Source organism: Streptomyces sp. NBC_00385 (assembly GCF_035917155.1).
Classification (GTDB): Bacteria; Actinomycetota; Actinomycetes; order Streptomycetales; family Streptomycetaceae; genus Streptomyces; species Streptomyces poriferorum.
Genome location: NZ_CP107951.1, coordinates 5,172,535 through 5,230,205, shown reverse-complemented (window position 1 = coordinate 5,230,205; position 57,671 = coordinate 5,172,535). Strand labels below are relative to the sequence as shown.

The 57,671-nt window shown below is 69.4% G+C and carries 42 protein-coding genes, 1 tRNA gene and 3 pseudogenes (2 of these 46 only partly in view); 21 read left to right on the top strand and 25 right to left on the bottom strand.

The features are described from left to right. The 3 genes and pseudogenes from OG959_RS23395 to OG959_RS23385 form a co-directional block, all read right to left on the bottom strand. On the bottom strand, positions 1-191 hold the 5' end (the start) of the coding sequence (locus tag OG959_RS23395; protein WP_326661380.1) for an ALF repeat-containing protein. It extends 3,325 nt beyond the left edge of the window; 191 of the gene's 3,516 nt are visible here — the first part of the coding sequence; its start codon is at positions 189-191; its stop codon lies off the left edge, out of view. Positions 192-419: 228 nt separating this feature from the next. Continuing rightward, entirely contained in the window at positions 420-587 is a 168-nt protein-coding gene (locus OG959_RS23390) for a hypothetical protein (protein WP_326661379.1), read from the bottom strand. 26 nt (positions 588-613) lie between these two features. Beyond that, a pseudogene (locus OG959_RS23385) lies at positions 614-760 on the bottom strand (IS701 family transposase); the annotation flags it as partial. Between OG959_RS23385 and OG959_RS23380 the strand changes: the two are divergent. Further along, positions 741-950, top strand: a complete 210-nt coding sequence (locus OG959_RS23380; RefSeq protein ID WP_442805773.1) for a hypothetical protein — start codon at positions 741-743, stop codon at positions 948-950. The pseudogene OG959_RS23385 and the gene OG959_RS23380 overlap by 20 nt on opposite strands. Positions 951-998: 48 nt before the next feature. Here OG959_RS23380 and OG959_RS23375 read toward each other — a convergent pair. The 5 genes and pseudogenes from OG959_RS23375 to OG959_RS23355 form a co-directional block, all read right to left on the bottom strand. After that, positions 999-1,420, bottom strand: a pseudogene (locus OG959_RS23375) (UTRA domain-containing protein); the annotation flags it as partial. An 82-nt stretch (positions 1,421-1,502) separates the two neighbouring features. Next, entirely contained in the window at positions 1,503-5,033 is a 3,531-nt protein-coding gene (gene mfd / locus OG959_RS23370; RefSeq protein ID WP_326661377.1) for a transcription-repair coupling factor, read from the bottom strand. 285 nt (positions 5,034-5,318) lie between these two features. Beyond that, the gene (locus tag OG959_RS23365) at positions 5,319-7,898 is read right to left on the bottom strand and encodes an ABC transporter permease (protein ID WP_326661376.1); all 2,580 of its coding nucleotides are present in this window, start codon (positions 7,896-7,898) and stop codon (positions 5,319-5,321) included. After that, positions 7,895-8,683: an ABC transporter ATP-binding protein gene (locus tag OG959_RS23360; RefSeq protein ID WP_148019058.1), complete on the bottom strand. Its 789-nt coding sequence runs from the start codon at positions 8,681-8,683 to the stop codon at positions 7,895-7,897. Before OG959_RS23360 ends, OG959_RS23365 begins: the two co-directional genes overlap by 4 nt. Positions 8,684-9,028: 345 nt before the next feature. Beyond that, on the bottom strand, positions 9,029-9,652 hold the full coding sequence (locus OG959_RS23355) for a TetR/AcrR family transcriptional regulator (RefSeq protein WP_326661373.1): 624 nt from the start codon (positions 9,650-9,652) through the stop codon (positions 9,029-9,031). Positions 9,653-9,727: 75 nt separating this feature from the next. Between OG959_RS23355 and OG959_RS23350 the strand changes: the two genes are divergently transcribed. Genes OG959_RS23350 through OG959_RS23340 form a run of 3 tightly spaced genes read left to right on the top strand, consistent with a single transcriptional unit; the run spans position 9,728 to position 11,752 of the window. Beyond that, positions 9,728-10,420, top strand: a complete 693-nt coding sequence (locus OG959_RS23350; RefSeq protein ID WP_326661371.1) for an NAD(P)-dependent oxidoreductase — start codon at positions 9,728-9,730, stop codon at positions 10,418-10,420. After that, positions 10,417-10,821, top strand: a complete 405-nt coding sequence (locus tag OG959_RS23345) for a pyridoxamine 5'-phosphate oxidase family protein (protein ID WP_326661369.1) — start codon at positions 10,417-10,419, stop codon at positions 10,819-10,821. Before OG959_RS23350 ends, OG959_RS23345 begins: the two co-directional genes overlap by 4 nt. A gap of 46 nt (positions 10,822-10,867) precedes the next feature. Further along, positions 10,868-11,752 (top strand): haloalkane dehalogenase, encoded by an 885-nt coding sequence (locus tag OG959_RS23340; RefSeq protein WP_326661367.1) that lies wholly within the window; start codon positions 10,868-10,870, stop codon positions 11,750-11,752. 9 nt (positions 11,753-11,761) lie between these two features. Here the strand turns inward: OG959_RS23340 and OG959_RS23335 are convergent, their stop codons facing one another. Both OG959_RS23335 and OG959_RS23330 read right to left on the bottom strand, forming a co-directional pair. Continuing rightward, on the bottom strand, positions 11,762-12,643 hold the full coding sequence (locus tag OG959_RS23335) for an aldo/keto reductase (RefSeq protein WP_326661365.1): 882 nt from the start codon (positions 12,641-12,643) through the stop codon (positions 11,762-11,764). 12 nt (positions 12,644-12,655) lie between these two features. Next, positions 12,656-13,597, bottom strand: a complete 942-nt coding sequence (locus OG959_RS23330) for an NAD-dependent epimerase/dehydratase family protein (protein ID WP_326661363.1) — start codon at positions 13,595-13,597, stop codon at positions 12,656-12,658. 70 nt (positions 13,598-13,667) lie between these two features. Between OG959_RS23330 and OG959_RS23325 the strand changes: the two genes are divergently transcribed. From OG959_RS23325 to OG959_RS23315, 3 genes are all read left to right on the top strand, one after another. Beyond that, positions 13,668-14,588, top strand: coding sequence for a LysR family transcriptional regulator (locus tag OG959_RS23325; RefSeq protein ID WP_326661361.1), 921 nt, complete (start codon positions 13,668-13,670; stop codon positions 14,586-14,588). A 196-nt stretch (positions 14,589-14,784) separates the two neighbouring features. Next, complete coding sequence (locus tag OG959_RS23320) at positions 14,785-15,246, top strand: DUF485 domain-containing protein (RefSeq protein ID WP_326661359.1); 462 nt, start codon at positions 14,785-14,787, stop codon at positions 15,244-15,246. After that, complete coding sequence (locus OG959_RS23315) at positions 15,243-16,862, top strand: sodium/solute symporter (RefSeq protein WP_326661357.1); 1,620 nt, start codon at positions 15,243-15,245, stop codon at positions 16,860-16,862. The genes OG959_RS23320 and OG959_RS23315 overlap by 4 nt, the downstream gene beginning before the upstream one ends. 18 nt (positions 16,863-16,880) lie before the next feature. Here OG959_RS23315 and OG959_RS23310 read toward each other — a convergent pair whose 3' ends face one another. Next, on the bottom strand, positions 16,881-17,495 hold the full coding sequence (locus tag OG959_RS23310; protein ID WP_326661356.1) for a helix-turn-helix domain-containing protein: 615 nt from the start codon (positions 17,493-17,495) through the stop codon (positions 16,881-16,883). A gap of 343 nt (positions 17,496-17,838) precedes the next feature. On the opposite strand from OG959_RS23310, the gene OG959_RS23305 reads away from it, so the two are divergent. After that, complete coding sequence (locus OG959_RS23305; protein WP_326661355.1) at positions 17,839-19,287, top strand: NCS2 family permease; 1,449 nt, start codon at positions 17,839-17,841, stop codon at positions 19,285-19,287. Positions 19,288-19,369: 82 nt separating this feature from the next. On the opposite strand, the gene OG959_RS23300 is transcribed toward OG959_RS23305, so the two are convergent. Beyond that, complete coding sequence (locus OG959_RS23300; RefSeq protein WP_326661354.1) at positions 19,370-20,824, bottom strand: MFS transporter; 1,455 nt, start codon at positions 20,822-20,824, stop codon at positions 19,370-19,372. A 181-nt stretch (positions 20,825-21,005) separates the two neighbouring features. On the opposite strand from OG959_RS23300, the gene OG959_RS23295 reads away from it, so the two are divergent. Continuing rightward, positions 21,006-21,461, top strand: a complete 456-nt coding sequence (locus OG959_RS23295) for a MarR family winged helix-turn-helix transcriptional regulator (RefSeq protein ID WP_326666562.1) — start codon at positions 21,006-21,008, stop codon at positions 21,459-21,461. Positions 21,462-21,507: 46 nt separating this feature from the next. Here the strand turns inward: OG959_RS23295 and OG959_RS23290 are convergent, their stop codons facing one another. From OG959_RS23290 to OG959_RS23280, 3 genes are all read right to left on the bottom strand, one after another. Next, positions 21,508-22,401 (bottom strand): cellulose-binding protein, encoded by an 894-nt coding sequence (locus tag OG959_RS23290; protein WP_326661352.1) that lies wholly within the window; start codon positions 22,399-22,401, stop codon positions 21,508-21,510. Between the two features lie 191 nt (positions 22,402-22,592). After that, positions 22,593-25,025, bottom strand: coding sequence for an SUKH-4 family immunity protein (locus OG959_RS23285; RefSeq protein WP_326661350.1), 2,433 nt, complete (start codon positions 25,023-25,025; stop codon positions 22,593-22,595). Positions 25,026-25,030: 5 nt separating this feature from the next. Then, a complete protein-coding gene (locus OG959_RS23280) occupies positions 25,031-26,008 on the bottom strand; it encodes an SMI1/KNR4 family protein (RefSeq protein WP_326661349.1) in 978 nt (325 codons plus the stop codon). 304 nt (positions 26,009-26,312) lie between these two features. On the opposite strand from OG959_RS23280, the gene OG959_RS23275 reads away from it, so the two are divergent. Then, complete coding sequence (locus OG959_RS23275; RefSeq protein ID WP_148019068.1) at positions 26,313-26,846, top strand: YwqJ-related putative deaminase; 534 nt, start codon at positions 26,313-26,315, stop codon at positions 26,844-26,846. A gap of 10 nt (positions 26,847-26,856) precedes the next feature. Further along, positions 26,857-27,420 carry an SUKH-3 domain-containing protein gene (locus OG959_RS23270; protein WP_326661347.1) on the top strand — a complete coding sequence of 188 codons (564 nt, stop codon included), beginning with the start codon at positions 26,857-26,859 and terminating at the stop codon, positions 27,418-27,420. A gap of 40 nt (positions 27,421-27,460) precedes the next feature. Here OG959_RS23270 and OG959_RS23265 read toward each other — a convergent pair whose 3' ends face one another. After that, positions 27,461-28,762 (bottom strand): sensor histidine kinase, encoded by a 1,302-nt coding sequence (locus OG959_RS23265; RefSeq protein WP_326661345.1) that lies wholly within the window; start codon positions 28,760-28,762, stop codon positions 27,461-27,463. Positions 28,763-28,962: 200 nt separating this feature from the next. On the opposite strand from OG959_RS23265, the gene OG959_RS23260 reads away from it, so the two are divergent. The 6 genes from OG959_RS23260 (at position 28,963) to OG959_RS23235 (ending at position 33,743) form a co-directional block, all read left to right on the top strand. Continuing rightward, positions 28,963-29,034: transfer RNA gene (locus OG959_RS23260), tRNA-Gln, on the top strand. Positions 29,035-29,143: 109 nt separating this feature from the next. Further along, positions 29,144-30,592: a bifunctional UDP-N-acetylglucosamine diphosphorylase/glucosamine-1-phosphate N-acetyltransferase GlmU gene (gene glmU, locus OG959_RS23255; RefSeq protein WP_326661343.1), complete on the top strand. Its 1,449-nt coding sequence runs from the start codon at positions 29,144-29,146 to the stop codon at positions 30,590-30,592. A 120-nt stretch (positions 30,593-30,712) separates the two neighbouring features. Then, positions 30,713-31,687: a ribose-phosphate diphosphokinase gene (locus OG959_RS23250; protein WP_148019072.1), complete on the top strand. Its 975-nt coding sequence runs from the start codon at positions 30,713-30,715 to the stop codon at positions 31,685-31,687. Between the two features lie 197 nt (positions 31,688-31,884). After that, a complete protein-coding gene (locus tag OG959_RS23245) occupies positions 31,885-32,472 on the top strand; it encodes a 50S ribosomal protein L25/general stress protein Ctc (RefSeq protein WP_326661341.1) in 588 nt (195 codons plus the stop codon). Between the two features lie 105 nt (positions 32,473-32,577). Further along, on the top strand, positions 32,578-33,171 hold the full coding sequence (gene pth / locus OG959_RS23240; RefSeq protein WP_326661340.1) for an aminoacyl-tRNA hydrolase: 594 nt from the start codon (positions 32,578-32,580) through the stop codon (positions 33,169-33,171). 101 nt (positions 33,172-33,272) lie between these two features. Beyond that, positions 33,273-33,743, top strand: coding sequence for a hypothetical protein (locus OG959_RS23235; RefSeq protein WP_326661339.1), 471 nt, complete (start codon positions 33,273-33,275; stop codon positions 33,741-33,743). Positions 33,744-33,812: 69 nt separating this feature from the next. On the opposite strand, the gene OG959_RS23230 is transcribed toward OG959_RS23235, so the two are convergent. From OG959_RS23230 to OG959_RS23200, 7 genes are all read right to left on the bottom strand, one after another. Continuing rightward, positions 33,813-35,966: a DEAD/DEAH box helicase gene (locus OG959_RS23230; protein ID WP_326661337.1), complete on the bottom strand. Its 2,154-nt coding sequence runs from the start codon at positions 35,964-35,966 to the stop codon at positions 33,813-33,815. Beyond that, positions 35,963-37,276: a BREX system ATP-binding protein BrxD gene (gene brxD / locus OG959_RS23225; RefSeq protein ID WP_326661335.1), complete on the bottom strand. Its 1,314-nt coding sequence runs from the start codon at positions 37,274-37,276 to the stop codon at positions 35,963-35,965. Before brxD ends, OG959_RS23230 begins: the two co-directional genes overlap by 4 nt. Further along, on the bottom strand, positions 37,273-40,239 hold the full coding sequence (gene pglZ, locus OG959_RS23220; protein ID WP_326661333.1) for a BREX-2 system phosphatase PglZ: 2,967 nt from the start codon (positions 40,237-40,239) through the stop codon (positions 37,273-37,275). Before pglZ ends, brxD begins: the two co-directional genes overlap by 4 nt. Further along, positions 40,236-44,123 carry a phage resistance protein gene (locus OG959_RS23215; RefSeq protein WP_326661331.1) on the bottom strand — a complete coding sequence of 1,296 codons (3,888 nt, stop codon included), beginning with the start codon at positions 44,121-44,123 and terminating at the stop codon, positions 40,236-40,238. The genes pglZ and OG959_RS23215 overlap by 4 nt, the downstream gene beginning before the upstream one ends. A gap of 203 nt (positions 44,124-44,326) precedes the next feature. Then, positions 44,327-48,010, bottom strand: coding sequence for a BREX-2 system adenine-specific DNA-methyltransferase PglX (gene pglX, locus OG959_RS23210; RefSeq protein ID WP_326661328.1), 3,684 nt, complete (start codon positions 48,008-48,010; stop codon positions 44,327-44,329). 128 nt (positions 48,011-48,138) lie between these two features. Beyond that, positions 48,139-48,351, bottom strand: coding sequence for a DUF397 domain-containing protein (locus OG959_RS23205; protein ID WP_326661326.1), 213 nt, complete (start codon positions 48,349-48,351; stop codon positions 48,139-48,141). Continuing rightward, the gene (locus OG959_RS23200) at positions 48,348-49,181 is read right to left on the bottom strand and encodes a helix-turn-helix domain-containing protein (RefSeq protein ID WP_326661324.1); all 834 of its coding nucleotides are present in this window, start codon (positions 49,179-49,181) and stop codon (positions 48,348-48,350) included. Before OG959_RS23200 ends, OG959_RS23205 begins: the two co-directional genes overlap by 4 nt. A gap of 147 nt (positions 49,182-49,328) precedes the next feature. On the opposite strand from OG959_RS23200, the gene OG959_RS23195 reads away from it, so the two are divergent. Together OG959_RS23195 and OG959_RS23190 are read left to right on the top strand one after the other, a co-directional pair. After that, positions 49,329-49,625 (top strand): hypothetical protein, encoded by a 297-nt coding sequence (locus tag OG959_RS23195; protein ID WP_326661323.1) that lies wholly within the window; start codon positions 49,329-49,331, stop codon positions 49,623-49,625. After that, a pseudogene (locus OG959_RS23190) lies at positions 49,622-49,849 on the top strand (hypothetical protein); the annotation flags it as partial. The gene OG959_RS23195 and the pseudogene OG959_RS23190, both read left to right, overlap by 4 nt. A gap of 28 nt (positions 49,850-49,877) precedes the next feature. Here the strand turns inward: OG959_RS23190 and pglW are convergent. Then, positions 49,878-54,530, bottom strand: a complete 4,653-nt coding sequence (gene pglW, locus OG959_RS23185; RefSeq protein ID WP_326661321.1) for a BREX system serine/threonine kinase PglW — start codon at positions 54,528-54,530, stop codon at positions 49,878-49,880. Positions 54,531-54,736: 206 nt separating this feature from the next. Between pglW and OG959_RS23180 the strand changes: the two genes are divergently transcribed. Continuing rightward, on the top strand, positions 54,737-55,831 hold the full coding sequence (locus tag OG959_RS23180) for an AAA family ATPase (RefSeq protein WP_326661319.1): 1,095 nt from the start codon (positions 54,737-54,739) through the stop codon (positions 55,829-55,831). Beyond that, a complete protein-coding gene (locus tag OG959_RS23175) occupies positions 55,828-56,496 on the top strand; it encodes a DUF4276 family protein (RefSeq protein ID WP_326661317.1) in 669 nt (222 codons plus the stop codon). Before OG959_RS23180 ends, OG959_RS23175 begins: the two co-directional genes overlap by 4 nt. 81 nt (positions 56,497-56,577) lie before the next feature. On the opposite strand, the gene ppc is transcribed toward OG959_RS23175, so the two are convergent. Beyond that, positions 56,578-57,671: the final stretch of a phosphoenolpyruvate carboxylase gene (gene ppc, locus OG959_RS23170; protein WP_326661315.1), read on the bottom strand. It continues 1,636 nt past the right edge of the window; 1,094 of the gene's 2,730 nt are visible here — the last part of the coding sequence; its start codon lies off the right edge, out of view; it ends in the stop codon at positions 56,578-56,580.

The window sequence follows — 57,671 nt, the reverse complement described above, 5'->3', positions numbered from 1 at the left end:
CCGGTCCGGTACGCCTGCACGATCTTGCCGCGGTCGGTGTCGGGCAGCCGTGTATCGCCGTCGGCCGCCGCGTCCGCCGCGTACGCGGGCCGGGACCCGAACACCCCCAGGGGCAGCGCGGTTCCTGCCGCGATCCCGCCGAAAATGGCCAGTGACTGGCGTCTGCTGAATATCCGCGGTGATTGCGCCATAAAGACTTCCTTCTCGGTTACGAGGGGAAATCTCGCCGCCCCCCTGCGGTTCAAGACCCCTATGGAAACCATGTTTTGAGGGCTCGTCCACTGCAGAAATCGGGCAGAACTCGAAGAATCATCGAGTATCCCTCGAGTGATCGTCGTGATGTGCGTCACGGCCTGAAACGGTTGTAGTGATCCTGGTAACGAATCGATGGAGACTGCGAATTGGTACGAATCCGCTGATCACCGATCGGCTGCAATGGCGGCCCGATCACGGACCTGGTCCGGCTGGCCAAGGTCCGCCCGCTCCGTCGCACGCGGAGCGAAGCGGAGCCGGTCCGCGCCCCTGATCCGGATGTGTCGCCTGCGCTCCGCCATGGCGATCAGGAGCAGCTGGTAGTGCTGGGTCATGTTGGTGCGGGGTCTGGCATGTCGCGGTGACAGGTGGGGGCAGGGATGGCGCACTTGTCACCGCGGGCCACCTTGGCCGGGTCGGCCTTCGGTGAGGCGGGATCCCGGCTCCCGGGCAGGAACAGACGCCAGTTCACCGCCGCGGATGCGCCGTTGGAAGCCAGGTGCAGCGCGCGCGACGCGGTCAACGACTGGATCCGCACCCCGGGCGCGTACGACGACGTGGTCGACCTGGACCGCGCCATGGCCGACTCCGAGGACCCGGACAGCATCGCCCCGGCCTACGACTCGGGCGACCACCTGCACCCGAGTGACGCGGGCTACCGGGCGATGGCGGGGGCGCTGGACCCGGGCGGGATCTGACCCCACTGCGGTGCGCCCGGCGTCGCCGTCGGCTGCGGCGAGGCCGGGCGCGGAGACCCTGTCCACGCTGAGCCGTGGCGGGTAGCCGAGTTCCGCAAGGAGAGTCGGGTGCCGCCCCGGATCTTCCGGCGGGCCGTCATCGGCGTACCGTCGACGATCTCCAGCGGGTAGCAGGACGCCACGAGCTCGACCGGTTCGTCGTCGGCCATGAGGAGTTGGCGCCACAGGAGCACACGGCCCGACGTCGGCAGCCTGAGCGCCTCGGCGACATCCGCGGGCGGATCGCTCTCGGTCACTTCAATGAGCGTGCTGTGTGCGCGGGCACCGCCGCCGGGGTCTTCGGTCAGCCAGCGATACGGCGCACCCGAGCCCACCGGAGCCATGTACGAGTCCGGGCGGACGGTTCGCTGCCGGTGGTCCCGGACCGTCACGGACGCACCACCCGCCCTGCCGATCACGAGCCGTTCGTCCGAGGCCCGCCACGCCCCCAGCCACGTAAAGAGCATGGCCCCGCCGGATTTCCGGCGGGGCCACCGTCTGTAGATCCGGGTGCTACGACCCCAGAATCGTGGTCAGGAACTCCCCCGTCCACGCCAGCAGTTCACGCCCCACGACCGGCTTGCCGCCGATCTTGCCCGCGGTGGGGCGCGGTACCAGGATCTGGTGCAGGGCCGGCTTGATGATCGTCTTCGGGTAGAGGCGCTTCAGCCGCAGCTCCTGCGACTCGCGCAGCTCCACCGGCGCGAAGCGGATGTTCGACCCCTGGAGCAGGATGTCGCCGACGCCGCAGGCGCGGGCCAGCATCCGCAGTCCGGCGACCAGGAGAAGGTTCTCGACCGGCTCCGGGAGCTTGCCGTAGCGGTCGGTGAGCTCCTCGCGCACCGCCCTGATGTCGTCCTCCGAGGAGGCCGAGGCGATCGAGCGGTAGGCCTGGAGGCGCAGCCGCTCGCCGGGGGCGTAGTCGTGCGGGACGTGCGCGTCGACCGGGAGCTCGATCTTGACCTCCAGCGGCGGCTCCTCCTCCACTCCGCCTTCGAGAGAGGCCCGGTAGCCGGCGACCGCCTCGCCGACCATGCGGATGTACAGGTCGAAGCCGACCCCCGCGATGTGGCCGGACTGCTCGCCACCCAGCAGGTTGCCCGCGCCGCGGATCTCGAGGTCCTTCATGGCCACGTACATGCCCGCGCCCATCTCGGTGTGCTGGGCGATCGTGGCGAGGCGCTCGTGGGCCGTCTCGGTGAGCGGCTTCTCCGGCGGATAGAGGAAGTAGGCGTAGCCGCGGTCGCGGCCACGGCCGACGCGGCCGCGCAGCTGGTGGAGCTGGGAGAGGCCGAAGTTGTCGCCGCGTTCCACGATCAGGGTGTTGGCGTTGGAGATGTCGATGCCGGACTCGACGATCGTCGTGGAGACCAGGACGTCGAACCTCTTCTCCCAGAAGTCCACCACCACTTGTTCCAGGGCCTGTTCGGACATCTGGCCGTGGGCGGTGGCGATCCGCGCCTCGGGCACGATCTCGCGGAGGCGGGCAGCTGCCCGGTCGATGGACTCGACCCGGTTGTGGATGTAGAACGCCTGGCCCTCGCGGAGCAGTTCGCGGCGGATGGCCGCGCCGATCTGCTTCTCCTCGTACGGGCCCACGAAGGTGAGGACCGGGTGGCGCTCCTCGGGCGGGGTGGTGATCGTCGACATCTCGCGGATGCCGGTGACGGCCATTTCCAGGGTACGGGGAATGGGCGTCGCTGACATCGTGAGGACGTCCACGTTGGCGCGGAGCTTCTTCAGCTGCTCCTTGTGCTCGACGCCGAAGCGCTGCTCCTCGTCGACGATGACCAGGCCCAGGTCCTTGAACTTGGTCTCGGAGGAGAAGAGGCGGTGCGTGCCGATGACGAGGTCGACCGAGCCCTCGCGGAGCCCTTCGAGCGTCGCCTTGGAATCGGTCTCGGACTGGAAGCGGCTCAGCGCCCGTACGTTGACGGGGAACTGGGCGTACCGCTCGGTGAAGGTGTTGTAGTGCTGTTGGACCAGGAGGGTCGTGGGGACGAGGACGGCGACCTGCTTGCCGTCCTGGACCGCCTTGAAGGCCGCCCGTACGGCGATCTCCGTCTTGCCGTAGCCGACGTCGCCGCAGATCAGGCGGTCCATGGGGACGGACTTCTCCATGTCCTCCTTGACCTCGGCGATGGTGCTGAGCTGGTCGGGCGTCTCCGCGTACGGGAAGGCGTCCTCCAGTTCGCGTTGCCAGGGGGTGTCCGGGCCGAAGACATGGCCGGGGGCCGCCATCCGGGCCGCGTAGAGCTTGATCAGGTCGCCCGCGATCTCCTTGACGGCCTTCTTGGCGCGCGCCTTCGTCTTCGTCCAGTCGGCGCCGCCCAGCCGGTGCAGGGTCGGGGCCTCGCCGCCGACGTACTTGGTGACCTGCTCCAGCTGGTCGGTCGGGATGTAGAGGCGGTCGCCCGGCTGGCCGCGCTTGGCGGGGGCGTACTCGACGAGGAGGTACTCGCGGGTGGCGCCCTGCACCGTGCGCTGCACCATCTCGATGTAGCGGCCCACACCGTGCTGCTCGTGGACGATGTAGTCGCCCGTCTCCAGCGTCAGCGGGTCGATGGACTTCCTGCGGCGGGCCGGCATCCGGCCGAGGTCCTTGGTGGCGGTGCGCTGGCCGGTCAGGTCCGTCTCGGTGAGGACGGCGATCCTGAGCTCCGCGTCGACGAAGCCGTGGTCGATGGCGCCGCAGGAGACGTGGACGAGGGACGGGGTGATCTCGGCGAGGTCAGCGTCGAGGCGGGCCGGGATGCCTTCGCCGCTCAGCACCTCGACGGTACGGGAGGCGAGGCCCTGGCCCTCGGTGACGTACACCGTGCGCCAGCCTTCGGCCAGCCAGCCCTTGGTGTCGGCGAGCGCGCGGGCGGTGTCGCCGCGGTACGCCTCCGGAGCGTGCATCCGCAGCTTGAGGGTGTCGTCGTCCAGTTCCTCGTCGGCGGCGAACGGGGAGATCGACCACCACATCATCTCCAGCTCGCGGGCGCGGTCGCGGACGTCCGCGATGCCGCGCAGCGAGGCCGCGCCGACGTCGATGGGGGCCTCGCCGCCGCCCGCCGTGGCCGCCCAGGACGCCTCCAGGAACTCCTGGCTGGTGGCGACCAGGTCCGCGGCCCGGGTACGGACCCGCTCGGGGTCGCACACGACGGCCATGGAGCCCTTGGGCAGGACGTCGATCAGCAGTTCCATGTCGTCGACGAGGACGGGGGCCAGGGACTCCATGCCCTCGACCGCGATGCCCTCGGCGATCTTGTTGAGGAGTTCGCCCAGCTCGGGGTGGGCCTCGGCGAGCGCGGCAGCCCGCTCGCGGACGTCGTCGGTCAGCAGGAGCTCCCGGCAGGGCGGCGCCCACAGCCCGTGCTCGGCGATCTCGAGGGACCGCTGGTCGGCGATCTTGAAGTAGCGGATCTCCTCGACGTCGTCACCCCAGAACTCCACCCGGAGCGGGTGCTCCTCGGTCGGCGGGAAGACGTCCAGAATGCCGCCTCGCACGGCGAACTCGCCGCGCTTCTCGACCAGTTCGACCCGGGAGTACGCGGCTGCCGCGAGCGCCTCGACGGTCCTGCCGAGATCCGCGCTCTGCCCGATCCGCAGCGCCACGGGCTCCAGGTCGCCGAGCCCCTTGACCTGCGGCTGGAGCACGGAACGGATGGGTGCGACGACGACGGAGACGGGCCCGGTCTCCGGGTCGTCCTGCCTCGGGTGCGCGAGGCGCCGCAGCACGGCCAGCCGGCGGCCCACGGTGTCGGAGCGGGGCGACAGGCGCTCGTGCGGCAGGGTCTCCCAGGACGGGTACTCCGCGATCGTGTCCGGCGGCAGCAGGGTGCGCAGCGCGGCCGCCAGGTCCTCGGCCTCGCGCCCGGTCGCGGTGACGGCGAGCACGGTCCGCTTCGAGTCCCGGGCGAGGGCCGCCACGGCGAAGGGCCGGACGGCGGGCGGGCCCACCAGGTCGATGTGCATCCGGTGCCCGTCCCCGGCGGCCTTCACCGCTTCGTCGAGCGCCGGATCACGTACGACGACATCCAGCAGACCGTGCAGGCTCATGAAGGGCTTCCGTCCGGGTAACGAGGGTGAGGTCCGACAGCCGGCTGCTGTCGGGGGCAGCGCTGCCGTCGGGGGCAACGCGAAGGGCCCGACACGTCAGACGGGCCGGGGGTTCCACCAGCGTACGACTCCGAGGGGACAGCCGCGCCCGCAACCGGGCAGCGCGCCGCGCCCCACGGGTCCGCGCGTACGGAATCCGGAAAGGCCCCCACGGACGAAATCCGGCCCCGGGCGCTTGGAGGAGCGCCCGGGGCCGGAATCTTCAGTCTATGCGGACCGCCCGGATCAGCCGTCCGTGGCGATGGCGTTCAGGACGTTCATCCGTCCTGCCCGGAACGCCGGGACCAGTGCCGCGAAGAGTCCGACGAAGGCCGAGGCGACGAACACCGTGATGATGGTCGGCCACGGGATCTCCAGGACGCCGAGACCCTCCAGGGCCAGCAGCTTCTGGGCGGAGGTGCCCCAGCCCATGCCCAGGCCGAGGCCGAGCAGGGCGCCGAACAGGGCGATGACGACCGACTCCAGCCGGATCATCCGGCGCAGCTGGCGGCGGGAGAGGCCGATGGCGCGCATCAGGCCGATCTCGCGGGTCCGCTCGACGACGGAGAGGGCCAGGGTGTTCACGACCCCGAGGACCGCGACGATGATCGCGAGGGCGAGCAGGCCGTAGACGATGTTCAGCAGCTGGCTGATCTGGTCCTTCAGATCCTGCTTGAAGTCGGCCTGATTCTGCACCTTGTACTGGGGGTACTCGGCGAGCGAGCTCTTCAGGGCGGCGTAGGCCTCCTTCTCCTTGCCGTCCTGCGCCTTGGCGAACATGATCACGTTCTTGGGCATCTTGTCGGCGGGGACGTACCGCTCGGCGGTCGCGGTGCTCATGTACATCGCGCCCTGGTCCACGGTCGTGTCGTCCGAGGTGATCGCGGCGACCTTCAGCTTCGCCGTGTCGCCCGCCTTGAACGCGACGGTGATCGTGTCACCGACCTTGATGCCGTGCTCGGTGGCGTACTCGTCGCCGACCGACATGGCGTTCTCCCCGTACGCCGCGGACAGGTCACCGGCGACGGTCTCGCGATGCAGGTCCTGCGGATACGTCGGGTCGGCGGCGGTGACGTCCTCGTCCGTCGTCGAACCGTCGGGGTCGGTGAGCTTCGCGCCGATGGCCTTGTAGTTCGTGATGTGCTCGATGCCGGGCGCGGTCTCCAGCGCCTTAGCGGCCTGCGGCACGATCAGCTGGCCGGTCGACGACTGCACGATGAAGTCCGCGCCCACCGACCTGTCCAGCTCGTCGGTGGCCGAGGCGACCATGGAGGAGCCCACCACCGACAGGCAGGCCACCAGGGCCAGGCCGATCATGAGGGCCGCACCGGTCGCTCCGGTCCGGCGCGGGTTGCGCAGCGCGTTGCGCTCGGCGAGCCGGCCGACCGGGCCGAACAGCCGCAGGACGACGACGCTGAGTGCCCGTACGACGACTCCGGCGAGCAGCGGGCCGATGACGATGAAGCCGATGAGGGTGAGGACGACGCCCAGGCCGAGGAAGAGCGAGCCGTCGCTCGCCTTGTCCGCCTGCGTCGTCGCCCACAGGGCCGCCGCACCGGCGCCGGTGAGGACCAGGCCGATGCCGGCCCGGATCCAGCCGGACTTGGCGTCGGCCGGTGTTCCGGCGTCGCGCAGGGCGGCCATCGGGGAGACCTTGCCGGCCCGTCGGGCCGGGATGTAGGCGGCGAGGACGGTCACGATAATGCCGAGCGCGAGGCCGATCACCGGGGTCGTCCAGGCGACGGTGAGGTCGCCGGTGGACAGTTCCATGCCGATGGCGCCCATGAGCTTCATCAGCCCGACGGCCAGGCCGACGCCGGCGGCGACGCCGAGGATCGATCCGACGATGCCCAGGAGCACCGCTTCGAGCAGGACGGACCTGTTGACCTGCTTGCGGCTGGAGCCGATGGCCCGCATCAGGCCGATCTCGCGGGTCCGCTGGGCGACCAGCATCGAGAAGGTGTTGACGATCAGGAAGATCCCGACGAGGAAGGCGATCCCGGCGAAGCCGAGCATCGCGTACTTCATCACGTCGAGGAAGTCGCCCATGGAGTCCTTGTTGGACTCCGCGGCTTCCTTCTGGGTCTGCACCTTGTACGCGGCCGAGCCGTCCAGTGCGGCGGCGACGCTCTGCTTCAACTGTGCGTCGCTGACGCCGGGTTCGGCGGTGATGGAGATCTGCGTGAAGACGTCGGGGCCGCCGAGCAGCTTCTGCTGAGCGGTGGCCGTGTCGAGGTAGACGACGGCCGCGCCCGGGTTGGTGACCTTGAAGGTGGCGATGCCGCTGATGCGCGCCCTGACGTCACCGGTGACCGCGATGGTGCGCAGTTCGTCACCGATCTTCAGGTCGTGCTTGTCCGCGGTGTCGGCGTCGACCATGACCTCGGTCGGGCCGCGCGGTGCGTGGCCGGAGGTGATCTCCATGGACCGCAGGTCGTTGGAGGTCCAGTTGCCGGCCAGCGTCGGGGCGCCGGTGTCGGAGCCCATGTTCTTGTTGTGGCTGTCGACGACGGTGACCGACGAGCTGGAGATGGCGCCCTCGGCCTTCTTCACCCCGTCGGCCTTCTCGACCTGAGCGATCACGGAGGCGGGCAGCGACTGGGGCTTGCCGTTCTCCGGGGTGTCGTCGACCTTCGCCGTCTTCGGGCTGACGGTGACGTCGGCCGACGTGGCGGCGAAGAGCTTGTCGAACGTGGTGTTCATCGTGTCGGTGAAGACGAGCGTGCCGCACACGAACGCCACCGACAGCAGGACGGCGACGGCGGAGAGCGCCATGCGTCCCTTGTGCGCGAAGAAGTTGCGCATCGAGGTCTTCCAGACGGTCATGACGTCCGCCCGCGCGCGTCGAAGTCCTTCATGCGGTCCAGCACCTGGTCGGCGGTCGGGTTGAGCATCTCGTCGACGATGCGCCCGTCCGCGAGGTACAGCACACGGTCGGCGTAGGAGGCGGCGACCGGGTCGTGCGTGACCATGACGATGGTCTGACCGAGCTCGTCGACGGACTTGCGCAGGAAGTTCAGCACCTCGGCGCCGGCCCGTGAGTCCAGGTTCCCGGTCGGCTCGTCGCCGAAGATGATCTCCGGCTGGGCGGCGAGCGCCCGGGCCACCGCGACGCGCTGCTGCTGGCCTCCGGAGAGCTCGGTCGGCCGGTGCTTGAGCCGCTCGGCGAGACCGACGGTCTCCACGACCTGGCGCAGCCAGGCGGCGTCGGGCTTACGGCCCGCGATGTCCATCGGCAGCGTGATGTTCTCCAGCGCGTTGAGCGTCGGCAGGAGGTTGAACGCCTGGAAGATGAAGCCGATGCGGTCGCGCCGCAGTTGGGTGAGCTTCTTGTCCTTGAGCCCGGTGATCTCGGTCTCCGCGAGGTGGATCTGCCCCGAGGTCACGGTGTCCAGACCGGCGAGGCAGTGCATCAGCGTCGACTTGCCGGAGCCGGACGGGCCCATGATGGCCGTGAACTGGCCGCGGGCGATGTCGACGTCGACGTGGTCGAGCGCGACGACCCGGGTCTCACCGACCCCGTACGCCTTGACGACCTGCCGCGCTCGCGCAGCCACGGCCGTACGCCCTCCAGTGCCCCCGTGCCTGGGAATGGTTACAGCCGTTGTCACGGTTTATCTCCTATGTCGGTCGGCGACAGCTCGTCGCTGTCTGCTGTGAAGTCTGGTCGTAGGAGGGGGTCCGGCGCGCTGGTGCCCAGCGCAGTCTTCGGGTGGGGTTTTCCCCACCCCGCCCCCTGTGGTCTGCCGCAATCCCCGTGCAAGACCACGCTACGGAGCGGGTGGGGCGGGGCACGTCCTCCGCCGGGAGGAACGGCCCCTGCCCAGATGTAGGGAGCTCCCCCTAGGGGTCTGATCCTGCGGGTGGACACGTCTCTCAGGGACTGCGCCCACGGGTCCACACCGCTGGGTGGAGCGGCAGGGCCCGGCCGTACGGAAAAGCCCTGCTGAGGGGCTTCAGCCGCGGCGGCCCGTGTCCGGGGCCGTCGCGGTGCGGGGCCTCGGGGCCAGCGCCGCGGCCAGGGCCGGGGTGAGGACGGTGCGCGCCTGGGCCGGGGTAAGGGAGGCGGGGGTGGCGAGCGGGTTGAGGTAGCGGGTGTAGATGAGTCCGCCGAGGACCGTCACGACGGCGGTGGCGCGGGCGGTCGCGTCCCGGCCGCCGAGGAATTCAACAAGACGGGCCAGGAGCTCGCGTTCCAGGTATTCGCGGATCACGCTGGCGGCCTCGTCGCCCTGCGCGGTCAGCCGGCGGAAGTCGGCGTCCTCCCACAGGTCCGTGACCGCGTCGATCAGCCGGCCGGGAAGGGTGGCCTGGTCACCGCCCAGGACCTCTTCCACCGCCAGCGCGTTGGCGCACTGGAACTGCATCACGTCCGCGAACAGGCCCTTCTTCGAGCCGAAGTGGTACGCGATCAAGGCCGGGTCGACCCCGGCGGCCCCGGCCACCGCGCGCAGGGTCGTGGCCCGGTAGCCGCGCTCCAGGAACAGCGCACGCGCCACCGGGACGATCGACTCGCGGGTCGGCGGGTTCCCTCGGGGCCGGCCTCGGGAGCGGCCGGGGGCGGGTGCGGCGTTATTCATCAGCGTTGAGCCTGCGTTTCGTGATCGGCACAGTCAAGGGCGTTCCGGCCACCACACGAAGGAATGACCGACACCATGCGTATCGCAGTCTTCGGCGCCAACGGACCGACCGGCCGCCATCTCACCGAACAGGCCCTCGCCGCAGGCCACGAGGTCGTCGCCGTGACCCGCCGCCCCGGCTCCCTACGGGAACGCCCCGGCCTCACCGTGGCCGTCGCCGACGCCACCGATCCGGCGGCCGTCGACGCGGCGGTCGCCGGCACGGACGCCGTCCTCTCGGCGCTCGGCGCCCGCTTCAGCAAGCAGGCCGTCACCCTGTACTCGGCGAGCGCCGCGGCCCTCACCGACGCCATGGCCCGCCACGGCGTCAAGCGGCTCCTCGCCATCAGCTCCAGCATCGCCGACCCCGACTGGCGTCCCACCGGCGCGCACTTCTTCAACCATGTCCTCGACCCGCTGGTGAACCGTCGCCTGGGCCGCACCCTCCACGCGGACATGCGCCGCATGGAGGACGTGATCCGCGGAACCGGCCTCGACTGGACCCTCGTACGGCCCTCGGGCCTCTTCGAGCACCCGGTCGTCACGGACTACCGCACCGCGCCGGTCAGCGCCGACGGCGTCTTCACCGCCCGGGCCGACCTCGCCGCGAGCATGCTGCGCGAGCTGGAGGAGCGGCGCTACGTCCGTACGGCGATGGGCGTCATCACCACCGCGGTGAAGCCGAACATCGCCAGGATGATCTGGAACGAGGGCGTGAAGAAGAAATGAGCCCGGCGACCGTCGAACTCCCCACCGCAGCGCTGGAGTTCCTCACCCTCCCCCTCACGGCCACGCTCACCACACTGCGCCCGGACCGCACCCCGCACGTCGCTCCGGTCCGCTTCACCTTCGACGCGTCCACCGGCCTGGCCCGGGTGACCACCAGGGCGCGGGCCCGCAAGGCCCGCAACGTGGCGGCGGGCGGCGCGGCGGCCCGGGTCGCGCTCTGCCAGGCGGACGGCTTCCGCTGGCTCACCCTGGAGGGCCGGGCCACGGTCGGCGACGATCCCGTACGCCTGGCCGACGCGGTCGGCCGCTACACGGCCCGCTACCGGACGGCCCCACCCGCCCCGCCGGACCTGGTCGTCGTCGAGATCGCCGTCGACCGCGTACTGAGCCTCGGCCTCTGACCCGTACGCCCCATCACCCCGCCCCCGAAAGCGATGTGACACCGCGATGCCCACTGCTCCCGTTCTCGGCACCACGCTCCACTACCGCGAGTCCGGCGACCCCGACGGCCTGCCGTTCGTCTTCCTGCACGGCAATCCGACCTCCTCCCACCTGTGGCGCAACGTCACTCCCGGTGTCGCCGCGCCCGGCCGCCGGCTGCTGGCCCCCGACCTGATCGGTATGGGCGAGTCCGGGAAACCACGCCTCGACTACTCCTTCGACGACCACGCCCGCCACCTCGACGCCTGGTTCGACGCGCTCGGCCTGACGGAGGCGGTGCTGATCGGCCACGACTGGGGCGGCGCGCTCGCCTTCGACCGGGCCGCACGCCTCCCGGGCGCCGTCCGCGCCGTCGCCTTCACCGAGACGATCGTCAAGCCGCTGGTCGGTAATGAATTCCCGGCGGCTGGGCGAGAGTTGTTCACCCTGCTGCGTACTCCCGGGGTGGGCGAGAGCATGATCCTGGAGCAGTCGTTGCTCATCGAAGGGCTCCCGGCCACGCTCGCCACCCCGCTCGCCCCCGCCGATCTCGACGTCTACCGGCGCCCCTTCCCGACCCCGGACAGCCGTCGCCCGGTGCTGGCCTGGACGCGCATGATGCCGCTGGACGGCGAGCCCGCGGACGTCGTGGCGCGCATCGAGCGCTACGACGCCTGGCTGGTCGCCAGCCCCGAAATCCCCAAGCTGCTGGCCGCGTTCGAGCCGGGGCCGGGTGCGATGACCGACCGCGGCGCCGTCGCCTGGTGCGAGGAGAACATCGCGGGCCTGGAGGTCTCCCGGCACGGGGTGGCCGGCCACCACTCCCCGGAGGACCGGCCCGAGGAGCTGGCCGCGGCGATCGACGCCTGGGCCCGGCGCCACGGGCTGGCGCGCCCGCCGGCCGCCCGATGAGGTGTTGCGCTACCCGGGTACGGCTTCGAGCCGCGCCAGCTCCGCCTCACTGAGCTCGGTCTCCGCGGCCCGGGCCGAGTCCTGGACCGACGTCGGCCGGCTGGCCCCCGGCACCGGGACGACCGCCGGGGAGCGGGCCAACAGCCAGGCCAGAGCGATTCTTTGGGGGCTGACTCCCCGCTCGGCCGCGATGCGGTGGAAGGCGGATCCCGTACCGGCCGGGCCCGGCGGGCCGTCGAGTGCGCTGCGGGAGATGCCTCCCAGCGGGCTCCACGGCAGGAAGGCGAGGCCCAGGCTCTCGCTCAGCCGGAGCTCAGACTCGCCGGTGCGCACCGCGGGCGAGTACCGGTTCTGTACGGAGACCAGGCCGGCGCCGAGGATGGCGTGCGCTTCCCGGATCTGGGCGGTGGTCACGTTGGAGATCCCGGCGGCCCGGATCGTGCCGGCGTCGAGCAGGTCGCGCAGCGCGCCCACGGACTCCGCCCAGGGCACGGCCGGGTCGGGCTTGTGCAGCTGGTAGAGGCCGATCGCCTCGACGCCCAGGCGCCCGGCGGAGGCCCCGGCGGCACGCTTGAGGTGTTCGGGGGTGCCGGTGACCGTCCAGCTGCCGTCGCCGGGCCGCCCGCGCCCGCCCTTGGTGGCGACCAGGACGCCGGAGGTGTCGCCGCCGTAACTCCGCAGCGCGCGGGCGAGAAGGAGTTCGTTGTGGCCCCTCTCGCCGGCGTGCCAGTGGTAGCTGTCCGCGGTGTCGATGAGCGTGACGCCCGCGTCGAGGGCCGCGTGGACGGTGGCGACGGCCCGCCGCTCGTCCGGGCGCCCCTCGATGGAGAGCGCCATGGCGCCCAGCCCGATGGCGCCGACCGTGATCTTGCCGATGGTGCGCTGTCGCATGGCGGGTGCTCCTCAGGCAGCGGGGACGGTGGACGCGGTGATGGATTCGGCGGCGGCGCCGCGCAGCCACTCGGCGGTGCGTGAGAAGACGAAACCCAGTTCCCCGGCCCGGGTGTTGCTCATGGCGTAGTACCGGTCGAAGGAGAACGGACCGGCCGGCTCGCCCGCGGCCACGGTCCGGTACGCGGGCTCCCGGCCCGTCTCCACGGCAAGGGCGGAAGCGAGGTCGCGCACGTCGAGCAGACCGTCGGAGCAGGCGTTCAGCGGGCCGGTGAACGCGGTGGCCGTCGCCGCCCACAGGAGCAGGTCCGCCAGCTCCTCGTAGTGGATGAAGACCGTGGGCAGCTCCCGCGCGTGCACGGCGATCTCCGCCCCCCGGACGAGACGGTCGGTGTAGTAGGCGAGCCGGCCGGTGAACTCCCGGGCGCCGCCGCCCAGCACGTGGGCGCTGCGCACGGAGGCGAACGCGAACCGGCCGTCGCGGGTGAAGACGGCCTCGGCCTGCCGCTTGCCCTCGGCGTAGCGGGCCTCGCGGTAGGCCGCGTCGTGCCAGGGCAGGTCAGTCCGTACCGGCCAGGCGGCCGGGTCGACGCGCTCCTCCGGCACGGGGGTGTGCTGCGCGGCGTCCGGCAGGGCGGCGGTCGCCGGGTCGTAGACCTCGATGGTGGACGTCATGACGTAGCGCCGGGTGCGTCCGGCGAAGGCGCGGACGGCGGTCTCGGCCTGTACCGGTGTGTAGCAGACCTGGTCGACGACCACGTCGAACGCACGCGACCCGAGCGCGGCGACGAGGGCGGCCTCGTCGTCGCGGTCGGCGACGAGGTGCTCGGCACCTGGCGGCGGCGGGGCCGAGCCGCGGTTGATGACCGTGACCTGGTGCCCGGCCGCCAACAGCCGCTGGACCAGGAGCTTTCCGAAGTACCGGCTACCGCCGATGACGCAGATCCTTTGCATGCCTCCATCCTGGAGACGTACCGTCATCAGCAGAAGTGCCCACTTGCTGGATGCGTCGTAAGGGAAACTGTTGATCGATGTGCAGCGGCTCCGCGTCCTGCGGGCGGTGGCGGAGCACGGGAGTTTCAACCGGGCGGCCGCGGCTCTGCGTCTCACTCCCTCGGCCGTCTCGCAGCATGTGGCCGCTCTGGAGCGCGGCCTCGGCTCCCAGGTCGTCACCCGCAGCACCCGCGGGGTCAGCCTCACCTCGGCCGGCCGGATCATGGTCGGTGCGGCCGAGTCGGTGGCCGCCGAGATCGAGCACGCGCGGCAGCAGGTGACCGAGCTGGGCTCGGGCCGGGTCCGGCTCACCGTCGCGACGTTCACCAGCGGGGGCAGGCTGCTGCTCCCCGGCGCCCTCGCCGAGCTCACGGCGGCCCATCCCGGCACCGTCCTGCATGTCCGGGAGTACGAGCCCGAGGACAGTCTGCCCCTGGTCCGCCAGGGTGCCGTGGACCTCGCGCTCGCCTACCACTTCGACGGCCCGCTCCCCGGCCGGACGGGCGGCGGCGGCAGCCCCGCCCCGGAGTGGACCGCGCTCATGGACGACCCGCTGCACGTGGTCCTGCCCGAAGCGCATCGCCTGGCCGGGCGCGAGGCGCTCGACCTGGCGGAGCTGGCGGGCGAACCGTGGGTGCTCGGCTGCCTCAAGACGGAGGCGTACCTGCGCCGTTACGCCGAGCAGGCGGGCTTCGATCCCGAGGTGCGCGGCACGACGACCGACTACTTCTTCGCCCGTTCGCTCGTCGCCGCGCGCATGGGCGTCTCGCTGATCCCGTCCATCGCGCTGACACCACAGGTGCCGGGGCTGCGCACCGTCCCGCTCAGGGCCCCGGCCCCGGCCCGGCACATCGGCGTGGCCACGGGCGGCCACCGCCGCGCCCGTACGGAGGTCGCGGCGCTGGTGCGGGCGCTGCGGAAGCAGGCGGCGGGGCACGCCGGACCGCACTGACGGCGAGGCTGCGCCGGCCGGGCGGGTTCGCCGGCCGCCGGAGGACTGGACAACTGGCAGGTTACCGAGGGTAGTTCGGCGCATCCACTCCCCAGCGGGCATACCCGCGAGTAACGTACGCGCTCCTACAGCGCACCGCGCGCTTCCGCCTTGCAGTCCGTCCCCGGGCCCGAGCCATGCAAGGAGCGGCACCGCCATGTCGTACGAACCTCCGCACTCCCCCGGCCACGGACGCCCGCCCCGGCCCGCCCGGCCGCGCCACCGCCCGTCCTGTCCACCCCCGCAACAGCCCGACTACCTGCTGCCCTGGCAGCGTTCGGCCCCCGCGCCCCCGCCGCGCGGAGCCGTCCCGCGCACCACCCCCGTGCCCCCGCCGGGACGCCACGGCGACCTGCGCCGGCTGCGCACCGCTTACCGGCTGCTGCGGCGCACCGCCACCCTGACCGCGCTCGGCTACTTCACCCTCTTCCTGCTGCTGTCCGGCTACGCCCCCGACCTCATGGGCCGTCCTCTCGGCGGCGGCCTCACCGCCGGACTGGCCCTGGGCCTGTGCCAGTTGCCCGTGACCCTCCTCGCGATCGTCCTGTACGAGCGGATCGCGCGCCGGACCGTCGACCCGCTCGCCGCGCAACTGCGCAGGACAGGAGCCCGCCGATGACCGGATTCGACGAGTCCGCCCAGACGATGTCCCTCGTCGCCTTCATCGCGGTGGCCACCGTCACCCTGCTGCTCTGCGTCATGACCGGACCGGACCACGACGACCTCGACGAGTTCTACACCGGCTACCGCACCCTCTCGCCCGTCCGCGGCGGCCTCGCCATCGCCGGTGACTACCTCTCCGCCGCCACCGTCCTCGGCACCACCGGCGTCATCGCCCTCACCGGCTACGACGGCCTCGTCCTCGCTCTGAGCACGGCGCTCTCCCTCGTCCTGCTGATGTTCCTGCTGGCCGAACCGCTGCGCAACGCGGGCCGGTTCACCATGGGCGACATCCTCACCCGCCGCGCCCCCGGCCGTGCGGTCCGCATCGCCGCCTGCGCGGTCACGCTCACCGCCCTCGTCCCGCTCATGGTCGTCCAGCTCGCAGGCAGCGGCGATCTGCTCGCCTTCATCCTCGGGTTCGACAGCTCGGGCTTCCGCACCGGATGCATCGTCACGCTCGGGATCGTGATGATCGGCTACGCGGCGATCGGCGGGATGAAGGGCACCGCGTTCATCCACATCGTCAAGACCGTGGTCCTCCTCGGCGCCTGCCTCACGGTCTCCGTACTGATCATGAGCCGGTTCCACTGGGACACCGGCGCCCTCCTCGACGCGGCCCGGCACGGCAGCGGCGCCGGCGACGCCTTCCTGCGCTCCGGCGTCCAGTTCGGCGGCAACGGCACCGACATGGTCAGCTCCGAACTCACCGTCGTCCTCGGCGGCGCGTGCCTGCCCCACATCACGATGCGGATGACCAGCGCCCGCAGCGCCCCGGCCATCCGCCGCTCGATGTCCTGGGCCGTCTCCGTCGTCGTCGCCCTGTGCCTGCTGCTCACCGTGATCGGCGTCGGCGCGGCCGCGCTCGTGGGACGCAGTGCCATCACCGCCGCCGGCCCCCAGGGCAACAGCGCGATCCTCCAGGTCAGCGGCGCGGTCGCCTCGGCGGGCGAGGCCGGTGCGCTCGTCGTCACGGCGATGACCACGGCCATCTTCCTGACGCTGCTCGCCTCCGTCGCCGGAATGATCCTGGCCTGCGCGAACTCCCTCGCCCACGACCTGTTCGCCCACGGACTGCACGGGATGCGCACCCCGGGCAGGGCGCCCGTCGCCGGCCCCGTCGAAATGGGCACCGCCCGGGCCGCGGCGGCCGGCGTGGGACTGCTCACCATCGCGCTCGCCGTACCGGCCCGGCACTGGAACCTCCAGGCGCTGGTCATGCTCTCGTTCTGCGTCGGGGCGTCCGCCCTGGCCCCGGCGCTCGTCTACAGCATGTTCTGGCGGCGCTTCACCCGTACCGGACTGCTCTGCACGCTCGTCGGCGGCACCGTGTCCGTACTCGTCCTGATCACCGGCACCGACCTGGTCTCCGGGTCGCCCGGCGCCGTCTTCCCCGCCCACGACTTCAACTGGTTCCCGTTCACGACCACCGGGCTCGTCTCCATCCCGGCCGGCTTCCTCGCGGGCTGGCTGGGCACGGTACTCGGACAGCGCACGGCCGTGGAGGAGCGGCGGATGTACGAGGCGGAGGAACCGTGGATCCTCGCGGGGGCGCCGCCGACGGACCGTAACTGACCGCCGCGGCCGCTCCGGCTACTCCGGCAGCCTGGCCCAGAAGTGGTCGACGATCTCCTCCACGTAGCGTCGCCCGTCCTCACCGGAGGCCGTGCTGCCGCTGGCCCGGCTGAGGGTGGCCGCCATGAGGGCCTGGTACTCCTGGTACATGGAGTCCAGCGGCCCGTGCAGCTGTTTACGCTCCACCGAGATGAGCTTGGCGATGGCGCGGACATGCGCCTGCCACCGGGTGCTGACGGCTTCGGTGAGCAGGCGGGCGAGCTCGTCCTCCAGCCCGGTGATCGCGATGTGGTCGCGCGGCGGGAGGCCGAGCAGGCTGCCGAGTTTCGCGGACTGCCGCTGGTCGCCGGTCCACCGGCCGGTCTCCTCCATGTGGACGTAGGAGTCCAGGGACAGGCCCGTGGCGCGGGCGACGTCCTCGGCCGGTATCCCGCGGGCGACGCGATGCTCCCGCAAGGTGCGCGGGTGCCCCATGACCTCGCTGGGATGACACCACAACGCGCCTGCGAGCGCGGCGAGTTCATGGGGATCGGGCAGGGCGGATCCGCGTTCCCACGCCGCGATGTGGTCGGCGGTGACATGAGCCGTCCCGAAGGACGTCCTCATCGCGTACGCGACGTGGCCGTGGGCCATCCCGAGCTTTTCACGCAGGGCTCGGGCAGCACGCGCATTGAAGGGGGGTGGAGGATGCACGCACAGAACGTATGGGCATCGTCACCGGAAAAGCCATGACCGCTGTCGACTGAATCACGCTTTGGCTCCATAGATCACTGGCGATTCCGTAGGAACCGACAGTCGGATTCGAGTCATCAACAACGTTATGGGGCAAGGCACTTGAGGGTTCGGCAGTGGCACGTATGATCCGCTCGCAAGAAGCCGTATGTGTGTTCGCACAACCGCCTGTCACCCGTGCCGGGCAGTAGCGGCTTCTCCCTTTCCCTTCCCCCTGTCCGTTGCAGGCCCAGGAGACGTCCCCATGCACCCCAACAAGACCGCCCCGGCCGACATACCGCCGACCAGATCCGGTGGCAGCGCCCTCGACCGGTTCTTCCGCATCACCGAACGCGGATCGACCTACGGCCGGGAAGTTCGCGGTGGCTTCGCCACCTTCTTCACCATGGCGTACATCCTCGTGCTCAACCCGATCATCCTCGGTGGCGCGAAGGACAAGTTCGGCGACCAGCTGGACACCGTCCAGCTGGTGACCGCCACCGCTCTCGTGGCCGCGGTGATGACGCTCATCATGGGCGTGGGCGGCAATCTGCCGCTCGCTCTGGCCGCGGGTCTGGGCATCAACGCCGTTGTCGCGTACCAGGTCGCCCCGCTCATGGCCTGGGACGACGCGATGGGCCTCATCGTGCTCGAAGGCCTGCTGATCTGCGTGTTCGTGGCGACGGGCCTACGCGAAGCGATCATGCACGCCATCCCGCAGGCGCTCAAACAGGCCATCAGCGTCGGCATCGGCCTGTTCATCGCCTTCATCGGCTTCGTCGACGCCGGCTTCGTCACCCGCATCCCGGACGCCGCGAACACCACCGTTCCCGTCCAGCTCGGCAGCGGCACCCTCACGGGCTGGCCGATGCTGGTCTTCTGCCTCGGCGTGATCATGACGATCGTGCTCCTCGCCCGCAAGGTCAAGGGCGCCATTCTCATCAGCATCGTCGTGATGACCGCCGTCTCCGTCGTCATCAACTCGCTCGCCGACGTGAAGTCCTGGGGTCTGACCGTCCCCTCGATGCCCGACAAGCCTTTCGCCGCACCGGACTTCGGGCTGCTCGGCCAGTTCGACCTGTTCGGCTCGTTCGGCCGGATCAGCGTCCTGACCGTCATCCTGCTCATCTTCACGCTCATCCTGTCGGACTTCTTCGACACGATGGGCACCGTCGTCGGCGTCACCGCCGAAGCCGGACTCCTCGACGAAAGAGGACAGGTGCCGGGCCTGGGACGGGTCCTGCTCATCGACGGCGCGGCCGCGGTCGCCGGCGGTGCCGCCTCCTCGTCGTCCGCCACCACCTACGTCGAGTCCGCCGCAGGTGTCGGCGAGGGCGCCCGTACCGGTTTCGCCAACCTCGTCACGGGCGGCATGTTCGCCCTGGCCCTCTTCTTCTCGCCCGTCCTGACCATCGTGCCCATGCAGGCCGCGTCACCGGCCCTGGTCGCGGTCGGATTCCTGATGATGACCCAGGTCAAGCACATCGACTGGGACCGTTACGACCTCGCCATCCCGGCGTTCCTCACGATCACCGTCATGCCGTTCACGTACTCCATCACCAACGGCATCGGCGCCGGCTTCGTCAGCTACGTCATCATCAAGGCGTGCCTGGGCAAGGCCCGTGAGGTCCACTGGCTGCTCTGGGGCACCGCGGCACTCTTCCTCGTCTACTTCGCGATCGACCCGCTGGAACAGATCCTCGATCTCAAGTAGCCCGCCGGGAAACGCCGAGGCGGTCCTCCGGGTGCGCATCGCGCCACCCCGGGGGACCGCCTCGGCGGGATCGGTGTCCGGGTCAGTTCTTGGCCGCGGCAACCTCGGGCGACGCGGTCGCCTCGGCCTTCTCACCGGCGGCGGACGCGCGCACGGCAGGAATGAACGACGAGATCACCACGGCGACGAGGGCGACCCCGCAGCCGAACATCAGGCCGGTACGGAACCCGGCCTCCGAGGTGAAGCTGTAGCCGGCCGTCTCCGTGGTCATCTGTCCGAGGACCGCGCCGATGACCGCGGCGCCGATCGAGGTGCCGAGTGCGCGCATGAGGGTGTTGAACGCGTTGGCGGCGGCGGTTTCGGACGCCGGGACCGCGCTCATGATCAGGGCCGGCATCGCACCGTAGGCGAGGCCGACACCACTGCTGCTGACCATGAGGAACAGCATCAGGCCCCAGGCGGAGCCCATCAGGAGCATGCCCAGACCGTAGGCCGCCGCGATGACCAGCACGCCGCTGATCAGCGTGAACTTCGGACCGCGGGCGTCGGTGAGCTTTCCGCCCAGCGGGGAGACGATCATCATCATGATGCCGCCGGGGGCCATCCACAGACCCGCCTGGAGCATCGACTGGCCCAGGCCGTAGCCGGTGGCCTCGGGGAACTGCAGCAATTGCGGCGCGATCAGCATGCCGGCGTACATACCGAAGCCGACGAAGAGCGACGCGAGGTTGGTGATGAGCACCCGCGGGCGGGCCGTGGTGCGCAGGTCGACCAGCGGGTCCTTGGTGCGCAGCTCCCAGAAGCCCCAGGCGACGAGCACCACGACGGCGGCGGCGAACAGGCCGACCGTCGTCGCGGAGCCCCAGCCCCACTCGGCGCCCTTGGAGACGGCGAGGAGCAGGCAGACCAGACCGACGGCCAGACCGAGGGCGCCGGGCATGTCGAAGCGCTGCCCCTTGGCCGCGGCCGGGACGTCCGGGATCAGGAACCAGACCAGGGCGAAGATGGCGAGGGCAAGCACGGCGGAACCCCAGAACAGCACCCGCCAGTTGGCGTACTGGGCGACCGCCGACGCGATCGGCAGGCCGAGGGCGCCGCCGATACCGAGGGAAGCGCTGACCAGGGCGATGGAGGAGCTCAGCTTCTCCCTCGGCACCACGTCACGCAGCAGGGCGATGCCGAGCGGCACCATGCCCATGCCCATGCCCTGCAGACCACGTCCGACGATCATGGGGACGACGGTCGACGAGAGCGCACAGACCACCGAGCCGGCGAACAGCGGCACCGCGCACACGAGCAGCATCCGGCGCTTGCCCAGCAGGTCGCCCAGCCGTCCGGAGACCGGAACGCACACCGCCGAGACCAGCAGGGTGGCCGTGATCACCCAGGCGGCGTTGGAGGAGGTCGTGTCGAGGATCTTCGGCAGCTCCGCGATGAGCGGTGTGACCAGGGTCTGCATGACCGCCGCCACGGTGCCGGCGAAGGCGAGCGTGGCGATCACACCGCCTGATCTGGCTGTCGGCTGGGGGGCATCCATGAGGGAGGAACTCCTTGGGTCGTGGTCCCGGCTACCGGGACAGCGACGTGCATCGTACATGCCTAATGTGTCATACACATTCCATGCCCCGTGCACATCGCATGAGAGCATGGAGCGTCGCCCGGAGCCCGACGTGCGACCGATCCCGGCGCAGAAGCAGCAGAAGCAGGAGGCCGCAGACATGCCGAGGCCCACAGAAGAGGTGGAGTACGAGCAGATGCTGCTCGGGCGTCACAGCCTCGCCGACCACCGGGGCGGACGGCACAAGAACGCCCTTCTGGACCGGAGCGCCTACACCCTGCTGAGCCGCCTCCGGGTCCAGGGCCCCATGTCCAACGGCGAACTGAGCGACGCCTTCGGCCTCGACGCCTCCACCCTCAACCGCCAGACCGCCGCCGTGACCCGCGCCGGACTGGCCGAGCGCATCGCCGACCCCGACGGCGGCATGGCCCGCAAGTTCCGCATCACCGCCCGGGGCACGGAACTGCTCGACGCGGAACGCGAACGCGTCGTCCAGTCCCTGGGCCAGGTCATGAAGGACTGGCCGGACGACGACATCGCCGCCTTCGCCGGCTACCTCAAGCGTTTCAACACCGGGATCGAGCAGCTCTCCCAGCGCCCCTGGCCGCGCCCCTGACCCGGGCACGGCCGCCCCTCCCCGACCCGGGGCGGGGCGGCTCCCGTCAGTCGTCCGCCGGAGCCACCCGTCCGGTCAGCGCCGCCAGCGAGTTGCGTACGTGCGCCATGTGCGCCTGCACGTCCTCGCGCCCCTCCTCGTGCTCGCGCAGGATCCGCTCCGTCTCCCGCACGACCCGCTCCTCACGGACCCGGGCCCCCGCGATCAGCTCGGCCCCCTGCGCCGCCGCGTCCTCCTGACCGTGGCGCGCGGCCTCCTCCGCCTCGGCCAGCGCACGCCGCGCCGCGGCGAGACCGGCCTCCGCCCGCTCCGTCAGCTCCGCGTGCTCCGCCGACTGCGCCGCCGCGGCCTCCGTCAGCTCCTCCCCCAGAGCCTTCCGGCGCTCACTGTGCTCCTGCTCCTGATGGGCCAGCACACTGTCCGTACGGCTCACGGTCGCCGCCATCGCGGCCTCCGCCTCCTCGCGGACCTGCGCCGCCTCCAGCCGGGCAGCGGCCAGTTCCTCACCCGCGGCGCCCTCGGCAGCGGACAGCGCCTGCTCCGCGCGGGCCGTCGCCGCCGCACGCATCGCCTCCGCATCGGCCCTCGCCGACTCGCGCAAAGTCCGCGCCGCCGCGTCCACCTCGTCCCGCAGCGCCTGGGTCTCCTCCGCGGCGGCAGCCCGGACAGCCTCCGCCTCGCCCTCGGCCAGCGCCAGGATCTGCTGAGCCCGCTCCCCCAACGACGCGTAGTCCTGCGGTGCCAGCGCGGCGACGGCCTCGTCCAGCCGCGCCGACTCGGTCACCAGGCGCTCCGCCAGCGCCGTCAGCCGCGCCACCTGATCCCGCGCCCCGTCCCGTTCCGCCGACAGCGCGGCCACGGTCCGGTCCACCTGCTCCGGGCGGTAACCACGGCCGCGTACGCCGACGAAGCCGTGCGCGGACACCGGTGCAGAACTCATCCTTGACGCCTCTTTCCGACTCTCCGACCACTGAGCAATACGTCAAGGATGCGGCAATTGGTCAAGAAGTCGGAATCGTTTCGATGCTTTCAGGACGGAAGCGACAGGCATCACAGCCCACGGAACAGAGTGGCGCCCCTCCCCCGAAGGGAAGAGGCGCCACACCCCGCACTACCGCGACGGCCGGGCCGTCAGATCAGCCCGTCCCACATCTGCTCCAGCAGGACCGACCACCAGCTCTCCGGCGACGCCAGGGCCGCCGGGTCGACCGCCACCAGCTGCGCCTGGAAATCGACCGTCCAGCGGCCCGCCTGCTCGGGGTTCAGCCCGTACCGCAGCCGCCACATCCGGCCGAGCAGCGCCATGGAACGCGTGAACTCCGGCAGCCCGGTGTTCACGAACTGCGGCGCCACCGACTGCCCGCCGGGGCCCGCCTCCACCGGCACGGCCACGATGTTCGCCGTCCCGTACTGCACACAGATCGCCCGGCCGAAGTCCGAGCCCATCACCAGGTACGACCCCGCGTCGGGGGCCGCCTGCACCTGCCGCTGCGCCGCCAGCTCCGCCAGCGTCGGCACCACCGGCTGCCCCGGCTGCGCCCAGAAGAACGGCCCGAAGTCGGCGGGCAGCCCCGCCCACACCAGGGTCCGCGCCACGATCTCCGGCACACCCTGGCGGGACACCGCGCGCTGGTCGAAGCGCAGCACCCCCTGCGGGCCGAACGTCTGCAGCATCTCCTCCGCGATCGCCTCCGGCGGCACCTGCACCGGCGGCGGCGCCTGCGGCAGCGGAGCCCGCACCGGCGCCGGCCGTGCCGGACCGTCCGCGACCTGGTGCAGCTCGCCCTGATGGGTCAGCAGATGCTGCATGCCCTGCTGCCGGCTCGCGTGGTCCGTCCCGTACGGAGCGACGCTCGTGATCCGCACCTGCGGCCACGTCTCACGGATCATCCGGGCGCAGTACCCACCCGGCAGCTCGCAGGACTCCAGCTCGGTGTGCAGCTCGATGACCTGCTGCGGCGGCACGTTCATCGCCCGCAGCTCGTGCAGCATCTGCCACTCGGGGTGCGGAGTGCCCGGCGCCGAACGGCGGATCAGCTGCTGCTCGCTGCCGTCCGGCCCGCGGTACCGCAGCACGGCCTGGTAGCCGGGGCCGACGGTCGGCTGCCCCGCCGGCGCCTGCGGATACCCGTACGCGGGAGGCGGTACGGGGCCGGGGGCCCCGCCCAGCGACCCGCCCTGGCCCATCGGCGCACCGGGCGGACCCGGCGGACCGGGCGGCTGCGGAGCCGACGGCCCGACCGGGCCCGGACCCGCCAGCATCGTCGCCGCATGGTGGACGTTGCCACCGGCGGGCGGCGGCGTGGAACCGGGCGGCGCGGGCGGCTGCGGCGCACCGGGCGCCCCTGGAGCGCCGGGCGGCTGCGGCGCACCGGGCGGACCCGGCGGCCGCGGCGCGGACGGACCGGCCGCGTTCGGGTCCGCGAACATCGTCGCCGCATGGTGGACGTTGCCCCCGCCGGGCGGCGGCGTCGAACCGGGCGGCGCGGGCGGCTGCGGTGCGCCGGGCGGACCGGGCGGCTGCGGTGCGCCGGGCGGGCCCAGCTGCGACACGAGCTGCGTCGGGACGTACCCGCCGGCCGGAGCACCCGGCGTGCCCGGTCCCGAAGGAGGCGGCAGCGGGGCACCGGGCCGGGCGCCCGGCGTACCGGGGGCGCCGGGCGGCGGCGGGGTCGTCGAACCACCGCCACGCGCACCGCGCGGCGGCACGACCGCCTTGCTGGTCGCCTCGTCGGAAATGTCACCGGAACCGGAACCCGGCCCGGGGCGGGGCCCCGGAGCGGCCGGGCGGCTCGGCACGGGGCCGCCCGGCACGGGAGCCGGCGGAGCACCGGGGCCGCCCTGCGGCGGCAGGCCCGGCACGATCGCCGTCGGCGGCAACTGGCTGCCGCCCGACATCAGCGCCGTCGGAGCGTCGGCGGACACCACGCGGGGCGGGCTGCCCTCGTCGTCGGCGCCCGAGAGCGGCGGCGCGAACACGGTGGCCGGCAGGCCCACCTCGCCCTCGTCGGACCCGGCGTTGGTGTCGGTCCCGGCCCACGGGGTGGCCCCGACGGGCGGCTGCGGCGCGGACGTCTGAACGCCCGGGGAAGCCGTCGGCTCGTACGGGACCGGCCCGCCCTGCGAGGAGGGGGAAGGCGTTGCGGGCGCGGACGGAGGTGTCTGCCCCGCCGCTTCGGCCCGCCGGTCCGGGATACCCAGCTTGTCGGCCGCCTCCTGGAGCCACTCCGGCGGGCTCAACAGGAACGACGTCTGGTTCAGATCGATACGCTGCGGCGGCTCGGGGGCCGCGGGCGCGCCGGCCGTCGACCCGTACTCCTCCTCGTACCGCCGGATCACCTCACCCACCGGCAGCCCCGGCCACAACGTCGCCTCGCCGCTGTCCCGGGCGATCACCAGCCGCTGCCGCCCGCCGTCCGACACCGGGCCCTCGGCACGGTCCTCGGCCCACACGACGAAGCCCAGCTCGAACTCGCGTACTCGCACCTCCCGGTGCTGGTACGCCGCAACGTCGCCGTTGACCCACTCGTCCGCGCGCTCCTGCGCCTGCGCAAAGGTCACCATCGCGCTCACCCCTCCACCGGGACAGCACGCGCGAAGCCGCCGTCCACCATCAGGTTCGCCACCGTCTCCAGCTCCGGCGGATTGCCCGCGAGCCGCTGGAGGAACGCGTCGAAGTCGGCGCCGCAGGGCAGCAGCAGCCGGTCCACCCGCTCCTGCACGCTCCAGCCGTCCCGGTCACGGGCGTCGTCGTACGCGCAGAACCAGACCGAACCGACGCCGTCGCCGCGGACCTTCACCGCGACAATGCCGCCCTGGACGAAAGCGACGCCCAGATAGTCCTTGGTCAGATGGTCCCGCAGGCACTTGTTCACATAGACCAGGTCGTTCACGCCGGCTTCCTCGCGCACCGTGAAGAACGGCTGGTCGACCAGCAGGCCGAGCTCCGCGTCGAGCGCCGCGCCGACCGGAGCCGAACCGCCCGCCGCCTTCAGGAACGAGCGGTACGCACCCGGCAGCCGGTAGCCGAGGTCCTCCTCGACGCCCTGGATCTGCTGCTCGCTGACCGCCACGGCGCCCTTCGGCAACCGGAAGTGCGCCGGCCGGGTCTCCTGCAGCGGACGCGTGCCCCGCTTGTTCTGGTCCACGGCGGTCGTCGCCAGTCCACCGTGGTGCCGGAGCAACGCCTTCACCTCGACCGGGACCAGCTCCATCCGCCGGCCGCCCGGCACGTGGTGCCAGGTCCAGCCGTGCGGGGTGGCCACAGCGGGAATCGTGTCCCACAGATCGTGGCCGCTCGCCGCCAGCGCCGCGTTCGCCGACACGTAGTCCGTGAGCCGCAGCTCGTCCACGCCGAACCCCTGCGGGGGCTCGGCGATCTCGGCGGCGGCGCGCGCGTAGGGCGCGAAGTCCGGACAGCCGTTCCCGTCCATACGCACACCTCTGGGGTGGCGGGACGCCCGGACCGGATCCGGGAAGTGCACGAGCTGCCCGGCGTAGGCCGCGTTCGGTGGCGCGGCTTGCTGCCCGAGCCGACCTGTCGTCATGGCGGTTGCCCCCTGCTGCGTCTGGCTGATGAGGACCGACCTGCCCATGGGGGCGGTCCAGGCACAGCCTATGCGGTGAGCCCGGGACAGGCCCCGCCCCTCCGCCCCACGGCCACTTCCGTCACCAACCGTCACAACCGGGTGACGGACGAGCGACGATCGGGCCACTGAAGCGCGACACGCAGACACGTTTCATCGACCCCGCTTTCACAGGACCCGACACATTTGGCAGGCTGTCACCCGCATACACGGGGGCGTGCACATTCGGCAGCAGCCGCTGCGGGCACGGGAGGGACACAGCACCATGCACACCGCACACTCTGCACAGACCGTCACCACCGGGGACCCCCGACTCAGCTGGAGCAGCAACGAGACCGGCCACACACCGCGCCTGATCCACCGCCGCGACGGCATCCTGCCCGCGGTGGCCGCAGCGCTGTCCGTGCGCGGGGAAACGCTCACCTGCACCGCCGGCAAGGGCGACCAGCCGCCCGTTCTGCACCACCTCGTCCAGGACTTCCTGGACACCCTCCCCAGCGGGCAGCGCGAACGCTTCACCGGCCGCTGCCCCGAAGCCATACTGCTCTCCCGGCACCTCACGGCCGCCGAGTCCGGCCGCTCCAAGCGGGCCCAGCGCAAGCCCCTCACCAACGGCGAGGCCCGGCGCGCCCTCAAGCACGCCCGGCTCACCGCACGCCGCATCCGCGAGGACGGCGACCCGCTCCACGGCAGCTACGCGGCGCCCTGCCGCTCCTGCTCCGTGATGCTCGCCCACTTCGGCGTACGTCCCGTCGACCTCACCACGACCGGAGCGGCGACGACCGCCGAGAAGGGCTGACAGCGCCCCCATGCAGGACCGAACCGACCTTCCCGACCTGCCTGCGCAATCAGGACCGGCCCACCACGACCGTCACAGCTCCACCCGCTTCCCCGTCGCCGTCGACGCCGCCCTGCGCGCCGCCGGCTGGGAACCCGGACGCTGGGACATCCGGCAGGCCGAGGAGTGGGCCGACGCCCTGCGCTCCCACGCCTCACCCGCCGGGCACCAGCACGCCGTCTTCCCCGCCGCGGTGGAGGCCTGGGCCGAATTCGGCGGGCTCCTCATCACCGCCACCGCACCCGGGCGGCAGATCGCGCCGCCGTCCGTACGGATCGACCCGCTGAGCGGACTCCACCTCGCCCGGACCCTGGGAGACCTCGGCCGCGCCCTGGAGACCGAGGTCGCCCCCCTGGGCGAGGAGGGGGACGCGCAGGCCGTTCTCGCGATCGACGCGGAGGGGCGGATCTACAGCATCGACCACACCGGCGACTGGTACCTGGGACCCGACATCGACAGCGCCCTGGCCGCACTCGTCGCCGGTATCCAGCCGGAGCGCCTGGTCTCGGCCGAGAGCCCGGCCCCCGGGGCCTGATCCGGACGGACCGGGGCCGGCCCCACCCGGCCGGAAGGCGCTACGCCGCGTCGACGTCCGGCAGGACGGCCGACACCCGGAAACCGCCCGCGTCCGTCGGGCCGGACACGAAGACGCCCCCCAGCCCGAGCACCCGCTCCCGCATGCCGACGAGCCCGTTGCCTCCGCTGGGCAGCCCCGCGTCCGCCGTCGCCGCGTCCGAGGGCCCGTTCTCCACCTGCATGGCGACCTCGGCGTCCCGGTGGGCCAGGCGCACCCAGGTCTTCGCGCCCGCCGCGTGCTTGTGCACGTTCGTCAGGGCCTCCTGGACCACCCGGTACGCCGTCTGCTCGACCTCGGGCGCGTACGGACGCGCGTCGCCCTCCACCGAGAGCTCCACCGTCATCCCGGCCGCCCGTGACTCCCCCACCAGGGTCTCCACCTCGTCCAGCCGCGGTCCGTCCTCCGCCGCGACCGGGACCGCACGCCCCACGGACGCCAGCGGGACCTTCGTCACCCGCGCCACCATCGGCTCCCCGGTCCGCAGCACCCCGAGCATCTCGCGCAGCTCCGTCAGGGCCTGCCGCCCCATGTCACCCACCAGCGCCGCGTTCCGCACCGCCTTCGCCGGGTCCTTGGGCGCCACCGCCTGCAGGGCCGCCGCATGGACCACCATCAGGCTCACCCGGTGCGCCACGACGTCGTGCATCTCCCGGGCGATCCGGTTCCGCTCCTCCGTGCGCGCCCACTCCGCCCGCTCCTCCGCCCGGTCCGCGAGCAGTGACAGCTCCCGCTCCAGCGAGTCCGCCCGCTCCCGCAGGCTCTCCATCAGCCGGCGCCGCGCCCCTATGTAGAGGCCGAACAGGACCGGCGGCGCGGTCAGGCCGACCGCCATGAAGAGGGACAGCATCGGCACGTACCAGTCGCCGGGGCCGAAGTCCGCGTCTGCGTCGACACCCTGCCGCAGCCGTACATAGGTGACGATGAACGTCCCCACCAGCTGCATGCTCATCAGCACCGCGGTGATCCGGCGCGGCACATCGGACGCGGCCAGCGTGTACAGGCCGACCAGGCCCATCAGGAAGCCCATCTCGGCCGGCGTCGTCGCGATCGACACGAGCACCACGGCGATCGGCCACTTCCGGCGTACCAGCAGCACGGACCCCGCGATCAGTCCGAACACCACTCCCAGCGGCACCGGCAGTCCGGTGTCCCCCGCGAACGCCACCCCTTCCAACGCACACTCCAGCGCCGAAACCAGCGCCAGTCCCCCGTCCAGTGCGACACTCCGTCGCCGTTCCCACCACCAGTAGCCGCGGGTGGTCGATCCCGCCGCCTCCCGGTCTGCCCCCGTTGCGGTCATGGCATCCAGCGTACGGGCGGGCGCACCTCATTTTCGGGTGACCTGCGCAGCACGTCGGGGCGTCGAACGGATTCGAATGGGCGGAGGTTCGCGTGAAGGAGAGCGCGGACCTATACCGTCGCGTCGAGGGCCGCTGGTACGGCATAGTGTTGGGTGCCAATCCGGCGGCCTGACGCAATGTCCGGTTAGTTCGCCTTTATTCCCCCATGGTGTAATTGGCAGCACAGTAGCTTTTGGTGCTATTTGTCCGGGTTCGAGTCCTGGTGGGGGAGCATCTGCCCGCGGGCCCCGACCGAACCGGTCGGGGCCCGCGCCCATGTCCGCCCGAACGCCCCCCGGTATCCTGCGGATGTCCATCACCCGAAGCCGAAGGGCCTATCCGTGAGCTCCGTACGCCCGGCAGCCGTCGTCGTCCTCGCAGCGGGTGAGGGCACCCGCATGAAGTCGAAGACCCCCAAGGTCCTGCACGAGATCTCCGGGCGTTCGCTCGTCGGTCATGTCGTCGCCGCCTCCCGCGAGCTGGACCCGCAGCACCTCGTCGTGGTCGTCGGCCACGCGAGCGAGCAGGTCACCGCGCACCTCACCGCCGCGGACGCCCAGGTGCGCACCGCCTACCAGGCCGAGCAGAAGGGCACCGGGAACGCGGTGCGCGTCGGGCTCGACGAGCTGGGCGGCACCGTCGAGGGCACCGTGATCGTCGTCTGCGGCGACACCCCGCTGCTGTCCGGTGAGACGCTCGCCGCGCTCGCCGCCACCCACACCGCCGACGCCAACGCCGTCACCGTGCTCAGCGCCGAGGTCCCCGACTCCACCGGCTACGGCCGGATCGTGCGCGACGCGGCGACCGGCGCGGTCACCGAGATCGTCGAGCACAAGGACGCCACCGACGCCCAGCGGGCGATCCGGGAGATCAACTCCGGGGTGTTCGCGTTCGACGGGCAGCTGCTCACGGACGCGCTCGGCAAGGTCCGCACCGACAACAGCCAGGGCGAGGAGTACCTCACCGACGTGCTGTCCATCCTGCGTGAGGCGGGGCACCGGGTCGGCGCCTCGGTCGCCGGCGACCACCGGGAGATCCTCGGGATCAACAACCGGGTGCAGCTCGCGGAGGCCCGCCGACTGCTGAACCAGCGGCTGCTGGAGCGGGCGATGACCGCGGGCGTCACGGTGGTGGATCCGGCGTCGACGCTGATCGACGCGACCGTGACGTTCGAGCGGGACGCGATCGTGCACCCCGGTACGCAGCTGCTCGGCGCCACGCATCTCGCGGAGGACGCCGAGGTCGGCCCGAACTCGCGGCTGAAGGACACCGTCGTCGAGGCGGGTGCGCGGGTGGACAACACGGTCGCGGACGGGGCCGAGGTCGGCGCCGGCGCGACGGTCGGTCCGTTCGCGTATCTGCGTCCGGGGACGCGGATGGGGGTCAAGTCCAAGGCCGGCGCTTACGTGGAGCTCAAGAACACCACGATCGGCGAGGGGACGAAGGTCCCGCACCTGTCGTACGTGGGCGACGCGACCATCGGCGACCACACGAACATCGGTGCGGCGAGCGTCTTCGTGAACTACGACGGCGTGAACAAGCACCACTCGACGATCGGCTCGCACTGCCGGACCGGTGCGGACAATATGTTTGTGGCGCCTGTCACGGTCGGGGACGGCGTCTACACCGCGGCCGGCTCGGTCATCACGAAGGACGTGCCCTCCGGTTCGCTGGCCGTGGCCCGTGGCCAGCAAAGGAATATCGAGGGCTGGGTGGCCCGTAAGCGTCCGGGCAGCGCGGCCGCCCAGGCGGCCCAGGCCGCGGCGGAGGACACCGGCAGCGAAAGCTGACCGGAAACAGGTGCGTCGCGCACGGCGTACCGTGATAGATGCTCACCCCATTTCGGCTGGCTCGTTGCACATCGGGACATCTGCGTGCAGCGCCAGATACACGTCTGAGGAGACTGTGCTGTGACCGGGATCAAGACGACCGGCGAGAAGAAACTGATGTTCTTCTCCGGCCGCGCCCACCCCGAGCTGGCCGAGGAGGTTGCGCACCAACTCGGTGTGGGCCTCGTGCCGACGAAGGCCTTCGATTTCGCCAACGGTGAGATCTACGTCCGCTTCCAGGAGTCCGCCCGCGGCGCCGACTGCTTCCTGATCCAGAGCCACACGGCTCCGATCAACAAGTGGATCATGGAGCAGCTGATCATGCTGGACGCGCTGAAGCGCGCGTCGGCCCGCTCCATCACGGTCATCGTGCCGTTCTACGGCTACGCCCGTCAGGACAAGAAGCACCGCGGCCGCGAGCCGATCTCGGCGCGTCTGATCGCGGACCTGATGAAGACGGCGGGTGCGGACCGCATCCTCACCGTCGACCTGCACACCGACCAGATCCAGGGCTTCTTCGACGGCCCGGTCGACCACCTCTTCGCGCTGCCGATCCTGGCCGACTACGTCGGTGCCAAGGTCGACCGCTCGAAGCTGACGATCGTCTCGCCGGACGCCGGCCGGGTCCGCGTCGCCGACCGCTGGTGCGACCGTCTGGACGCCCCGCTGGCGATCGTGCACAAGCGCCGCGACAAGGACGTGCCCAACCAGGTCAGCGTCCACGAGGTCGTGGGCAACGTGAAGGGCCGGGTCTGTGTCCTGGTCGACGACATGATCGACACCGGCGGCACGATCTGCGCCGCCGCGGACGCCCTGTTCGCGCACGGTGCCGAGGACGTCATAGTGACGGCGACGCACGGTGTGCTCTCGGGTCCGGCCGCCGACCGGCTGAAGAACTCGAAGGTCAGCGAGTTCGTCTTCACGGACAGCCTGCCGACCCCGGGCGAGCTGGAGCTCGACAAGATCACGGTCCTCTCCATCGCGCCGACGATCGCGCGCGCGGTGCGCGAGGTCTTCGAGGACGGTTCGGTCACGAGCCTCTTCGAGGAGCAGTAGGCGGACAGCGGGCGCGCAGGCGTCACAGAAGATCCACTTTGGGTGCGGCCTCCCCGCCGGGTAGACTCAGCGAGTTGCTCGGCGAGGGAGGCCGTACTCATAGGTACGGCGGTCCGTTATCGACGCGCTCTTCGTAGCAGGCCTGTCGTGGGCCGGGTGACCATCCGTAGCTTTGTCACCTTACGAGGAGTGCAGTCATGGCCGAGATCAAGCTCAACGCCGCGGTCCGTTCGGAGTTCGGCAAGGGCGCTGCCCGCCGTACCCGTCGCGCCAACCTGGTCCCCGCGGTCGTCTACGGCCACGGCGCCGACGCGGTCCACATCACGCTTCCGGCCCACGAGCTGCACCTCGCGCTCCGTACGGCCAACGTCCTCATCGGTCTCGAGATCGACGGCAAGGACGCCCTGGTCATCCCGAAGGCCGTGCAGCGCAACGCCCTCAAGGGCAACATCGAGCACGTCGACCTGCTGACCGTGAAGCGCGGCGAAAAGGTCGAGGTCGAGATCGCGGTGCACGTCGAGGGCGAGCTGGCCCCGGGCGGCAACCTGCTCGAGTACGTGCAGAACACCCTGCTCGTCGAGGCCGAGGCCACCCACATCCCCGAGTCCGTCACGGTCTCCATCGCGGGCCTGGACGCCGGTGACTCGATCCTCGCCAAGGACGTCCCGCTGCCCAAGGGTTCCGTGCTGGCCGGCGACGAGGACGCCGTCGTGCTCCAGGTCGTCTCCGCGCAGGCCGAGGAGCCGGCCGCCGAGGGCACCGAGGCCGCGACCACCGAGGCCTGATTCCTGCCCCACCTGCTTGACTGACGGGGTGGCGGATCTCCGCGAGGAGGCCGCCGCCCCGTTTCCCTGTCTGCCACCCGCCCGTACGCGAGGAGACCCAGCGCGATGTCCGACGCCAATGACCCCTGGCTGATCGTGGGCCTGGGCAATCCCGGTCCCGAGTACGCGGCGAACCGGCACAACGTCGGCTTCATGGTCGCCGACCTGCTCGCGGAGCGCATCGGCGGCAAGTTCAAGCGCGCCCCCAAGGCCCAGGCGCAGGTGCTGGAGGGCCGGATCGGCCCGCCCGGACCGCTGAGCCGCCGGGTGGTCGTGGCCAAGCCGATGTCGTACATGAACCTGTCGGGCGGCCCGGTCACGGCGCTGCGTGACTTCTACAAGGTGCCGCTCGACCATGTCGTGGCCGTGCACGACGAGCTGGACATCGACTACGGGACGCTGCGGCTGAAACTGGGCGGCGGCGACAACGGGCACAACGGCCTGAAGTCGATGACGAAGTCGATGGGTCCCGGCTATCACCGGATCCGGTTCGGGATCGGGCGTCCGCCGGGCCGGATGCAGGTCGCGGACTTCGTACTGAAGGACTTCTCGTCCACGGAGCGCAAGGAGCTCGCGTTCCTGGTGGACCGGGCGGCGGACTCGGTGGAGTGCCTGCTGGCGGAGGGGCTGGAGCGCGCGCAGGGCGCGTACAACTCCTGAGCCGCGCGGGCGGGCGCGAATTCCGACATACCCGCCGGTAAGTGGGCTGTTTTCGGCCACAGCTTGACCGACCGCAGGGCCCTGGCCAAGGATCGGCCCCCATGAAGCGCAGCTCCTCCCACCGTGCCCTGCAGTACGGCCGCAGCGCGGCGCTCGGCTGTGTCGTCCTGCTGCTGCTCGTCGCGGGCGTGCTGTCCTCGTGGGACTCGGCCCATCACATCGTGCTGGCGAAGGGCCGCGAGCACGGGACGATGACGGTCACGGGGTGCGGCAGCGAGGTCTGCACGGGTCCCTACACGCCGACCGACGGCGGGGCCGCCCGCTCCCGGGTGTCGGTCGAGAAGTCCGTCGCGGCCAAGAAGGGGGATCGTTTCCCCGTCGTCGTGAAGCCCGACACCTTCGAGGTCGTACGCACCGGGACACCCGGTTTCCTGCATGCGTGGATGCCGCTGGGCGGGGCGCTGGTACTGGCCGGGCTGGTGATCGGCGGCGGTCTGCGACTGCCCCGGGTGGGCTGGGGCGCGGGGATCGCGGGCGGGGCCCTGCTCGTGGCGACGTTCATCGCCCTGTGAGAGGCGTTGCACCTATAAGAGTCGCGTTCATCCCCGAACGTGCGAAACGGGTTTGATCCTCGCCAGTACTCATCCAACGGTCACGGAGGCGATCTGGGTCGCTTCACCGAGAACCGACGCCGCAGTTCCAAGATCGGCCAAGCGGGCGGATAGAGTCGCGACAGCGAGCACCTCGGGCAAAGCGACTCCAAACTTGAGGCCCCGCACCGCGCCAGGATCCACAAAAGGCAGCGTGAGGCCCTGTGCCGCGTTCGATTTAGCCAGGGTCCATTCCTGCCTGGATAGGCCTTCACGAAGCCGGACGTACCCGTCCGTGGGGCGTTGGATAGGGTCCGCGATGTCCCCTAGCGTGGCGGCCAGAGTGGCATTCGCCTTGTGGCCCGCCCACGTCCACCACCGAACGTCAGTATGGCGTCCGCTTCTGAGAATGACCGTGGCCTCAGAGTGCACCTTGTCGCCGTGGACCACACGTGCCTCACTGAGACCTTGTTCTGCGCGGCGGGTCAAGGCGACCGGTGGTGTAGCTCCGATCAGCACTTCCCGGACAGCACGAGTGAGCTCGTATGAGACACCACGGCTGAACCCGACGCCACTCCAGCGCGCTTTGCCACCTCCGTCCACCGGTTCGACGAAACAGCGGCGCCTGGACCAGTCGATGTAGGTGACCTGCCAACTGCGCCCAGCCAGGAGAAGACGCCGGGGGCCCATGACCCGTTCAGTGAGGAGCGCGGGGTCCGTGGTGCCAATCTCCTTACGTCCGAAGAGAACGGTGAATTCGGGTGCCGCAATGAACACTGCTGTCAGATCCATGAAGTGCCGGTAGCCGAAGCGCTGTTCGGCTTCGGGACCGATGAACAGCATGCCGCCGTCCCGGTCGAGGTACTTCTGGGCGATGAGGTGGCGGATGATCGGTTCGGCTTCGGGACCGAAGGGCCCGATACCGCCCCACCACTCCTGCCACAGGTTTTCTCCCACACGGTGTTCCTGCAGACAGAGCGCCAGAATCTGCTGGGCTGCGATATGGCGGGGTTCGGGGGGCGGTACTACGGGTTCGACCCAGCCCCGTGACCACTGGAGCAACAGTGCGGCAGCGGAGAGGAGGCCGCCTTCATCGAGAGCGAGGAACAGGCAGTTACGACGGGCGCCTGGGCGGCGGCCGGTGCGGCCAAGTCGTTGCAGGAAGGCGGCGACCGTGGTGGGGGCGTCGATCTGGATGACGCGGTCCAGGTCACCTACATCAATACCGAGTTCGAGGGTGCTGGTGGAAACGATGACGCAGTCGCGAGACTCGGCAAAGGCATCTTCTGCGCGTCTGCGCTCCGCGGTGGCAAGAGAAGCGTGAGAGAGGAAGGTGGTGATGCCTTTGGCTCGGAGTCTCTCGCCGAGTTGTTCCACCTGGCGGCGCGATTCGCAGAAGACAAGGCGCTTCTCGCCACGGTGGAGGGCCGCGATCACGGTGGCAGCATTATCGAGGGAGCCGACGTAGTCGAGCTGAATGTCGCCGGCGGGCGGGGCTGCGGTGGCTGTGGGTTCCTGTCGGGCTGTGGTGGGGGCCACGACGTGGGCAGGTCGGAGTCCTGCGCCGGATCCCTGTAGCCAGGTAAGGAGCTCGTGAGGGTTGCCGACGGTGGCGGAGAGTCCGATGCGTTGCAGCGGCCTGCTTGTGACGCGTTGGAGGCGTTCGAGAACCGCAAGCAGGTGCCAGCCGCGGTCGTCCCCGGCAAAGGCGTGGACTTCGTCGACGACGACGGTCTCGAGGTCGGAGAAGAAGGAGCGGTGGTCGACATGGGTGCTGACGAGCATCGACTCGAGGGATTCCGGCGTCGTCAGCAGGATGTCGGGTCGTTCGCGAAGGATTCTGCGGCGGCGGCTGGTGGCGATGTCTCCGTGCCAGAGGGCTGCTGTGCGGCCAAGCCAGGAGGTGTAGTTCTCCAGTCGTGGCAGGAGATTGTTGAGCAGCGCCTTGAGAGGGCAGACATACAGAACGGATGTTCCAGGCCACGGGGTTTGCGCCATTGCCGAGAGCAGCGGGAAGGTTGCCGCCTCTGTCTTGCCCCCTGCTGTGGGGGCAAGGAGAAGGACGTCGTGGCCGTCCATGACCGGATTGATTGCCTCCCGCTGCAACGGACGCAGGTCGGGCCAGTTCAGGGTGTTGGCGATGTGGTGCAGGACCACGGGATGGAGTCGGTCCGCTGCGTCGGAAGGCAGATCGGTGGCACTCATAGTTCGAGCACGATGTCGTCAGCCTGTTCGGCAGCAGCATTGCGTTCCACGTCGGTGAGCTCGGCACTGGTCAGCGTGAGGGTGTAGTGGGTGCGGGGGTCGAAGTCAGGGAATTGGTCGACCCGGTCCAGTACATCTCCCACGAGTTTTTTGAGGAAGAGGCGGGGGGCGATACCCGTCTTCCCGCCCAGGCCGCCCGCGACCGCGCGTGCGAGGTCGCCGAGGTAGGCGTCGTCGACGATCATACGGATGCGGTCGGAGCCGGTGCTGTCGGCGGCGTAGATGTCCCGTACCCGGCCGCCCAGTTCGGTGAGTGCGTCGAAGCTGAATCCGGGGAGTCGCAGCTGAACGGCGCGCGGGTTGTCGAAGCGGGCGTCAGTGGTGAAGTCGGCAGCGAGACGCTGAGCGAGTGGTGCCAGGCGCTGGACGCCTTGGGGGCCTTCGAAGAAGGCAGGGGTGCCGGTGATCAGGAGGTAGAGGCCGGGGAAGCGTCCGGAATGTACCTCATCGATAAGCTGGCGGAGCGCGTTGAGCGCTTTATCGCGTGCATCGGAGCGAACGCGCTGGAGTGTTTCGACTTCGTCGAGGACAAGGAGCAGTCCGGGGTGCCCGGAGTCCCGTAGGACGGTGAGCAGGCCTTGGAGAAAACCGAGCGCCCCGAAGTGGTCGAGGTCGCCACGGACCCCTGCAGCACGGCGGGCGGAGGCTGCCACGTGGGGCTGGCCGCCGAGCCAGGCGATGATGGCATCGGCAGCAGTGTCGTCACCGGCTTCCTGGGCTGCTCGGTAGCCGCGAAGGGCGGCGGCGAACATCGGAGCGTTCCGGGACACTTCTGTGAGCCGGACGGCGAGGAGGCCCGCTGTGGCCTCCGTCAGAGTGTCTTCAGTGGCGCCGGCTGCGAGGGCGTCCTCTTCGAGGGCGTAGAACCAGGCGTCCAGGACTGGGCGGAAGGCGCTGGGCGGGAAGCTGGCAGTAGCGAGACGTTCGGTGAGGCGCCGGTAGACGGTTTCCAGCTTGTGCAGAGGGGTTTCGCTCTCGGAGATCTGCACTTCGGCGACGGCGAAGTCACGCTGCTTGGCGCGCTCGGCGAGCCAGCGGGTGAAAAAGGTCTTGCCAGAACCGTATTCCCCGCGGACGGCCTTGAAGACGGCGGAGCCGGTGGCCGTTGCGTCGAGTTCGGCGTCGACAGCTTCCTCGAAGCGGCCGAGTCCCACGGCGAGGAGCCCCAGGCCTGTTTCCGGCACGGCTCCGCGGCGCAGGGCGTCGATGAGGCGCCGACGGCGGTCGGGACTGAGCGTTTCGGGGTTCACTTCGCTGCCTCTTCGATGCCGAACTGCCGCTTGAGGAGGGCGATGTCGAGACGCAGTGAACGCCCATTGTCGGTGAGGATGAGAACGTCGGCCTGGTCGTAGTTGAGGGCGCGCTGCAGGGTGGCGGCGAAGCCCGCCGCACGTGGTGCGCGCTTTCCGGCACGTTCGGCGAGAACAGTGACAGGGAGCACTCCGTGGGCATCGACGAGAGCACCGACAGCAGCTGCGATGGTGTCGAATTGTTCGGGACGGGGCAGAGCCTCAATCTGGGCAGCCATGATGTCGGAGGCGCGTAGAGCTTCCACGAGACGCCCGGCCCGGGAGATGGCGATGGGCGCGGGTGCTGCGGTCGTCTCGGCGGTGTCCGGCGCGGCGTCAAGGGCGTCGAAGGACAACAGTGCGCCCTGGCCGGTTTTTTGCTCGGTGGTGAGCTGCTTCTCGACCGCCTTCTGTGCTGCTTTCCTCGCTGTCTTGCGCGGACCCCGCATTGCCGCGGACGGCGCGTTCGGGCGCGCGCTGTTGGTGCCATCTCCGGGGGCCTCGGAATCCCACCAGTGAGGGCGCTGCGGCCCGAGTTCCCGCCATCCCTTGGGTGCGGGGGCGCCATGCGGGACGAAGGCGAGGACAGGAATGGCGACTTCGGCGAGCGCGATACCCCCGTGGTATCCGGCCTGCCGATTGCCGTAGCGCTGCGAGGTGTCCCACAGGGCGGTGATGCGGTTGTCGTCGGCGACGACGCGGCGTCCGGTGAGGACCAGCTCGCCGGGCCCGGCAGCGGTGGTGCCGGTGCGGTGGCGGGCGGAGAGTGCGTCGGGGACGGGCTGCTTGGCTGTTCCGTGGTCGAGGATGTGGCCGTGGTCGGAGGTGATGACGAGGGCACGGCCGCCGGTGCGGGCCAGCGAGAGGAGGTCCGTCACCCCGAGCAGTTCTTCGAGTTTCCAGTGGGCCACGGCACGGTCCTCGCCGAGCCGGTCGTCGATGGTGTTGACGACGACGGCGACGTGTACGGCCGGGTCCACGAGCGCTTCGGCGAGTTCGCTGCCGAGTCCGTGTCCGGACGGGCCTCGCAGGTCCGCCTTGTGGAAGAGCCGTACGTCGGCGCCACGCCAGAAGGCGTGGGCGCCAAAACGCCGGCGCTCCTCCTGCTGCTCAATCTCAAGGAGCTCCCCGGCGAACAGGGATCCCCGGGACACCTTGGTGAGGGTGGGCAGGGCGGCGAGCATGGAGCGACGATGCTGAACGCCGTCGCTGTCGGTGACCGGGTCGTATTCCGCCCAGGACTGTCGGCGCAGTTCGTCCGCAAGTCCCGCGGTGACGGCTGCGCTGGCTCCGTCGAGGACGACGAAGAGCAGGGGCGCCGTGCCTGTCTTGGCACGTGACGGCTTGACCACCGGGGCCAGCACGCGACGGGCGAAATCCTCCACGACCAGGAACTTCTCGGGGACGCTGCCTGAGCGGGTTTCTTCGGCAAGGCGGACGGCGAAGCGCTCGTCGACGATGTGCCGACGCGCCCGTACTGCGGCGCTCAGTGTGCCGAAAGCTGCGGGTAGTTCGGGGTGGGCATGGTCCCCGTCGTCTATCCATCCGACGGCCAGGTCGGCCCAGCTGTGGTCATCGATGTGCTGCTGCACGGCCTCGGCGGCGGTGCCGAAGGGGCCGGGGGCCGGGGTGGCGAGCCAACTCAGCAGGCGCCTGGCCATCCGGATACGGGTCCGGGTGTTCCTGTGCCTGTCCTGGGAAGCCAGGACGTGGCCGAAGAGCGCGTCCGCGGCACGGTCAAGCTCCCGAACCCTCCGCGGGTCCGGGACAGCTGTTGGGGAACCGGGGACGCTGCGGGCCAGCGCGCGGGCCACCTCGGCGTACCGCGCCTGGAGTCCGGCTTCCAGCAGATAGCTCTGTGCGGCGGCCTTTTCGGCGCCGAGGGTCTGAGCGAGGGTGTCGGCACGTGCCAGGAGGGCGAGTGGGTCAGGGCCGGCTCGGGTGGGCTCGTCCTCCGCCGCGACGGTACGGGACCAGCCGGCGAGGAGAACACGCAGATACGCCTCGGCCTCGGCACCGAAGGCGGCAAGGGTGTCGTCGTCGAGACGGTGCGGACCGAAGAGCAGCTCGGCACGTCCGCGGGCGCGGTCGGCGCTTGCGGGAGCGTTCGGCGCCCATAGTGCGGCACACACCAGGCCCACGGGTACGGCGTCGGCGCCGCTGCCGCCGTCGAAGAGGGCCAGCAGGGCGGTGAGTGTCTGTGCGGCACGCGTGCCGACCCGCTCCGGGTCGGTCAGCCATGCGGTGATGCCCTGCCGTTCCTGGGCGCGCAGTGAGGCGAGGCGTTCCGCGGCACCCGAGGCGAGCGACCAAGTGAATAGGGCGTGGGCATCAAGGCTGTCCGCGCCGAGCCGATGGTCGGTGGTGGACAGCCTGGCGGCGCTGAGCCGGGACAGTGCGGTGTCGCGGGCGAGGACCGTTCCGGGGCTCTTGGGCCAGTTCTCCTGTCCGGCTGCGTCGATGAGGGCTTCCGCTGCCCAGGCTTCGGCGGTCAGCCGGGGGTCGATGTCACGGGCGCCGAAGATACGGCGTACGACGGCCCAGGGCTCTATGGGATAGACACGGTTGCGGTAGACACGGGCGAGGAGGCCGGGGCCGAGGTCCGCTTCCTCGGCGTCCGTCAGGACGGCCAGGATCTCGGTTCTGTCGCTACCCTCTTCGTCACCGCCAGCTGTGGCACGGCCGGTAGTGATGACATCGAGCAGGGCGAGTGGGGAGACCGCTGCTGCCACCCGTGCGGTCCTGCCCCGGCTGAGCTGGAGCCGTTCGGGGCCACTCCATCGTGGTTCGGCCCGGATCAGAACGGTGCGCGGCTCGCCCTCGGTGAAAGAGCGGGCCTCCAGGACCTGGGCGACGGCGGCCGGGTGGGCGGGCCTGGGCCGGGGCTGCCTCTCGGGGGTCGTACGGATGTCGTGCGTGCTCACGTGGGATCAACCATCTGCCAGGTCACTTGGACACGGGCATCGGGGTCGCGCTCGGCGAGGGTGGACAGTTCGGCACGGAGCATGTCCGCGGCCTCGGCAGCCGTCGTCTCACACCGGCCGAAGACCGAGAGTTCCTCGGACGTGGACCCGGAGGTCGTCGCTGTGCGCGAGCCGCCAGTCGCCGGGTCGACGAAGGGGCCACCGGCGGCAGGGGTGGTCGGCTTCGCCGGGGCGGGGGCCTGTGCCGTGTTGGCCCGGCGGATGATTCGGGCAAGCTCGTCCTCCACCTTGGTCAGGGCAGAGGGGAGCGACGCGGTGAGCTCGTCGGCGTGAGCGGTCCCGCGCAGAGACCCCAGGGCGGCCTCGGCCTCGGCGCCGTACGGCTCGCGCACGGTGCCGGCCATGCCGACGATGGACCACGGGCCCCCCACCAGGGCCGCGGCAACGTCCTTGGCCGTGGTAAGCGATTTACCGACACGGTCCTGCCCGGCGGATTCCCCGACATCCGCGGCGGCAAGAACCGTGACGACGGCCAGCGGGTCGTGGATGTCGGCGCCGTCCAGGTCCCTCACCAGGTCGGCAGCTCGGCGTGCTGTGGCGAGGCGCCCACCGTCGTCGGTGGTATCGAGACCGAGCTTGCCGGCGTGGTCCTGAAGGGTGTCGACAAGAGTCTCGGCCGGTGTCAGCCACCTCTTCGCCTTGGCACGCACTCGTTCGCTGAACTCGGCGATGATCCGGGCACGCCTCAGCGGCGTCATCGGGCTCTCCCCGAAGATCCGCCCGGCCCGCTCGACGGCCCTCTCCCACTCCGTCTCGCCAGGCAGCCGTTGGGCTCTCAGGTCATAGGTGGCCTTGAGGGCTGTGGGGTCGGCTACGGGAACCGGCCCGCGGCGCAGGGCCCACACCCGGTCGGTGCGTTCGGCGTAGGCGCACAGCACCAGGTTGGCGACGATCGGGTCCAGGCCGTAGGCGACGGGTTCGTCGATCCAATCCAGCAGCTGCCGTACGGGGATGTCCTTGCCGTCCCAGGCCGTGCCGGCCTTCTGGCCGAAGTGCTCCTCCCAGTGGCGGCCGACCTGGAAGCGGGCTTCGTGCATGGTGCCGAGCCTGAGGCCCTTCTGTCCGGCTACCCGGCCCATCAGCTCGCGGTCCTTGGGCTTGATCTCGACGACGTCGGTGCCTTCGTCGGCGGCGGTCCGCAGATAACCGAAGACGGTCTTGATCTCGGCAGCCCGCACCGAGAGGCCGTCCTTCTTCGGGTCGAAGTCGGGGTGGGCGGGGTACTGGTGGGCGAGCACCCGGTCGGCGATGAGCCGGACCGCGTCGTACATGGACATGTTGTACTGCGGCAGAATCTGTGCCATGTCGGGCACGGTCAGCACGTGCTCGTCGTATGCACCGACCTTCGCGGGTTCTTTCGGCGACAGTCCGTACGCCTGCTTGAGCGCACCGCGGACGGTGGAGGTCAGGGAGCGCTGCTGGTTCTGCAGAGCGCCCTTGGCGCGTTCCCTGTCGTCCGGGTTGAGGTGGCCGGCGTACGAGTCGAAGCGCTGCCCGTTGAGGACATGGTCGACGATGACGAGCCGCTGGAACTTGGCGTACATGTCGTGGGTGAAGTGCGCGGGGATCCAGCAGACGGTGCGGATCTCGTCGTGGTCGGGCCGGTTCTTGAACCGCATCACACGGTCGCGGTCCTCGGCCTCGCCGTACACGTCGTCGAAGGGCATGTCGACGATGAGCCGCCAGCTGTCGTCCTGGCGCGGGTGCACATGGTCGTCAGGCAGGGTGTTCTCGTCGGCGAGGTTACCGAAGAGAACTTCCAGGGAGCGGGAGGATCCGCGCCACACCAGGCTGAGCCGCTCGTCGAGCTGCCCGTCGGTGATCGTCATCTCGTCGCGGAGCAGCCGCTTGATGAGGTTACGGCGGTTGCCGGGGTTGTTGTTGTTCTCGGCGCGGCGGATGACCGACTCGTAGTCGACGCCGACGAGTTCCAGACTGATGCCCGCGTCGGGCCCTTCCACGTACTTGATCTCGGGAAACTCTTCGCTCCACTCCTTGACCCGCCGGGTGACCTCCCGGGCCTCCATACCGCTCACCCGGGACGTGACGATCCCGTGGTTGAGAGCGGTGAGTCGCTTGACGGTGAGGTTCTGAAACGCGGGGACGGAGGGTACGACCGCGGACAGCAAGAGGGTGCCGATCAGCCGGTCGTCGGTGACGAACGCCTCGACCCTGCGGCGCCGCACGTCCTCGACGGATGCGGGATCCCGCCGGTAGGCCTCGATATCCGTGTCGACGATGTCGTGCTGGGCGAGCAGGTAGGGGCGCAGCTTGTTCTTGTACAGCTGGGTAGCGGACTGGAACTGGTCGGTCAGGGTGCGGGTGAAGGGGTCACTGCCTCCACGGTGCAGCACCTCGTACAGGTCACCCAGGGGGACAAGCTGGCCGAGCCTCAAGGTCTTGCGCTGGTCGTAGAGCATCTGCCCCATGAGCTTGAGGCCGGTGCGGGAGCGGGACAGCGCCTCGGCGACTCGGACGAGGGTGTCCATGAAGGCCGGAGAGAAGGGGTAGGCCTTGCGGAAGGTCTCTTCGTCGGCCGCGGTGATCTTGGTGCTGCTGCCGAGCAGCGCGTCCCACACTTCGGGCTTGACCCGCTTGATGTTGTTGAACGCCTGGTCGATGAGTGCTTCGGAGTCCGGCACGTCCTCGCGGGCCCGCAGCAGCCGCTGGTGGGCAATGGTCGGCAGGTCGCTGTCCGGAAGCGGGATGGTGCGGAAACGGTCGTCGGCGAAGGAGAGCGTGTCCTGGATGGACACCTCGGCGGAGCCCTTGACGGCCTCCTCACCGACCAACTCGCGCAGGTCGCGCTGACGGGCGATGAAGGACACGACCGGAATCGCGCGGCGCGCGTCGCTGCCCTCGACGAGGTTCGTGATCTTCGAGGACTCCTCGGAGACGAACTTCTCGTCCCGGATGTGACTGGCCAGCCACAGGATCAGTTCGTCGAGGAAGAGCACGAGCGCGTCATAGCCGAGCGATTTGGCGTGCGCGGCGATGATGCCGAGCCCCCGGTCGAGGGACACGTAGCCGTGCCGGTCCTCGGCCGCGTCCTTGAAGAGGCCTTCGAACCAGCTGCTCAGAGAGTCGGACACCAGCTTGGCACGCAGTCCGCCCGGTGTGACGGGCTCCCGGTGCCACAGAGGGTCCTCGTCGTTCAGAACCTCTTCGTCGACCTGCTCCGAACCGAGCGCGGTCTCCAGCTTCTCGCTGGTCCAGAAGACCGCGTCACCCCACTTGTCCTCCCCGTCCCCGCCGGGCAGCCCGGCGATGAACGCCTCGTCACCCACCCGTTCCCGGTGACTGCGGATGTTCTCGAAGAGCGCGTCCGTCCGGTAGACCTGCGGGATCGGCGCCTCGGGGTGCAGGATGCGGATCTGCTGGACGTAACCGCCCAGCACCTTCTGCTCCAGCGACTTGCCGTCGAGCATGTGGAACGGCAGCAGCAGGAACTTACGGTCCTGAAGCCAGCTGTGCTCCCTCATCAGCCCGGCGAAGTCCTCGTGCCCGCGGACCCTGAGCGACGCCTGCTCCCGGATACCGAGGAGGGCGGCGAGCACCGCCATGAAGTGGGACTTACCGGAACCGAAGGAACCGTGCAGGTGGGCCGCCTTGGAGCTGCCGCTGTCCAGCGCCGATTGGATCAGCGACAGTGCGTCGCCGTAGGCCTCCACCAGACCTGGGGTGAGGACGTACGCATCCAGCGCTTGCTTGAGTCCCTCGTCGCTGCCCAGCGCCTCAGTCAGCTTCAGAACGTAGCTTTCGTGAGTGATGTTCTCCGGGATGCCGATGACCTCACGCAGCAGTGGCTGGGTGGGCTGTGCCATCGCGTACTCCTCGTGTCCCGGCGGGCCGGCCACGTCGTCGCAGCCATCCCGCTCGCCCCTGTGCCGGTGTGACACGTACGGACCCTACGTCCGTCCACTCCGTAATCACCCGAATGCTCCAGCGTAACGTGCCAGGGGCACGTAGTGGATGTGATCCACGCGTACTGCCCGCCGTGGCCGCGCGGGCAGTACGCACTCACTCCCTATGGCTGCTCGGCGGTCTCCGTATCGACTGGCACCTTCGGGGCTTTTGCCTTCTTCACCGCTGCCTTGCGAGTCCGCTTGACGGCTGTCGGGCGCCACGCGCGCAGCTCCGCGTCGGTGACGCCGAACTCCTCCTCGCTCTGCCAGGCCAGCAGGACCTCCTCGAAGAATCCTGCATCCTCCGGATGCCACTGGCGTACCCAGGGCAGCAGCTCCAGCAGTCCGGCCAGATAGGGGAGGAAGTCGGGCTTGTCCCAGTTCCCGGACTCCCGGCGGTCCTCGATGGCCTGGGTCAGCGCGGTGGCCTGCTCGGCATGGTCCCAGCCGCCCCAGCCCAAGACCTCGATGGCAGGGGTGAGAGTGCGGCTGTAGGAGATGAACCGCTCACGCGGCACGTCGAGGGAGCCGCGCTGGGCGCCGTAGGAGTCCTTGCGGAAATCCTTCGTCGTGTACTTCGGAGGTACGGGTGTGCCGTCCCGGATCTCCTTGGCCTTGAAGTGGTCCGCGGCGGCCGTGGCTGCGTCCTCGGCGCGCTGCATGTCCCAGACGTCCTCCCAGACCGCGCGCTTCTTCTCCATGATCGGCTCCTGGTAGCGCAAGGCCGCCAGGAACGGCACGTGCTGGTCCTCGACCAGCTCGGGCACAACCTCGGACAGCTCCTTGCCGGGGGCGTAGAGCGCGGCGACGTCCGTGAAGTCGGAGTCGGCCGCCAGAGCCTCGACGAGTTCCCGGATCGACCGGGTCCGCGGGTACTCGATGCCCTGATAATCGGGCTGATACCAAAGCTCGCGCCGTTCCATGCGGGCCAGCAGCCACTCGCGCAGGGCGGCGTGCTGCTGCTTGTCCCAGCCTTCGGTCAGCCAGCGACGCTTGTACTCGGGGCGCTCGATGAGCCCGATGACGTTGGAGTTCTGCATGGCGTCGAGGCGTCGGCGGACCGTGTCCTTATATGCCTCGGGCCATTCGGCCGGGATCTCGTCGATCATGGTGGAGTTGTGCCGCCGGAACCACTCGGTCTTCGCCTCGCCGGCGTTGACGCGCTTGCCGAGGTCGATCTCGAAGGCACGCTGGCCGAGGGCGAGGCCCTCCGGAGGGAGCGACTCTTCGGGAGCGGTCAGGTCCTTGTGCAGCCCGTAGAGGGTGTACACCTCCCAGTCGAGCTCCTCCTGGACGGCGATCATTTGGGCACGAATGCGGTGCCATTCCTCGCGGGCCTCGGCTAGGGCGTCCGCTGTCGGCGGATTTTCCGGGTCGGCGGCAAGCGCGGCGGGGCTCACTGCGGTGAGCCGCTGGGCGAGGGCGTCGAGTTCGGCGGCGCAGGCAATAGGGTAGGCGGCCGGAAGGGGAAATTCCTGAACGTTGGTGGAGTTGAACTGGTAGAAATCATCAAATGGAGCCTTTGATTGCCGGGCACCCTTTTTATCCACCGCACTCCCCTTGTTATGGCACATTTGCTTGAGCCAAAAACACGCGACGGAAGAGTTGAGGGCTCCGAGGAGCTTGAGGTGATCCTCCTCTGTTGCACCTTCAGGGAGTTTAATAATGGGAGCAGTCTGCTTAAACACCTTCCCTTCGCGATCCAGCACGAAATGATTATGAGTAGAGACCTCCCCGTAAGTAATGGTCCACGGATGACAGAAGGGTGCCGGAGTAACCTGATGCCACGAATACCACGGCACATTATCGGCGAAGTAAGTCTTCCCTGAAAAAGTTGCTCGCGATCCAAGAGTGGTGCGAAAACCCCAAAGGTCCCTCAAGGCAACAGGCTCGTCCGCCACCTTCAGCAGCTTTCGCGCCTCGCTGTAGGGATAAAAAACGCTTGCAGTTCCCGAGAATCCCCACTCCCGAACCTGATCACCGAGCGTTAGTTCATGAATCATCGCCCCCTCGACGGACATGCGCTGCCAACTATTCTTTTTAGCAATCATGACGTCGTCGGCATTTGTCATTCCATAGACGCCCACCCTCCCACTCCTTTCGGACAATCGACTGGGAGCTACGCTCTCCAGCGCATCCAGTACTTCCCGACCTCCATCAGAGAGAACCCAGGGATGCTTACCGAAGTATTTCTTCCGGGGAAGATTGTCCACCGCAACCCAATCCCCTACACTCTTTCCCAAATCATTAATGCGCACAACGATATCCCGCCAAACGAGCCCAAGCGCGGGATCTGACGGCACATCAGGCTCGCCCTGAATGCCACGAACTGTGCGGATCGTCTCGGCACCCATCCTGGCTGGCCTGTTCCTACCGATGACGATGACCGTAGGAGTTCCGTGGTGCGGGATATAAGCCCCTGATGAGTCGATCACATCAGTTAGGTCTACTGTCGTGGCAAGGTATCCAGTGACCAAATTTTCACCGAATTCCCGTTTCATGAACGAGTTCGACGTAATCTGACCCACAAAACCAGGCTCACACTCCCCTCGTTCATCACGCACGGCAAGTTCGAAGAATCTCTGCATAAAAGGAACTGACAGTGCATACCTACCATGACAAACGTTCCTATACAGGGAACGATACTTATCCCTCAGCTTGGCGTCTTTGACTGCAACATACGGCGGGTTGCCTACGACAACATGATATTTCCCCGGCTTCAACAAGTCGAGATGCTCGTCAATATCCTCCGTCTCGAACGAGAATCGCTCCTCAGTCGACTCGACCCCAATCTCGGCCATTTCAAACATGGCCTTCTGGTGCGACTTGAGCAACGCATCACCTACAGCCAGATGTAGCGGCCATTCATAGCTGCCCGCTTCTTGAAATGTAAGAATACCTGCCGCCTTCAGCGCTGCAACAATAAGCCGGAAGCGGGCGATCGCAACGGCATGCGGGTTCAGGTCAACACCATGAATAGCCTTCAGCACCCCCTCTACGCGATCCTGAGCATTAAGACTTGGCGCCTTCTCTGCACTACACGCCAGAATCCGATGGAAGGCCCCAAGCAAAAAGTGTCCTGATCCGCACGTCGGGTCAATGATTTGAACCGCATCATGACCGAACTTGTCTATCGCCTTGTCAAGCGTAAGATCCAGAATAAATTCCTCAACAAATTCAGGGGTTTGAAATAGAGCATATTTATCTCTGACGCTGGCATCCAAGTCCTGATAGAGGTCACCCAGGAAGCGCGTGCCCCACTCAGAGTCCGTGAAATCGTGTACGAGACGCATGCCCCGCTCGGCCGACTCCTCCTGCAGACGCCAGAAGTCAACGAGACCCTTCGCCCCTTCGTTGGACAAAGGGATTTGGTAGATCGGGTTGCGCCGTCGGTCAAAAAGAGAGCGACCGGCTGACGTGGAGCCGATCTCACCGAAAGACTCCAGCAACCAGCCCCGGTGAGTATGCGCTGCGTTATCAATCATGAACTGACCGTGCCTCTCCTGCGCAAGAGTCCGACTCTCAGTAGTCGGACCTGCCAAGTAGGGCAGGACGATCAGTGAGTTATCCTCGCAAAAGCGGACGAAAACGGTCCCCAGCACCCAGGCAACTGCCGCCTGTGTCACACGCTCCGCGATCCAGGGCGGTGCCGCCATCGAAGTCCGTCCAGCCCTAAAAGCACTGCAGTGCTCGTCGCTCAACCGTTGGACGACCTCGGGGAGCCTCTCCAGCTGAGCCGTAAGGTCCCTCTCGACAAACGTCACCTGCTTCTGCAGATCCTTGAGCAGTCGTTCGCGATCAATCACTGAATCCACCAACAGTCGAGTTGTTGTGTCACGGAAAGCATGCGCTGCGTATCCGCCTCCATTGGACCACGTGCAGGCCCTGCCACTCAGGCGAGTGGCAGGGCCTGCACTCACAGCAACGGGCGTGTTTAGTTCCGGCTGATCGATCCCGCCTTAACTGCTTCCACGAAGGACCCCCATGCTCGGTCTGGAACGAGCAGGACTGGGCCATCCCGCAGCTTGCTGTCCCGGACTGGGTTCACGCCAGGAGCGTCCGCAACCTCAAGGCAAGCGCCGCCGTCGCCATTGCTGTACGACGACTTACGCCACACAGCGGCTGTCAGATCAGGTACAGAGGTCATCGTGTCGCGTAGTCCTTGGCCACCGATTCGATCAATTGGAGGGATGCTTCCGGCGGCAACGAAGCGGCCCTCCTCAGATCGTAGGCCCTCTGGTACCGGGCAACTAGAGCTGGCTCCTCAATTAGTTGGCCAGTGTAGGCGCTCTCTGCATACACGGCTGGGAGAGCCTCGTCGAAGGTCATGTGGATGGTCATGCCGTTCAGGAAGGCGGCAGCTCCGGCCTCGAAGGGGAGTACTTGTACCAACAAACGCCGGCTTGTGCGCGCTGCCCTTGCAAGACTGACGAGCTGCTCCTCCATGACGGTGCGATCCCCAACCCGGCTTCGTAGCACGGCCTCATATAGGACGACCCACAATTGCGGCGCTGTTGCACTGTCGAGGATGCCCTGTCGTTCTCGGCGAGCCCTCACGAACCCCTCAACAACCTCCTGTGCCTCGAACTGCTGAGCAGCTTCGATCAAGGCCCGCGCGTACCTTTCCGTCTGCAACAAGCCCGGTACGAGCGTCGGCGCATACTCACTGATCGTTCGCGCCTGCTGCTCCAGCTCCGCAGCATCCGCGAAGTACTCCGCGTGCTTGGACTTGCGCGCAAGGTGACACAGCCGCTGGAAGTGCTCCCCCGTGTCGAACACCTCGTCCAACGGCCGCGACACATCCGGCTGCGGCAGCCGCTTCGCCGACTCGAACTGGCCGATGTACGTGCCGGAGCAGAAGATCCGCTCCCCCAGCTGGTCCTGCGAGTAGCCGCCGGCCTCGCGGTGGCGGCGCAGTTCGGAGCCGTAGAAAGTTCTCGGTGAGGCGTACGGGTCCAGTTGGTTCTGCGTGGTCATCGGCCACGTCTCCTCGGTGGTTCTCGGTGGTCCGCGCGTGCCCACGCATCGCATCGCCGTGTCGGTCCAGGGCCGACAGCCGCCCGCAATGCGATTGTTGGCACGCGCCCCCTACTGAGCGTAGCCCCCACCCGTCACGCTGTGAGCATGAACCCGAACATCCACCGCACCCCGTCCTCTCCCACGCCCTCACTGGCAGCCATCGCAACCGCCCAGGCCGAGTTCGCTGCGAACCCCCTCGCTGTCGCGCTCGTCACCGCCGACGAGCTCGCCGACGTGCTCCATCGGCTCGGCATCACGCTGCCGTCGCTCGGCCCCGACCTCGCCTCGTGCACAACGACCACAGCGCCCCGTCCACTCATCGAGCTGGGCCGGGTGAACCTAACGACGGCGGCACGGCTGACCGACGTACTGCGGCGCACCGCGCAGGCAGACGCGGAGTGAGCGGGGCCGCCCCTCGCGTCGCAATCGGCACGGTGGCCGTGGACCATCGCACCATAGGAATCGGCGAGGTCATGGGCTTCGTGGGACCGTACGTCCAGCTTCGGCCGCTCGGTGGCGGCAAGGAGTGGGACGCGGCTCCTGGCGCCGTACGCCCGGCCTCTCCGCAGGAGCGGTTGCGGGCGTCGCTCGCCGTGACTAATGCCCGCAGCAGCCGGGCCGCACCGGGGTCCGATCCGGCCCGGCTACGGAGCGCTATGCCGCCGGAGCATCCTCCGGATCGTTGACAACCCAGCTGTGGTTGAGGCGGATCCACTCCTCACGGTCTTCGAGTGCCACCGTCCAGTCCTCCAGCCGGGGCACGGCGGTGGCATCGTTCAGCGGGCTGAGGAGCCACAGGCCTCGTCCGCCCGCGCCGGCGCCGCGCCGTGCATGCTCAGCAAGACGCTGGAGGATGCCTGTGCCTCCGTACCGGGCCATGACGGAGGCGTCATGCAGGAGCAGGGCCCGGGAGTTCGGCAGGCCCGGCCCGGGGCCGGTTCCTGCACCGGGCTGGGACGCGTCCCCCTCCGGTGCCTCGTCCAGCCGACGCAGCAGTTCCCTCTCCACCTCGCCCCACGCAGCCGCCGTGTACTCGCCGAACTTCATCGCGTCCCGCGATCCCGGTACGGCGTTGTCGGCTTCCAGGATGGTGTCCCAGGTAGGGCGGGGACGGGCTTCGACCAGGCGGCGCAGCGAGGTGAGGAAGAGGATGCTGACGTCGACCGGTTCGGCACGCCATTCGCGGCCGGGTTCGGTCAGGGTGAGCAGAGCGAGGCGCTGGTCGTCGTAGCGGACGGTGAGGAGCCGGAAACCGGGACGGGCGGCGGATTCGAGGAGCTGGGCGTTGGCCCGGTAGCGCAGCTTCTGTTCCGGGGTGCTGGCTGTCCAATGGTCGGTGATCGTCGCACGGGTCATCCGGCGCTGCGTGACGGCCGAGGTGCGGTCCGCATTGGTTTCGTCGTGTTCGGGCAGGAACACTCCGCGGCCGGTCCTGCCTCGGATGCGCCATTTCAGGGCGAAGCCCGCCTGGCTGAGCAGCCGGCTCAGGGGTGCAGGCTGGTCCGGGAGCCGGGTCAAGAGGTCAGGGAAACGGTTATGGACCCGCTGGTGGATGGTCTCGATGGTGAGACCGTCCTGCTCGTTCTGGTTTTTTCCGGCGAGAGGAAGGAACAGGCCGGCCTGGGTCAGGCGCAGGGCGCGGACGGGCTGGAGGCTGCGGCTGTAGATCTCCAGGCGGGCGTTGGCCGCGGCGGTCCCGGATGCGGCGGCGGCCAGGGTGACCATGCGGCCCTCGTCGAGAGAGATGCGGGTGCCCGGATAGCGCTCGTGAAACGCGGCGTCTGCGGCGACGATCTGTTCCAGCACGGTCGTGGGGCTGGCGAGCACGTCACGGGCGGCCAGCAGGTCAGCGGCCTTGCCCAGGCGGTCGGCGTAGTTGAGGAGGGCCGGGGCGGAGGGGGTGTCCGGGGTGTCGGTGTCCTCGTCCACCTCCAGGGCGAAGAGCATGAGATTGCTGCCTGTGTCGCCGTGTCGGCGGCTGCGCATCCGGCGTGGGCTGCGCGTCCAGTCCACCTCGTACGCGGCGCGGGCGGCGGCAAAACCGAGAGCTCGGCGAATCTGAGGGTCGCGCTGGGTGACGCCTCGGCGGCCGACGAGCGCTTCACCGAGTTCGGCGACGGAGGCGACCCGTCCGAGGGTGGCCAGGATTTCCACGGCTTCGTCGCGCAGGGCGAGCAGGACGGGGTTCCTTGCCCAGCGCTTGCGCTGGGTGCCGAGGATCTGGGCGATCCGCCCCTCGGTGACCTGCTCGCTGGTGAGGGGGGCCACGGATGTGTTCAGCGGCCAGGTGGGCAGGTCCTTGGGCAGGGGGGTGCCCTGTTCGTCCGGTAGGCGCAGCAGAAGCCGTACCGCTTCGACCTCGGTGGCATTGCGGCCCTTGGGGGCCGGCTTGGGCACGAGGAGGGAGACGAGGGCGTCCAGGGTGACGCGGCGCAGGGCACGGGGGTCGCCCTCGGTCTCCTGTTCTGCGAGGGCTTCGGCGATCTCCTCGGCGGAGTCGGAGCGCTCGCCCGCGGAGAGGGGGGAGGGTTCGGGGGTGTCGAGAGCCAGTCGCCACTGCTTGATGCGGCGGTTGATCTCGTCCCGGGTGCGGTGTCCGAGCCCGGGCTGGTTGACGAGGCGGCGGGTGGAGTAGTTGAGGAGGTCACCGACCGTGTTGAGGTCGATTCCGTTGAGGAAGGACACCGCGCGGGGGGTGAGCCCGGCTACGAGCAGCTGCGTGCCACGGTCCGCTTTCGCGGCGTCCGCGTCGAGGCGCGAGGTGTCGTCGGCCGAGTCCTCCGGTGGCAGAACCCCCACGGGCAGCACGGCCTTTTCCTTGCCGTCCTCCGGGTGGCCGGTGGAGCGGGCAGGTACCGGCTGGTCGGCGAGGGCGAAAACGCGCTGCCAGGCGCGCTGCATCTCCTGGAGGTCGGCGAACCTGCGCCGGGCGTCGCGGTGGAGCGCGCAATGGAAGAAGTCTGTGAGGCCTTCGCGTACAGCGGAGTCGAACGCCTCGGAGGGGATCTTGGGGTGCGGCCACTTCTTCGGGTCCGTCTGGTCGGGCAGCACCGAGCCGTCCCCCCACTGGGGCAGCTCACCGGATGCCATCTCGTGCAGGGTGACGGCCAGGGCGTACAGCTCGGCGTGGACGTCGTACCGGCCGCGGGTGATGTCCTTGGCGACGAACGGGTCGAGATAGCCCTCGGTGCCCGCTCCGGTGGCGCGGACGTCGATACCGGCGAGGGAGAAGTCGAAGAGAACGAGCTGACGGGTGCCGTTGGGGCGGACCCGGATGGCGATGTTGTCGGGCTTGAGGTCGCGGTGCCAGATGCCCTCGCCGTCGAGAAAGTCAACAGCGGCGAACAGGTAGGTGGAGTACGTCTCCAGCTGGTCGGTGAGGAGGCGGCCCCGCTCACGCAGCTGGCGCGCGACAGTGGAGTCACCCGCGTGGTCGAGGACCAGGACGGTACGCGGGCCGATACGGACCGGCTCGTCCTCGGCAAGGTGGATGACCTTGGAGTCGTTGCTCAGCTTGGACAGTACGTCCGCCTCGCGGCGCAGCGCTTCGGCGTACTTGTCCGCGCGGGCGACCTTGAGGACGACCTGTCGCTTCTCGCCGTCCTTGTCCTCACGGGTGAGGTCGCGGGCGAGCAGGGCGCGCGAGGTGGAGCCCTGACCGAGGCTGCGCAGGACTTCGAAGCGGCCCCCGCCGATGACGCTTCCCGGAGTGGCGTCGAGCGGGTCGCCATCCTCAGCGGCAATGTCGCCGAGCGGGTGCTGCCCGGCGTGCGGGGCGAGGTCGAGATCGACAGCGTCGAGTGCTTCCAGGAATTCGGCGGCCGTGCGGGGGCGGTGCAGGGGGTTGTACGTCGTGGCGTTCCGGATGAGCTCGTCGACGTATCCGGACAGGCCGTCGATCAGGACGGAGGGGATCAGGCCCTGGTCCAGCTGGATCCGGGCACCCAGTTCAGCCTGGCTGGAGGCGGGCGGGCGTCCTGTGAAGATCAGATAGCCGAGCACGCCGAGGCCGAACATGTCCAGAGCAACGGGGTCCGGGGTCTTGGCCGACAGCTCCGGGGCGAGGTAGGGGCCGGCGACGTCGGAGACGTATGCGGCCAGATCGTGCGAGGGTGCGATCTCGTGGCCGCTGCTGAGCGTGCCGCCGGAGCCCCCCTGGGCTCCGGTCGTCCACGGGCGGCGCACAGCCGTCTGCCATTCGGCGATCTGCAGGACGGGGTGCAGCCAGCGGTCTTCCTCGGCGATGTCGCGGGTACGCGGGCCAGGCAGGACATGGACGGCACGAGCGTGCAGGGCGCGATGGTAAAGGCGGTGCCGGTGCGCGTAATGCACGGTCTCGGCGAGTCGGCGCAGCAAGCCGGAGCGGGCCTGGGCGTCGAGCCGGTCACCGTACTGGAGGAGGTAGTCGTCCAGGCGCAGGGTTTTCGGGTCGTACTTGTAGAGCAGAGCGGGCCCGGCGCTGTGGCCGTTCTCGTCGAAGTTCTCCAGGGCGACCAGGCCCGGGTGGCCGAGGCCGTCGAGAGCCTTTGCCTCCCGCTCGGCGGTGTGGCTGATGGACAAGCGGCTCTGCCGGTCGGCGCCGCGTTCGCGCAGGTAGATGCGGACGCGTCGAGTCCGGCGCAGGGAATCGTGGTGGGCCAGGTAGTCGGCCCAGTTGGGCCCGGTGTCGAAGGGAGATGGGTCGAGCTTGTACGGACCCAGGTGGTACTCGGCGTCGGAGCGGCCGATGCCGACGCTTTCCAGGACCTTGCCGAGCTGACGGGACAGCTGTAGGTCGATGCCACCGTGGACGTCACGGGGCTGGCGGGTCAGCTCGGGAAGAATATCGGGGAGCCCTGAATGCCCCGCCTTGCCGAAGACGCCGGACAGATCGTTGGGTGCGAGACGCATCCGCAGGCCGGGGTTGGTGAAGTAAACGATCTCCTGGACGTAAGGCACGGGCAGCCGGATGTCGGCCCGGTCCATGGCGTCCTTGATCAGCCCTTTGAGTTCCTTCGCCTTCTGGTTCGCGAGATGGCGTGGATTGCGGTGCATGCGTGTGCGGCCGTCGGACAGCGTCTGTACCCAGCTGGATCCCGCGGAGGTGAGCGTGCCCTGCCAGCTCTTCAGCTCGATGAGGAAGAGCCCGGAGGGCGCGGCGACCAGCAGGTCGACCTCGCGTACATGGCCGCTGTGCGCGGTGAAGGTGAAGTTCGACCAAGCACGGTAGGGCTCGTTGTCGGGCAGCAGTTCCTTGAGATGCAGCAGTCCGCTGCGCTCGTGCTGGAACTGCGACTCGGTGACAGTGGTCCACCGGCCGTCTCTCATGACCTCGATCGTCCCTTCCGCGCATCGGCTCCGTGGCTGGATCTCAGCCGACGTTCCAGCGTATCGGCAGGGACGGACACGTCTGCGTGCGGCCGGGCTCTGTGCGGGACACAGCGAGCCAACAGTTCGCCTGTTGGCAGCGTGCCCAGGCTGGGCGGGCGGGCCTGGCCTAGGGTTGGGCCATGTCGTCCTACAAGCTCTCCGAGGTGTCCGTCGAGGGGTACGCCTCCATTCGCGCCGGCACACTGGAGCTGGGCGAGGGCGTGACCGTGCTCGTGGGTGCCAACGGGGCGGGCAAGAGTAATGTCGTCGGGGCGCTGGAATTGCTCGGGCGGATGGCGGACGGGGACCTGGCGCTCGAGGTGGGTCTGCGCGGTGGAGCGCAGGCTCTGCAGTTCGCGGGGACTGAGTCGGGAAAAGGGATCCGACTTCGGGTCAACGCGTCTCCCTACCGCTACGAAGCCCACCTGATACCAGCGGCGAACGACACTCTTATCTTCTCGGAGGAGAAGGGGCACTTCAATGAGTGGGGCCGCCCCCTGGTCGAGGACTTCGGGCGGGGGCACCGGGAATCGCTCCTTCGCCAGAAGGAGGAGGAACAGCTGTCGCGGCTCGCGGGGCCCGTGCGCGCCATCCTCGCCGGCTGCCGGGTGTTCCACTTCCAGGACACCGGCCGTGAGGCACCGGTCAAACGCTTCGGCTATGCCGCGGACAATGAAGCGCTGAGACCCGATGCGGAAAATCTCGCGGCTTTCCTGCTGCGGCTACGGGACGGAGAGCCGAGGTCGTACAGGCGCATCGTTCGCGCGGTGCAGTCCGTCGCGCCGTTCTTCCGGGACTTCCTGTTGGCCGAGGAACCCGGCGGCCGGATCCGACTGCGCTGGACCCAGGAGGGTGTGGACGCGGTCTTCCCCGCCGAGGCTCTGTCCGATGGCACATTGCGGTACATCTGCCTGTGTGTGCTGCTCCTCCAACCTGATCCGCCGGCGCTGCTCACTCTGGACGAGCCTGAGCTCGGCCTGCACCCCTACGCAGTGGTTCAGCTCGCGGACATGCTTCGCTCGACCGCGGTGCGGAGCCAGATCGTCATCGCCACCCAGTCCGTCACCCTTCTCAACCAGTTCTCGCTGGACGAGATCGTGGTGGTGGAAAGGGAGAACGGTGCAACCGTGCTCAGACGTCCGGACCGCGAAGCGCTCCAGGGCTGGCTGGAGGACTACTCGCTCGGTGAGCTGTGGGAGAAGAACGTCCTGGGCGGACGACCTGCGGCGGAGCTTCCTTTCCGGGGCCGCCCGGAATGATCACGGTGGGGGTGCTGTGTGAGGGGCAGACCGAAGAGAATATGGTCAGGGAATTCCTCTACCCCGAGCTGTTGCAGTTGGGCATCGTCCTGGTGCCGACCATCCTCTTGACTCGGACTGCGGCAGGCGGGCCTACGGGGCGCGGGGGTGTCAGTAAGTGGTCGAAGATCGAGAAGGATCTGCAGAATCGCCTCAGGAGCAGTCCGCACTGGGCTGCGGTCACGACGTTGATCGACTACTACGGACTCCCGCAAGACAGTCCGGGGATGGCTGACCGACCTTCGGCGGCCGCACGGCAGAAGGCCGAGCATGTGGAGAAACGCATGGCCGAGCACATCGGCAATCCGCGTTTCATCCCGTACCTCGTTCTTCACGAAACCGAGGCATGGGTTTTCGCGGCGGCGGAACAGCTTGCCTATTGGACAGACGACCCTGCGCTCGCACAGAAAGTGCGGAGCATGGCCGCTGCTGCCGGAGGTCCGGAGGAGGTCAACGAGAAACCGGAGACAGCTCCGTCGAAGCGCCTGTTGAAACTGCACCCGGAGTACATCAAAACCTTTCACGGACCTGCGGCCGTAACCGATCTCGGCCTCGCAGGTCTGCGGGCTGCCTGCCCTCACTTCAGCGCATGGATCGGCAAACTGACTGCGCTGGCTGACGAGTAGCCGGCCAGCAGTCCTGCTCTGATACCACGCATAGCTGGGCCTCTGCCCCAGGAAGGACAGAGACCCAGCTATGCGTATGGATCAGCCGGTGTTACGCAGCCCGGCCGCGACACCGTTGACGGTGAGCAGCAGGGCCCGGGCGAGCAGCGGGTCGGCTTCCTCGCCGCGCTCGGCCGCCTGGCGCTGGCGGGCCAGCAGGGACACCTGGAGGTAGGAGATCGGGTCCAGGTAGGCGTCGCGGATGGCGAAGGTCTGCTGGAGCACCGGGCTGGTGCCGAGCAGTTCCGTGTTGCCGGTGATCTTGAGGACTTCCCGCACGGTCAGCGCGTGCTCGGCCTCGATGGCGTCGAAGACGTGCTTCAGCTCGTCGGGGACGAGCGTGTCGACGTAGTGCCGGGCGATGCGCAGGTCGGTCTTGGCCAGGGTCATCTCGACGTTCGAGAGGAAGTTCTGGAAGAAGTGCCACTGCTCGTGCATCTCTTCCAGGACGGTGTCCAGACCGGCCTCGCGCAGTGCCTTGAGGCCGGAGCCGACGCCGTACCAGCCGGGCACGATCTGCCGCGACTGGGTCCAGCCGAAGACCCACGGGATGGCGCGCAGGCCGTCGAGCGAGACGCCCGAGCCGGGGCGGCGGGAGGGCCGCGAGCCCAGGTGCAGGTCGGCGAGCTGGTCCACCGGGGTGGAGGCGAGGAAGTACGTCGGCAGGTCGGGGTCCTCGACCAGCTTGCGGTACGCGGCGTGGGCGGCGTCCGAGACGGTGTCCATGGCCGCGTCCCAGCGGGCCAGTGCCTCGTCGGACTGGCGGGGTGCGGTGTGCAGCGCGGAGGCCTGGAGGGTGGCCGCGACGGTCAGCTCCAGGTTCTCGCGGGCGAGCGCCGGGATGAGGTACTTGTCGGAGATGACCTCGCCCTGCTCGGTCACCTTGATCTCGCCCTCCAGCGTGCCCCAGGGCTGCGCGAGGATCGCGTCGTGCGAGGGGCCGCCACCGCGGCCGACGGTGCCGCCGCGGCCGTGGAAGAGGCGCAGCCGCACGCCGTAGCGGTGGGCGACGTCGCGGAGGCGGCGCTGGGCGCGGTGGATCTCCCACTGCGAGGTGGTGATGCCGCCGAACTTGGAGGAGTCGGAGTACCCGAGCATGACCTCCTGGACGTCGCCGCGGAGCGAGACGAGCCGGC

Excerpts from the sequence above, each read along its gene's own strand:
- OG959_RS23390 (WP_326661379.1), bottom strand. The coding sequence starts at position 587 with ATGACCCAGCACTACCAGCTGCTCCTGATCGCCATGGCGGAGCGCAGG.
- mfd (WP_326661377.1), bottom strand. The coding sequence starts at position 5,033 with ATGAGCCTGCACGGTCTGCTGGATGTCGTCGTACGTGATCCGGCGCTC.
- OG959_RS23365 (WP_326661376.1), bottom strand. The coding sequence starts at position 7,898 with ATGACCGTCTGGAAGACCTCGATGCGCAACTTCTTCGCGCACAAGGGA.
- OG959_RS23355 (WP_326661373.1), bottom strand. The coding sequence starts at position 9,652 with ATGAATAACGCCGCACCCGCCCCCGGCCGCTCCCGAGGCCGGCCCCGA.
- OG959_RS23350 (WP_326661371.1), top strand. The coding sequence starts at position 9,728 with ATGCGTATCGCAGTCTTCGGCGCCAACGGACCGACCGGCCGCCATCTC.
- OG959_RS23345 (WP_326661369.1), top strand. The coding sequence starts at position 10,417 with ATGAGCCCGGCGACCGTCGAACTCCCCACCGCAGCGCTGGAGTTCCTC.
- OG959_RS23340 (WP_326661367.1), top strand. The coding sequence starts at position 10,868 with ATGCCCACTGCTCCCGTTCTCGGCACCACGCTCCACTACCGCGAGTCC.
- OG959_RS23335 (WP_326661365.1), bottom strand. The coding sequence starts at position 12,643 with ATGCGACAGCGCACCATCGGCAAGATCACGGTCGGCGCCATCGGGCTG.
- OG959_RS23330 (WP_326661363.1), bottom strand. The coding sequence starts at position 13,597 with ATGCAAAGGATCTGCGTCATCGGCGGTAGCCGGTACTTCGGAAAGCTC.
- OG959_RS23320 (WP_326661359.1), top strand. The coding sequence starts at position 14,785 with ATGTCGTACGAACCTCCGCACTCCCCCGGCCACGGACGCCCGCCCCGG.
- OG959_RS23315 (WP_326661357.1), top strand. The coding sequence starts at position 15,243 with ATGACCGGATTCGACGAGTCCGCCCAGACGATGTCCCTCGTCGCCTTC.
- OG959_RS23310 (WP_326661356.1), bottom strand. The coding sequence starts at position 17,495 with ATGGCCCACGGCCACGTCGCGTACGCGATGAGGACGTCCTTCGGGACG.
- OG959_RS23305 (WP_326661355.1), top strand. The coding sequence starts at position 17,839 with ATGCACCCCAACAAGACCGCCCCGGCCGACATACCGCCGACCAGATCC.
- OG959_RS23300 (WP_326661354.1), bottom strand. The coding sequence starts at position 20,824 with ATGGATGCCCCCCAGCCGACAGCCAGATCAGGCGGTGTGATCGCCACG.
- OG959_RS23295 (WP_326666562.1), top strand. The coding sequence starts at position 21,006 with ATGCCGAGGCCCACAGAAGAGGTGGAGTACGAGCAGATGCTGCTCGGG.
- OG959_RS23290 (WP_326661352.1), bottom strand. The coding sequence starts at position 22,401 with ATGAGTTCTGCACCGGTGTCCGCGCACGGCTTCGTCGGCGTACGCGGC.
- OG959_RS23285 (WP_326661350.1), bottom strand. The coding sequence starts at position 25,025 with ATGGTGACCTTTGCGCAGGCGCAGGAGCGCGCGGACGAGTGGGTCAAC.
- OG959_RS23280 (WP_326661349.1), bottom strand. The coding sequence starts at position 26,008 with ATGACGACAGGTCGGCTCGGGCAGCAAGCCGCGCCACCGAACGCGGCC.
- OG959_RS23275 (WP_148019068.1), top strand. The coding sequence starts at position 26,313 with ATGCACACCGCACACTCTGCACAGACCGTCACCACCGGGGACCCCCGA.
- OG959_RS23270 (WP_326661347.1), top strand. The coding sequence starts at position 26,857 with ATGCAGGACCGAACCGACCTTCCCGACCTGCCTGCGCAATCAGGACCG.
- OG959_RS23265 (WP_326661345.1), bottom strand. The coding sequence starts at position 28,762 with ATGACCGCAACGGGGGCAGACCGGGAGGCGGCGGGATCGACCACCCGC.
- OG959_RS23245 (WP_326661341.1), top strand. The coding sequence starts at position 31,885 with ATGGCCGAGATCAAGCTCAACGCCGCGGTCCGTTCGGAGTTCGGCAAG.
- pth (WP_326661340.1), top strand. The coding sequence starts at position 32,578 with ATGTCCGACGCCAATGACCCCTGGCTGATCGTGGGCCTGGGCAATCCC.
- OG959_RS23235 (WP_326661339.1), top strand. The coding sequence starts at position 33,273 with ATGAAGCGCAGCTCCTCCCACCGTGCCCTGCAGTACGGCCGCAGCGCG.
- OG959_RS23230 (WP_326661337.1), bottom strand. The coding sequence starts at position 35,966 with ATGAGTGCCACCGATCTGCCTTCCGACGCAGCGGACCGACTCCATCCC.
- OG959_RS23215 (WP_326661331.1), bottom strand. The coding sequence starts at position 44,123 with ATGGCACAGCCCACCCAGCCACTGCTGCGTGAGGTCATCGGCATCCCG.
- OG959_RS23205 (WP_326661326.1), bottom strand. The coding sequence starts at position 48,351 with ATGACCTCTGTACCTGATCTGACAGCCGCTGTGTGGCGTAAGTCGTCG.
- OG959_RS23200 (WP_326661324.1), bottom strand. The coding sequence starts at position 49,181 with ATGACCACGCAGAACCAACTGGACCCGTACGCCTCACCGAGAACTTTC.
- OG959_RS23195 (WP_326661323.1), top strand. The coding sequence starts at position 49,329 with ATGAACCCGAACATCCACCGCACCCCGTCCTCTCCCACGCCCTCACTG.
- pglW (WP_326661321.1), bottom strand. The coding sequence starts at position 54,530 with ATGAGAGACGGCCGGTGGACCACTGTCACCGAGTCGCAGTTCCAGCAC.
- OG959_RS23175 (WP_326661317.1), top strand. The coding sequence starts at position 55,828 with ATGATCACGGTGGGGGTGCTGTGTGAGGGGCAGACCGAAGAGAATATG.